This is a genomic window from [Mycobacterium] manitobense, from assembly GCF_025821665.1.
GTDB classification, from domain to species: Bacteria; Actinomycetota; Actinomycetes; order Mycobacteriales; family Mycobacteriaceae; genus Mycobacterium; species Mycobacterium arseniciresistens.
Genome location: NZ_JACKSJ010000273.1, coordinates 1 through 42,102 on the forward strand (window position 1 = coordinate 1; position 42,102 = coordinate 42,102).

35 protein-coding genes and 2 pseudogenes are annotated in these 42,102 nt (G+C 70.5%); 18 read left to right on the forward strand and 19 right to left on the reverse strand.

The window, feature by feature from the left end; genetic code table 11:
- The coding region (locus H7I41_RS29880) for a cation-translocating P-type ATPase (protein ID WP_264016278.1) at positions 1 to 3,513 on the forward strand (3,513 nt) is incomplete at its 5' end.
- An 88-nt stretch (positions 3,514 to 3,601) separates the two neighbouring features.
- Positions 3,602 to 3,859 carry a hypothetical protein gene (locus H7I41_RS29885; protein ID WP_264016279.1) on the forward strand — a complete coding sequence of 86 codons (258 nt, stop codon included), beginning with the start codon at positions 3,602 to 3,604 and terminating at the stop codon, positions 3,857 to 3,859.
- Here H7I41_RS29885 and H7I41_RS29890 read toward each other — a convergent pair whose 3' ends face one another.
- Positions 3,860 to 4,339 (reverse strand): Lrp/AsnC family transcriptional regulator, encoded by a 480-nt coding sequence (locus H7I41_RS29890; protein WP_264016281.1) that lies wholly within the window; start codon positions 4,337 to 4,339, stop codon positions 3,860 to 3,862.
- Positions 4,340 to 4,381: 42 nt separating this feature from the next.
- On the opposite strand from H7I41_RS29890, the gene amaB reads away from it, so the two are divergent.
- Positions 4,382 to 5,938 carry an L-piperidine-6-carboxylate dehydrogenase gene (gene amaB, locus H7I41_RS29895; RefSeq protein WP_276010014.1) on the forward strand — a complete coding sequence of 519 codons (1,557 nt, stop codon included), beginning with the start codon at positions 4,382 to 4,384 and terminating at the stop codon, positions 5,936 to 5,938.
- 280 nt (positions 5,939 to 6,218) lie between these two features.
- On the opposite strand, the pseudogene H7I41_RS29900 reads toward amaB, so the two are convergent.
- Positions 6,219 to 6,644, reverse strand: a pseudogene (locus H7I41_RS29900) (hypothetical protein); the annotation flags it as partial.
- A gap of 74 nt (positions 6,645 to 6,718) precedes the next feature.
- Here H7I41_RS29900 and H7I41_RS29905 point away from each other — a divergent pair.
- Positions 6,719 to 7,519, forward strand: a complete 801-nt coding sequence (locus tag H7I41_RS29905; protein WP_264016282.1) for an SDR family oxidoreductase — start codon at positions 6,719 to 6,721, stop codon at positions 7,517 to 7,519.
- Here the strand turns inward: H7I41_RS29905 and H7I41_RS29910 are convergent.
- Both H7I41_RS29910 and H7I41_RS29915 read right to left on the reverse strand, forming a co-directional pair.
- Positions 7,516 to 8,886, reverse strand: coding sequence for a cytochrome P450 (locus H7I41_RS29910; protein WP_264016283.1), 1,371 nt, complete (start codon positions 8,884 to 8,886; stop codon positions 7,516 to 7,518). The two genes, H7I41_RS29905 and H7I41_RS29910, sit on opposite strands and share 4 nt — an antisense overlap.
- Before the next feature lie 76 nt (positions 8,887 to 8,962).
- Complete coding sequence (locus H7I41_RS29915; protein ID WP_264016284.1) at positions 8,963 to 10,018, reverse strand: NAD(P)-dependent alcohol dehydrogenase; 1,056 nt, start codon at positions 10,016 to 10,018, stop codon at positions 8,963 to 8,965.
- Between the two features lie 89 nt (positions 10,019 to 10,107).
- On the opposite strand from H7I41_RS29915, the gene H7I41_RS29920 reads away from it, so the two are divergent.
- From H7I41_RS29920 to H7I41_RS29940, 5 genes are all read left to right on the forward strand, one after another.
- A complete protein-coding gene (locus tag H7I41_RS29920) occupies positions 10,108 to 10,719 on the forward strand; it encodes a TetR family transcriptional regulator (RefSeq protein WP_264016285.1) in 612 nt (203 codons plus the stop codon).
- A gap of 98 nt (positions 10,720 to 10,817) precedes the next feature.
- Positions 10,818 to 12,089, forward strand: coding sequence for a sensor domain-containing phosphodiesterase (locus H7I41_RS29925; RefSeq protein WP_264016286.1), 1,272 nt, complete (start codon positions 10,818 to 10,820; stop codon positions 12,087 to 12,089).
- A 187-nt stretch (positions 12,090 to 12,276) separates the two neighbouring features.
- On the forward strand, positions 12,277 to 13,365 hold the full coding sequence (locus H7I41_RS29930; RefSeq protein WP_264016287.1) for a GGDEF domain-containing protein: 1,089 nt from the start codon (positions 12,277 to 12,279) through the stop codon (positions 13,363 to 13,365).
- A 43-nt stretch (positions 13,366 to 13,408) separates the two neighbouring features.
- Positions 13,409 to 14,572: an NAD(P)/FAD-dependent oxidoreductase gene (locus H7I41_RS29935; protein ID WP_264016288.1), complete on the forward strand. Its 1,164-nt coding sequence runs from the start codon at positions 13,409 to 13,411 to the stop codon at positions 14,570 to 14,572.
- A 44-nt stretch (positions 14,573 to 14,616) separates the two neighbouring features.
- Positions 14,617 to 19,194 carry an ATP-dependent helicase gene (locus H7I41_RS29940; RefSeq protein ID WP_264016289.1) on the forward strand — a complete coding sequence of 1,526 codons (4,578 nt, stop codon included), beginning with the start codon at positions 14,617 to 14,619 and terminating at the stop codon, positions 19,192 to 19,194.
- A gap of 5 nt (positions 19,195 to 19,199) precedes the next feature.
- Here H7I41_RS29940 and H7I41_RS29945 read toward each other — a convergent pair whose 3' ends face one another.
- On the reverse strand, positions 19,200 to 20,684 hold the full coding sequence (locus H7I41_RS29945; RefSeq protein WP_264016290.1) for a PE-PPE domain-containing protein: 1,485 nt from the start codon (positions 20,682 to 20,684) through the stop codon (positions 19,200 to 19,202).
- A 223-nt stretch (positions 20,685 to 20,907) separates the two neighbouring features.
- Here H7I41_RS29945 and nei2 point away from each other — a divergent pair, with 223 nt between their 5' ends.
- Positions 20,908 to 21,681: an endonuclease VIII Nei2 gene (gene nei2 / locus H7I41_RS29950; protein WP_264016291.1), complete on the forward strand. Its 774-nt coding sequence runs from the start codon at positions 20,908 to 20,910 to the stop codon at positions 21,679 to 21,681.
- 71 nt (positions 21,682 to 21,752) lie between these two features.
- Here nei2 and H7I41_RS29955 read toward each other — a convergent pair whose 3' ends face one another.
- Both H7I41_RS29955 and H7I41_RS29960 read right to left on the reverse strand, forming a co-directional pair.
- Positions 21,753 to 22,898 (reverse strand): fatty acid desaturase family protein, encoded by a 1,146-nt coding sequence (locus tag H7I41_RS29955; RefSeq protein WP_264016292.1) that lies wholly within the window; start codon positions 22,896 to 22,898, stop codon positions 21,753 to 21,755.
- 15 nt (positions 22,899 to 22,913) lie between these two features.
- Complete coding sequence (locus H7I41_RS29960) at positions 22,914 to 23,978, reverse strand: ferredoxin reductase (RefSeq protein WP_264016293.1); 1,065 nt, start codon at positions 23,976 to 23,978, stop codon at positions 22,914 to 22,916.
- Between the two features lie 70 nt (positions 23,979 to 24,048).
- On the opposite strand from H7I41_RS29960, the gene H7I41_RS29965 reads away from it, so the two are divergent.
- Complete coding sequence (locus H7I41_RS29965) at positions 24,049 to 24,729, forward strand: TetR family transcriptional regulator (RefSeq protein ID WP_264016294.1); 681 nt, start codon at positions 24,049 to 24,051, stop codon at positions 24,727 to 24,729.
- Positions 24,730 to 24,774: 45 nt separating this feature from the next.
- On the forward strand, positions 24,775 to 25,560 hold the full coding sequence (locus H7I41_RS29970) for an enoyl-CoA hydratase/isomerase family protein (RefSeq protein WP_264016295.1): 786 nt from the start codon (positions 24,775 to 24,777) through the stop codon (positions 25,558 to 25,560).
- Between the two features lie 4 nt (positions 25,561 to 25,564).
- Here H7I41_RS29970 and H7I41_RS29975 read toward each other — a convergent pair whose 3' ends face one another.
- The 7 genes from H7I41_RS29975 to H7I41_RS30005 are packed head-to-tail and all read right to left on the reverse strand — an operon-like array spanning position 25,565 to position 32,197.
- On the reverse strand, positions 25,565 to 26,155 hold the full coding sequence (locus tag H7I41_RS29975; RefSeq protein WP_264016296.1) for a hypothetical protein: 591 nt from the start codon (positions 26,153 to 26,155) through the stop codon (positions 25,565 to 25,567).
- 5 nt (positions 26,156 to 26,160) lie between these two features.
- Positions 26,161 to 26,931 carry an SDR family NAD(P)-dependent oxidoreductase gene (locus H7I41_RS29980; protein ID WP_264016297.1) on the reverse strand — a complete coding sequence of 257 codons (771 nt, stop codon included), beginning with the start codon at positions 26,929 to 26,931 and terminating at the stop codon, positions 26,161 to 26,163.
- A gap of 29 nt (positions 26,932 to 26,960) precedes the next feature.
- The gene (locus H7I41_RS29985; protein ID WP_264016298.1) at positions 26,961 to 27,293 is read right to left on the reverse strand and encodes an RNA-binding protein; all 333 of its coding nucleotides are present in this window, start codon (positions 27,291 to 27,293) and stop codon (positions 26,961 to 26,963) included.
- 55 nt (positions 27,294 to 27,348) lie between these two features.
- The gene (locus H7I41_RS29990) at positions 27,349 to 28,122 is read right to left on the reverse strand and encodes an MOSC domain-containing protein (protein ID WP_264016299.1); all 774 of its coding nucleotides are present in this window, start codon (positions 28,120 to 28,122) and stop codon (positions 27,349 to 27,351) included.
- Positions 28,123 to 28,124: 2 nt separating this feature from the next.
- Positions 28,125 to 28,985 carry a pseudouridine synthase gene (locus H7I41_RS29995; protein ID WP_264016301.1) on the reverse strand — a complete coding sequence of 287 codons (861 nt, stop codon included), beginning with the start codon at positions 28,983 to 28,985 and terminating at the stop codon, positions 28,125 to 28,127.
- On the reverse strand, positions 28,982 to 30,721 hold the full coding sequence (locus tag H7I41_RS30000; protein WP_264016302.1) for a glycerol-3-phosphate dehydrogenase/oxidase: 1,740 nt from the start codon (positions 30,719 to 30,721) through the stop codon (positions 28,982 to 28,984). The genes H7I41_RS29995 and H7I41_RS30000 overlap by 4 nt, the downstream gene beginning before the upstream one ends.
- Positions 30,722 to 30,781: 60 nt before the next feature.
- A complete protein-coding gene (locus tag H7I41_RS30005) occupies positions 30,782 to 32,197 on the reverse strand; it encodes an NAD(P)H-quinone dehydrogenase (protein WP_264016303.1) in 1,416 nt (471 codons plus the stop codon).
- A gap of 128 nt (positions 32,198 to 32,325) precedes the next feature.
- On the opposite strand from H7I41_RS30005, the gene H7I41_RS30010 reads away from it, so the two are divergent.
- Positions 32,326 to 32,808: a gamma-glutamylcyclotransferase family protein gene (locus H7I41_RS30010; RefSeq protein WP_264016304.1), complete on the forward strand. Its 483-nt coding sequence runs from the start codon at positions 32,326 to 32,328 to the stop codon at positions 32,806 to 32,808.
- A 76-nt stretch (positions 32,809 to 32,884) separates the two neighbouring features.
- Here the strand turns inward: H7I41_RS30010 and H7I41_RS30015 are convergent, their stop codons facing one another.
- The 3 genes from H7I41_RS30015 to H7I41_RS30025 form a co-directional block, all read right to left on the reverse strand.
- Positions 32,885 to 33,766, reverse strand: a complete 882-nt coding sequence (locus H7I41_RS30015) for a type IV toxin-antitoxin system AbiEi family antitoxin (RefSeq protein ID WP_264016305.1) — start codon at positions 33,764 to 33,766, stop codon at positions 32,885 to 32,887.
- Positions 33,767 to 33,920: 154 nt separating this feature from the next.
- Positions 33,921 to 35,090 (reverse strand): amidohydrolase, encoded by a 1,170-nt coding sequence (locus H7I41_RS30020; RefSeq protein WP_264016306.1) that lies wholly within the window; start codon positions 35,088 to 35,090, stop codon positions 33,921 to 33,923.
- Positions 35,087 to 36,268 (reverse strand): M20 family metallopeptidase, encoded by a 1,182-nt coding sequence (locus H7I41_RS30025; protein WP_264016307.1) that lies wholly within the window; start codon positions 36,266 to 36,268, stop codon positions 35,087 to 35,089. The genes H7I41_RS30020 and H7I41_RS30025 overlap by 4 nt, the downstream gene beginning before the upstream one ends.
- A 79-nt stretch (positions 36,269 to 36,347) precedes the next feature.
- On the opposite strand from H7I41_RS30025, the gene H7I41_RS30030 reads away from it, so the two are divergent.
- Positions 36,348 to 37,142 (forward strand): purine-nucleoside phosphorylase, encoded by a 795-nt coding sequence (locus tag H7I41_RS30030; protein WP_264016309.1) that lies wholly within the window; start codon positions 36,348 to 36,350, stop codon positions 37,140 to 37,142.
- On the opposite strand, the gene H7I41_RS30035 is transcribed toward H7I41_RS30030, so the two are convergent.
- Positions 37,088 to 38,230: an AbrB family protein gene (locus H7I41_RS30035; protein ID WP_264016310.1), complete on the reverse strand. Its 1,143-nt coding sequence runs from the start codon at positions 38,228 to 38,230 to the stop codon at positions 37,088 to 37,090. The two genes, H7I41_RS30030 and H7I41_RS30035, sit on opposite strands and share 55 nt — an antisense overlap.
- Before the next feature lie 113 nt (positions 38,231 to 38,343).
- Between H7I41_RS30035 and H7I41_RS30040 the strand changes: the two genes are divergently transcribed.
- Entirely contained in the window at positions 38,344 to 38,805 is a 462-nt protein-coding gene (locus H7I41_RS30040) for a MarR family winged helix-turn-helix transcriptional regulator (protein WP_264016311.1), read from the forward strand.
- On the forward strand, positions 38,802 to 40,445 hold the full coding sequence (locus tag H7I41_RS30045; RefSeq protein WP_264016312.1) for a phospho-sugar mutase: 1,644 nt from the start codon (positions 38,802 to 38,804) through the stop codon (positions 40,443 to 40,445). The genes H7I41_RS30040 and H7I41_RS30045 overlap by 4 nt, the downstream gene beginning before the upstream one ends.
- A gap of 4 nt (positions 40,446 to 40,449) precedes the next feature.
- Here H7I41_RS30045 and upp read toward each other — a convergent pair whose 3' ends face one another.
- Positions 40,450 to 41,073 (reverse strand): uracil phosphoribosyltransferase, encoded by a 624-nt coding sequence (upp, locus tag H7I41_RS30050; RefSeq protein WP_264016313.1) that lies wholly within the window; start codon positions 41,071 to 41,073, stop codon positions 40,450 to 40,452.
- 52 nt (positions 41,074 to 41,125) lie between these two features.
- Here upp and H7I41_RS30055 point away from each other — a divergent pair, with 52 nt between their 5' ends.
- Together H7I41_RS30055 and H7I41_RS30060 are read left to right on the forward strand one after the other, a co-directional pair.
- The gene (locus H7I41_RS30055; RefSeq protein WP_264016314.1) at positions 41,126 to 41,452 is read left to right on the forward strand and encodes a hypothetical protein; all 327 of its coding nucleotides are present in this window, start codon (positions 41,126 to 41,128) and stop codon (positions 41,450 to 41,452) included.
- A 2-nt stretch (positions 41,453 to 41,454) separates the two neighbouring features.
- Positions 41,455 to 42,102: pseudogene (locus H7I41_RS30060) on the forward strand (glycoside hydrolase); the annotation flags it as partial.

Below are 42,102 nucleotides of genomic sequence, written 5' to 3' on the forward strand. Positions count from 1 at the left end.
GCCGGTGCGGGCGTGGCTCTGGGCCTGCTGTCGGGCAGCCTCGCGACCGCGGGCGAGGCAGCGGTGGTGGCCGCGCCCAAGGCCGTGCGCACCACGCGGGAGGCGTTCGCCTGCGCGCTGAGCCGCGGACTCACCGCGCGCCATGGCGGCCTGGTGCTCCATCCGCGGGCGCTGCGCAGCCTGGATCGTGTCGACACCGTGATCGTCGATCCGCGCGCGCTGCACACCGAGGAGCTCATGGTCAGCCGGGTCCGTGGCGTCACCGACTCCGGCCGCAGCCGCGCGTGGGACGCCGCGCGCCGAGCTCTTGCCGACGGAAAGCTGGACGCCGGTTGGCATTCCGTGGCGGACATACCGGACGCCGGCGACGACGGCGAGGTGCTCGTCAGCCATGTCCGTGATCCGCACGCGGCGGCGGTGGTGGCCGAGGCGCGCCGGTCCAGGCCCCGGGTGGTGTCCATCGCCGATGACGGATTACGTTCTCTGGCACAGGGATTCGATAATCTGCACCCGGTTGGCGAGTCTATCGACGACGCACTCGCCGAAGCCGTCTCGGCGGCGAAGGCCGACGGCGCCACCGTCGCGCTGCTCAGCACCGCCGACATGACGACGCCCCACGGCGCGGACGTCACCATCGGTGTCATCCGGGACGGTAGGCCGCCGGTCTGGAGTGCTGACCTCCTGGTCGAGGACCTCACCGGGGTATGGCGGTTGCTGCACGCCCTGCCCGCCGCGCGCGACGCGAGCGACAAGGGCGTTCGGCTGTCGCTGTCGGGTTCATCGCTCGGTGCGCTGATGCTGATCCCCGGCGTGCCCGGCCGCGGCCCCGTCTCGGTCCACGCCAGCGCGATGGCCGGATTGCTGTCCGGCTACGCCGCGGGCAACCGGGTGATGTCGGACCCGCTGCCCAACCCCGAACCCGGCCACGACTGGCATGCGCTGCCGGTCGACGAGGTGCGCGACCTGCTGCCCCAGCCCGCCGAATCCCTGTCCGGCGACACCACGGGTATTCCGGTGCCGATGCCGCTGCGTCGCGCGGCCGCCGGAACATGGCGACTGACAAACGATTTCGTCGGTGCCATGCGGACCAACCTGGCTGACCCGCTGACACCGATCCTGCTGACCGGTGCGATGGCCAGCGCCCTGCTCGGCTCACCCTTCGACGCCGCCCTCGTCAGCAGTGTGCTGCTGGGCAATGCGGCGCTGTCGGCCGAGCAGCAGGTGCACGCCGAGCGGGTGCTGCGTCGCCTGCTCGCCGTGCAGGACCCACCGGCGCGCCGGCGCACCGCCGACGGCGCCGACGAGGAGGTGCCCGCCATTCGGCTGCGGCCCGGTGACGTCATCGAGATCCGTTCGGGCGAGGTTGTTCCCGCCGACGCCCGGGTCATCGAGGCGACCAATGTCGAGGTCGACGAGTCGTCATTGACCGGCGAGTCGCTGCCGGTGGCCAAGCAGACCGGTGCGACGCCGGGAGCACCGCTGGCCGAGCGGGCGGGCATGCTCTACGCCGGATCGACCGTCGTGGCGGGCACGGCGGTCGGCATCGTCACCGCGGTGGGCTCCGCCTCCGAGATGCAACGCGCCATGGCGATGACGCCGTCGAAGTCCCGCGAGATCGGGCTGCAGGCCCAGCTGCGCCGCATCACCGGCCGCGCACTGCCGTGGAGTCTCGGCGGCGGCGCCCTGGTGGCGGTGTTGAGCATGCTGCGCCGCACCCCGCTGCGCGAGTCGGTGTCCAGTGCGGTCGGCGTGGTGGTCGCCGCCGTGCCCGAGGGGCTGCCGCTGGTTGCGACGCTGGCGCAGCTGGCCGCGGCGCGCAGGCTTTCCGGGGAGTCGGTGCTGATCCGCAATCCGCACTCGATCGAGGCGATGGCCCGGGTGAAGGTGGTCTGCTTCGACAAGACCGGCACCCTCAGTGAGAACCGGCTGCAGGTCAAGGCCCTTCGTGCCGTCCAGGGACGCACCGAGGACGACGTGCTCGCCGGCGCGGCGGCCACGATCGTCGTCACGAACGGGCAGCGCACCGAACACGCCACCGACGACGCCATCCTGCGAGCCGCAGACGTCGACGGCAGCGCCGTGCCGGATGCGGTGCTGCCCTTCCAGTCCGGCCGGCCGTTCGCCGCGGCGCTCACCGGCACCCGGCTGACCATCAAGGGCGCACCCGAGCGGATCCTCTCCGGGCTCGCCGGCGACGCCGCCGAGATGTCGCGGCTGCTGGACGAGATGACCGCCGACGGGCTGCGGGTGCTCGCCGTCGCCGAACGCGAGCTGAGTGACGAGGAGGCCCGGGCGGCGGCCGCGGATCCGGAGAGGTTCGAGCGGATGTGCGGCAGCAATCTGCGGCCCGTGGGGGTGGTCGGTCTGGCGGACACCCTGCGTCCCGCCGCCCGCGATCTGCTGGCGCAGCTCCACGAGCGCGGCATCGGGGTGCGCCTGCTCACCGGTGACCACCCCGTCACCGCGGCCGTGGTGGCCAACGACCTCGGACTCGACGTCGACCCGGACGACGTCGTCACCGGCGACGCCTGGGAGAACATGTCGGCCGAGGAGCGGGCCGACGCAGTGGCCCACCGCGTGGTGTTCGCCCGGATGTCGCCGGAGCACAAGATCGACGTGGTGCAGGCACTCGAGCGCATCGACCTGGTGACGGCGATGGTCGGCGACGGCGCGAACGACGCCGCGGCGATCCGCGCGGCCAGTGTGGGCGTCGGGGTGGCGGCCCGTGGCAGCGATCCGGCCCGCACCGCCGCGGACGTGATGCTGCTCGACGGGCACATCGAGGCGCTGCTCGATGCGATCGACGAGGGCAACCAGCTGTGGCGCCGCGTGCAGTCGGCGGTGTCGGTGCTGTTGGGCGGCAACGCCGGTGAGGTGTGCTTCGCACTCATCAGTTCGCTGCTGACCGGCCGTTCCGTGCTCAATGCCCGGCAGATGCTGCTGGTCAACATGCTCACCGATGCGCTGCCGGCGGCGGCGCTGGCGGTCAGTCAGCAGGTCGAGAACGGGCAGGCCGACCGTGACGAGGACGCGATGTGGCGCGCCATCGCCATTCGTGGCGCGGCCACCACCGGCGGCGCCACCGCGGCGTGGATGATGGCCAGGCTCACCGGGACGCAGCGCCGCGCCGCGACGGCCGCCCTGATCGGGCTGGTGTCCACGCAGATGCTGCAGACGCTGATCGACTCGCGTGCACCGCTGGTGGTGGCCACCAACGTGGGCACGTTCGCGGTGATGATCGGGGTCATCAGCGTGCCGGGGATCAGCCACCTGTTCGGCTGCACACCGGTCGGCCCGGTGGCGTGGGGTCAGGCCTTCGCGGCGGCGCTGGCGGCCACGGCCGCGTCGGCGGTGGCCCCGGGTCTGCTCGCCCGGTTCACCGGAGTCGGTTCAGTCGTCCTCGATGACGACCACGCCGGCCCGCACGAGCAGGGCGTAGAGGTCGCACAGCGGAGGGGTGAGGACGCGGACCGCGCCGCCGAGAAGCGCGTCCTGTCCGAGTCCGGCAAGTAGGTTGCCCATGACTTCGCAAGGTAGAGGCCGCGATCGCCGCTCCGGTGAGGGACACGCCACGGAGCGGACAACGGAAGGTGACGAACAGGTGACCGAGAACGGGGATTCCCATCGGGAGACCGCACGTCGCGTCGCGGGCGCGGACCGCTTCGCACTCCAGCTGCCGGTGCTCGGCCGGGTGCCCTTCCCGCGCCCCGACCAGCTGGCCTTCTACGGGGCATTGGCGGCGCTGGTGGCGGTCGAACTCGTGGAGTGGCCGGTGGCGGTGGCGATCGGAGCCGGCCACGCTCTGATCAGCGGCCGCTCCATGGAAAAATCAGCTGATCCGGCATCGTCACAGGAATAATTACGGCACGCTTTGCCGTCCCTCGTAAAATGTCTGTAGGATGACCGTGCTTCGAGTGCGAACGTTCGCCGCGGTGCGGATCTCCTGGAGCAGGTCTTCGAGCGCCCGCGCCGAGCCGACCCGCACCAGCAGCATGTAGCTCTCGTCGCCGGCCACCGAATGGCAGGACTCGATGGCCGCTATGTGCTCGAGCCGGGTGGGCGCATCATCGGGCTGGGACGGATCGAGAGGGGTGATGGCGACGAACGCGGACAGTTGGTGGCCGACCGTCTCCGGGTTCAGCCGAGCCTGGTATCCGGTGACGACGCCGCGCGATTCCAGCCTGCGCACCCGTGACTGCACAGCCGACACCGACAGGCCGGCGCTCGCCGCGAGGTGGGCCAGCGTGGCCCGCCCGTCGGCCACCAGCTCGCGGGCCAGGATCCGGTCGATCTCGTCGAGCGGCGCCGACCGGTGCGGATGTTCGTCGGCATCGACCATGGCCGCACTGTATCGCTCCACACCCCGGGAAGAAGGGACATCATGACCACAACGACCACCACGGCGCCGCTGCCGACGGCGGCCGAATTGCGCGCCCGGGTGGCGGACGCGTTGCGCGCCATCGGCTCCCGTGTCGAGCTCGGCGAACCCGGCGCACCCGGCCTGCCCGCGAGCACGCCGATCACCGGCGAGGTGCTCGGCACCGTCACCGAGACCACCGGCCCGGAGACCGACGCCGCCATCGCCGAGGCGGCGCAGGCGTTCACGGTGTGGCGCACGACACCTGCCCCGGTGCGCGGCGCCCTGGTGGCGCGGCTGGGTGAACTCCTCGTCGAGCACAAGTCCGACCTCGCCGCCCTTGTGACCGTCGAGGCAGGCAAGATCGGCGCCGAGGCCCTCGGCGAGGTGCAGGAGATGATCGACATCTGCCAGTTCGCGGTGGGTTTGTCGCGGCAGCTCTACGGCCGCACCATCGCCTCCGAGCGGCCCGGCCACCGACTCATGGAGAACTGGCACCCGCTCGGCGTCGTCGGCGTCGTCACGGCGTTCAACTTCCCGGTGGCCGTGTGGTCCTGGAACACCGCCGTGGCACTGGTGTGCGGCGACACCGTGGTGTGGAAGCCCTCAGAGCTCACCCCGTTGACGGCTCTGGCGTGCCAGGCACTGATCGAGCGGGCGGCGGCTGACGTCGGCGCGCCACCTGCGGTCAGCCGGCTGGTGCTGGGCGGGCGTGAGGTCGGCGAGCGGCTCATCGACGATCCGCGCGTCGCCCTGGTCTCGGCGACCGGTTCGGTGCGGATGGGCCGCGAGGTCGGACCGCGGGTTGCCCAGCGGTTCGGCAAGGTGCTGTTGGAGCTCGGCGGCAACAATGCCGCGATCGTGACGCCCTCGGCGGACCTGGATCTCGCCGTCCGCGCGATCGTGTTCTCCGCGGCGGGCACGGCGGGGCAGCGCTGCACGACGATGCGCAGACTGATCGTGCACCGGTCGGTGGCCGACGAGCTCGTCGACCGCATCGTCGCCGCGTATCGCCAGTTGCCGGTGGGCGATCCGAGCGTAGACGGCACTCTGGTCGGGCCGCTGATCCACGAAACCGCGTACCGGGACATGGTCGGAGCCCTGGAGCAGGCCCGCGCCGACGGCGGCGAGGTCTTCGGTGGCGAGCGGTGCATGTTCGGCGGAGACGCGGGCGACACCTCGTTCTACGTGACGCCCGCCGTGGTGCGGATGCCCGCGCAGACCGACCTGGTGCACACGGAGACCTTCGCGCCGATCCTCTACGTGCTCACCTACGACGAGCTCGACGAGGCCATCGAGCTCAACAACGCCGTGCCGCAGGGCCTTTCGTCGGCGATCTTCACCCTCGACGTGCGGGAGGCCGAGCGGTTCCTGGCCGCCGACGGCTCGGACTGCGGCATCGCCAACGTCAACATCGGCACCTCGGGCGCCGAGATCGGCGGGGCGTTCGGCGGCGAGAAGCAGACGGGCGGCGGCCGCGAATCCGGATCGGACTCGTGGAAGGCCTACATGCGCCGGGCGACCAACACCGTCAACTACTCGTCGGAGCTTCCCCTGGCCCAGGGCGTGCACTTCGGCTAGCCACGGGGTGGGGTTCGGCGCGTTCTCGTGGACAGCCTGCGATGCGAGATTGACGTGGCGCAGGCCCCTTCCCGTACTTTCGCTGCGTAGCGTCAATCTCACGACGGCGACGGGCGACGGGTCGCTGACCTCAGCCGTTCTTTCTCGCTGAGTTCTTCGCAGGGGTCTTCTTCGCCGAAGTCTTCTTCGCGGCGGACTTCTTGGCCGCTGACGTCTTGGCGGGCGACTTCCTGGCGGCCTTCTTCGCGGGAGTCTTCTTCGCGGGAGTCTTCTTGACGGGAGTCTTCTTGGCGGGAGTCTTCTTCGCGGGTGCCTTCTTGGCGGCGGGCGCCGGCCTCGCCGGTGCGGGAGCCTGCTTCACCGGAGCGGGGTCCCGCACCGGCGTGAGCACGCGAACCGTGGGAGCCGGCGACGGTGGCGGCGCACTCCCCCGCCCGCCCAGCCGGCGCGCGACCAGCGCGGCACCGCCGACGGTCACCAGCACCGGCCACTCGACCAACCCCGCGGCGCCGACCGCACCGAACGTGAGCAACGCCGCAGGCGTGGAGTGTGATCCGTCTCTGAGCCCATTGCGAATTCCGGCGGCGGTGCCGGTGACGCCTCCGACGATGCCGTTGATCGCGGCTCCGCTCACCGCGCCGGCCGCCGCCGTGGCGGCGCTCGCGGTGCCGGCGACGAATCGCGCCGTACTGCGGACGATGTTCATGGTCATCACCTGCCTCATCGATAAACACGGGGAGTACCCGCATCGCGAGACCGGTAACCGGCGAGACTGGTGGCATGCAGATCGAAGACAGTGTCGTCATCGTCACCGGGGCGGGGTCCGGCATCGGCCGGGCACTGGCCGCCGAATTCGCGGCGCACGGCGCCGCCGTCGTGGCCGGTGACATCGACGCGGCGGCCGTGCAGGCCACCGCGGCCGAGGTGGGTGGGCGGGTCGTCGCGATGCGGGCAGACGCCGCGGACGCCGACGACATCGCCGCGTTGATCGACAAGGCCCGCACCGAGTTCGGCCCGGTGGACTGCTATGTCGCCAACGCCGGCATCATCGGCGCACCCGGCCTCGGCGACGAGCGCGACTGGGACCGGATCCTCGACGTCAACCTGCGCGCCCACATCCGCGCCGCCACCGCGCTGGTGCCCGAGTGGTTACAGCGCGGCAGCGGGCACTTCGTGGCGGTGGCATCAGCGGCAGGGCTGCTCACCCAAATCGGCGCGGCCGGGTACGCGGTGAGCAAGCACGCCGCCGTGGGGTTCGCCGAGTGGCTCGCCATCACCTACGGCGACGACGGCGTCGGGGTCACCTGCGTCTGCCCGATGGGCGTGGACACGGCGCTGCTGCAGACGATCCGAGCATCCGCCGACACCGCGGTACGCCTGAGCGCGGACTCCGTCGTCAACGCGGGCACCGTCGTTGAACCGGCCGACGTCGCGAGGCAGACCGTCGCGGCGGTGCGCGACGGCGCGTTCCGGGTGCTGCCGCATCCGGAGGTCGCGGGGATGGTGGCGCAGAAGGCGGCCGACCACGACCGCTGGATCACCGGGATGCGGCGCTACCAACGTTCGCTGCGCACGGACTAGCGGCGCTGCAGTTCCAGCCGGAAGTCGCGCGGCATCATCGTCAGCCGCTCGGCGACCTGCAATTCGTAGCCGGGTTCGGGGATCAGGTCGTAGCGCCGGATCAGCGCGGCCAGCATCAGCACGCCCTCGTGCAGCGCGAACTGCCTTCCGATGCAGGACCGTTCGCCGGTGCCGAACGGCTTGTACAGCCCGCCGGGGCGGGACCGGACCCGCTCGGGCGCGAACCGGTCCGGGTCGAACGCGTCCGGGTCGGGGCCCCACCGGGGGTCGCGGTGCAGGGTGGAGGTCAGGGCGAGCGCCCAGTCACCTGCCCTCATCGGATGCACGCCGCCGAGCACGGTGTCGGCGCGGGCGGCGCGGTAGTAACCGGGCACCGTCGGCTGCAGCCGCAGCGATTCGTCGAGCACGCGGCGCACGTAGCGCAGCTTGGCGATCCGGTCGAAGTCCGGGCGATCGTCCTCGCCCCACACCTCGGACACCTCGGCGCGCGCCCTGGCCGCCACGTCCGGGTGCTGCGCCAAGTAGTGCAACGCGAAGGACATTGCGCCCGAGGTGGTTTCGTGACCCGCGATGAGGAAGTTGAGCAGCTGATAGCGGATGTTGGCGGCGTCGAGATCGGAGCCGAGCATCGTGTCGAGCAGGTCGTCGTGGCGGCCCAGGCCGACGGCGCGGCGTTCGGCCACGATCTCGTCGGCGAGGCCGTGCAGATAGGCCGCGTGGCGGCGCACCCGGCGCTCGGCGAGGCGGGTGACGGCGTCGGGCAGGAAGGTCTCCCGCAGCACGCCGACGTAGTCCGAACCCTTGAGCGCCGCGACCATGTGGTCGACGAACGGGTGGGTCTGCTCGGTGGCGAAGCAGCCGAAGGAGTATCCCGCCGCGCAGCGGCCGATGGTCTCCAGGGTGGCACGCGTGGTGTCCGCCGAGACGTCGACCGTGCTGCCCTCACTCGCCCGGTCGTCCCAGCGAGCGGTGAGTTCGGCGGTGACGTCGAGCATGACCGAGTGGTAGCGCCGCATGGCGGCCTGGCTGAAGGCCGGCATCAGCAGGTCGTGGGCACGCCGCCAGTTCGGCTCGTCGTTGTAGGCGGTGAACAGCCCGTCGCCGCCGATCACCCGCAGCGCCTCGATGTCGGGTCCGATGTGCTTGCAGAATCGCGACTCGTCGTTGAGGTCGGTGACCATGTCGGCGGCGGCGGCGATCACCCAGCGTGCGCCGAGGAAGGTGAACTCGAAGATGGGCCCCAGCCGCGCCATGTCGACCGCCGACTGACTCGGGGTGTCGGCGTGGAAGCCGAACACGTCACCCAGCAGAGGGATGCGCCACGGCGGGTGCGGCAGGGCAGCATGGTCGCGCCGGTGAGTTCGCATAGTTCGGTGTCCAACCGCCGATCGTCGACGTGCAAGCGACGCCTAGCGTCTCACGTGACGGTCACACCGATCTGCGCTACGTCCCGTCCTGAGTCAGCTGGGCCACATCGAGGCTGAACCGGAACTCGACGTCGTTGCGGGCCAGCCGATCGAAGGCGTCGCCGATCGCCGATGTCGGCAGCACCTCCACGTCAGCGGAGATGCCGTGCTCGGCGGCGAATTGCAGCATGCGCCGGGTGGCAGGCCGGCCGCCGCCCCCAGCGACCGTGAGGTTGCGGCCGAGCATGGTCAGCGGGTTGACCGACGTCGACTCCAACGCGCCCACGAGACACAGTGTGCCGCCGTACTTCAGGGCGAGCGAGTAGCCGGACAGGTCGTGGGCGACGGCCACCGTGTCGATGATGAAGTCGTAGCGATTCCGAGCCTCGGCCATCTGCTCGCTGTCCGTGGACACCACCACCCGGCGGACGCCGAGACGTCGCGCGGCGTGCGCTTTGGCCGGCGATGTGGTGAACAGGTCGACCTCAGCGCCGAGCGCCGAGGCGAACTTCACGGCGAGATGGCCCAGGCCGCCGAGGCCGACCACTCCCACCGACATCCCGGGCCCGACCTTCCACTGCTCGATCGGTTCCCACACCGTGATGCCGGCGCACATCAGCGGTGCCACGCCTGCCGCGTCCAATCCGTCGGGAAGGTGGTAGGCGAAGCCCTCGGTGACGACGTATTCCGTCGAATAGGCGCCATGGGTGGGACGTCCGTCGCGCCGGTCGATCCCGCCGTAGGTCAGGGTCGGGAACTCGTCGCAGAACTGCTCGTGACCGCCGGTGCACATCTCGCACACTCCGCAGGAATCCACGATGTTGCCGACTGCCACGGCGTCACCGACGGTGAACCCGCTCACCGCGTCGCCGATCGCGGTGACCTCGCCGACGAACTCGTGACCGGGGACGAGCGGGAATGTGTCGCCGTAGGCCGGTTCTCCGTGCCACGCATGGAGGTCGGTGTGGCAGATACCGCAGTAGGTGATGCGGACCGCGAGATCGTCGGGTCGCAGATCGCGGCGTTCGAAGTCCCACTCGGCCAACGGCCGGCCGGCTGCGTGGGCGGCCAACCCTCGGACTCGTCTCGCCATCGTCACTCTCCCTGTAATAAACCAACTAGTCTGTTTGAACTATGCCACGGATGCTGCGTCAAACCAACCAGTCGGTCTACTCTCGGCCCATGCAGACGGCGCCTACCGCCCGTGGCGAGGCCACCCGACGACGCCTGATGGACGCGGCGGCGGCCGAATTCGCCGAACGCGGCATCGCGGGGGCCCGGGTGGACCGGATCGTGGCCGCAGCCCGGTCGAACAAGGCGCAGCTGTACCAGTACTTCGGCAGTAAGGACCGCCTCTTCGACGCGGTCTTCGAACATCACGTCGCCTGGCTGGTCGACGAGGTGCCGCTGGACGCAAGCGATCTGGCCGCTTACGCCATCGCGCTCTACGACATCTGCCTCAGGCGTCCCGCGCTGGTCCGGCTCGCCGCGTGGATGCGGTTGGAGCGCGTACCCACCGGCGACCTGCTGCCCGGCGGGCGGGACGCCGAGAAGCACGCGCTCATCCGCTCAGCGCAGGAAGCGGGCGACATCGACCCGTCGCTCGACCCGGTCGACGTGCTGTCCATGCTGACCGCGATCGCGTTGAGCTGGTCACCGGCGTCGCTTCAGGTCACGGCGTCGGCACGGGAGCCCCGCGCCGCGCACGAGCGCCGCCGCGCCGCGCTCGCCGCAGCGGTACGCCATGCCTTCCACGACCGCGCCACGGACCGGTCGCGCATCCAGCATCGGTAACGAGTCCCGTCTGGCAATATCAGCAATCAAATGCATCGAACAGCCACCGAGGGCGGGAGCGACGTGCGCAGGTACGTGGTCCGTCGCGCGAGCTCCTCGTGAGGCCCGCCGGAACCGCATCACCACCCACGCGCCGGGAGCTGGACGCGGCGGCCGCCGGCGACGGCCTCGAGGTGGCGTTCCAGCCCATCGTCTCGCTGCCCGGCGGGGAACGAGTCGGATTCGAGGCCCTGGCGCGGTGGGATCACCTCGGCGACGGTGACGCCGGCGAAGTCTTCGCCCATGCCGCGCGAACCGGCCGCGCGGGTGCGCTGGAACGCAAATGCATCGAGACGGCTGTCGTCGGCGCGCTGGACGCCGGCTTGCCGCCGGGCAGCGCCGTGTTCATCAACTGCGAGGCGACGACGCCCTACCTCAGCCGTGCCGACAGCCAGATACTGGCGCACGGCGCCGAACGCTTCCAGATCGTCTTCGAAGTGACCGAACGCAGCCTGCTCGCCCACCCGCCCGATCTCTTGCGGAAGGTGGTTGCGATGCGGATGGACGGGTTCGCCTTCGCGCTCGACGATGTCGGCTCAGATCTGAACTCACTGGCACTGCTCGACGTGCTGGCGCCTGACGTCATCAAGCTCGACCTCGCGCTCGTACAGTCACAACCCCACTATCGGCAGGCACGGACGTGGGCTGCAGTGCTGGCACACCACGAGCACGCAGGCGCGCTCGTGCTGGCCGAGGGGATCGAGACGGCCGAGCATCTCCATCGCGCGCTGGCGCTGGGCGCGACACTGGGACAGGGCTTCCGGTTCGGGCGTCCCAGCCCGTTGAGCTCCGGGGCGAGCACCGGTGTGCTGCCGCCGGCGATCAGGACACAATCGCCATGCGTCGATCCGGGATCTCCGTTCGCGGCGGTGGGAGGCAATCCGGTTCTCCGCCGGCAACGCAGGGACACGGTCCTCGCTCTGTCGTTATCGCTCGAACAACAGGCGCTGGAGGCCCCCGATCCCCCGATGGTGCTCGCCGCTCTGCAAGACGCACGATTCTTCACCGGAGACACCCGGAACCGCTATCGACGTCTCGCGACACACAGCCCGTTGGTCGCCGTGTTCGGCCGCGACGTCGCCGACGACCTCGGCGGCGGCATCAGAGGGGTGCCACTTGCGGACGGCGATTCTCTCGAGAGCCAGTGGATCGTCCTCGCGTTGGGGGCGAACATCTCTGCCGCTCTGGTGTCCCGTGAAGTCACCGATCCCGGGCCTGCGAGCACCTGCACCGACCGGCGTTTCGATGTGGCGCTCACCAATGACCGCGCCCTGGTCACCAAGGTGGCGCGTCAGCTCCTCACCCGCATGCTGACCCCTCCGGAGCCGTGAGACTCGAGGTGTTGTTCGGATGACGCGGGCTCAACAGGAGTGGACCATCACGAGCCATCAGGCGCTAACATCCCCGTAAATTAGTTGCTGTGCCACGCGCGCGGTCTCGTCGACCGAGCGGCACTGCACAGGTCGTTGGTGAGTGCCGCGTTGGGGGTTCGGGTTGCTGGCGTATGAGAGAGGTGTGGTGTTCGGCCGCCTCGTCCGCGAGTGGTGGAGTTCGCCGATCGACTACGCCGCGCAGGTGCAGTACTTCAGACGGGCGATGTCGGGGGCGGTCCAGATCCTGATCGGAGTCGGCACGGGACTGGACGCGGTCATCTCGGCCGTCATCCTGTTACCGTCCGCGAGCACCGTCGCGTCGCAGGTCGCCGTGGCCGTGTTCGTCGCGCTGCAAGCCTTCTGGGCATGGGTCTGGGTGTGCCGGGAGTGGCCGTCGCGGCGAATGTCCCTTGCATTCGTCGTATCCGCCGACATCGCCATCACCGCGATGGTGCTACTCGATACAAACTGGGTGCTGGCATCGTTCGGGTTCAGCTTCTTCACCATGCTGTCGGTGTACCTGATCTTCTTCGACGGCCCGAAAGCGCTTGCGAGCCATGTGGTGTGGATCCTCGCGACGGTGGCCGCCTTCGCCGTGCACCTCGCCGCCGAAGCGCAACTCGACGTCACCGAATTCACCGTGAAGACGGTTGTCTCGGTGGCACTGGTGGTCGGCACACCGCTGGGCATCCAAGCCGCGATCTGGGCGCTGCGCAACGACGCCAACGAATCCGTCACCGATCCGCTGACCGGTCTCCTCAACCGGCGCGGCCTGCACGCGCAGGTCGAGGACCTCGTGCGCGACGCCGCCACGACGAACAGCGAGGTGAGCGTGATGGTCGTCGACCTGGATCGCTTCAAAGCGATCAACGACAAATTCGGTCACACGGTGGGCGATGCGGTCCTGATCCGTTGCGCACGCCGGATCAAGTCCGCGGTTCGCGGCAGCGCACTGGTGGCGCGCCTCGGCGGCGAGGAATTCGTCATCGTCGACCTGGCGGACCCGCACAGCCGCGCCGCGCAGGACTTCGACCGCGTCCGTGACGCGATCGCCGCACCGACGGAGTACGCGATCACCGCAAGCGTCGGCATCGCCAGCACAGCGGTCACCGGCTCCGCCGCACGCCGGGTCGATGCGGTGGCGCTGCTCGACACCATGATCGAGCGCGCCGACCGTGCGATGTTCGACGCGAAGCGCAACGGCGGAAACGCCACGGTGCAGCTACACCGGTGAGTGAACCGGAGTGAACGCGCACGCGATGGGGTAGTCGGGCGGGATGACTTCGCCAGGACTGATCGTCATCGGCAGCGGGCCGGCCGGTGTGAGCGCCGCGGAGGCCTTCCGGCAACGGGATTCACGCTCGCCCGTCACCATCATCACCGAGGACGCCGCGCTGCCCTATCAGCGGCCGCCGCTGAGCAAGGAGTTCCTGCGCGGGGAGGCCGAAGCCGGCGACGCGGAGCTGCATCCCGCCGACTGGTTCTCCGAGAACGACGTGCAGATCGTGCGGAGTTCCCGGGTGGACGCCATCGACGTGGCAGAACGCATCGTGCGGGTGGACGGGACGACTCTCCCCTACCGCTCACTGGTGCTGGCCAGCGGCGCCGGCCCGGTCGCGCCGTCGTTTCCGGGCGGCGATACCACGCTGCTGCTGCGCTCGATGGCCGACGCACAGCGCCTACGCGAGACCGCGGAGCGCTCGACGTCGGCGGTGGTGATCGGCGCCGGCTTCATCGGCTGTGAGGCGGCCGCCTCGCTGGCCATGCGCGGCGTCTCGGCGACCCTCGTCGCGCCCAGCGCCGCGCCGCAGGCCAAACGTCTCGGGGAACGGGCGGGCGCCCGGATCGTCGACATGCTGAACGCAGCGGGCGCCCGCTACACCGGCAGCGTCAAGGTCGAGGCCGTCGAGAGCGGCGCCGTCCGCCTCGATGACGGCACCTCCATCTCCGCCGACCTGATCCTGGCGGCCACCGGCGTCCATCCGCGGTCGACGCTCGCTGAATCCGCCGGACTCGCCGTCGACGACGGGCGGGTCCTGGTCGACGGCGGCATGCGGACATCGGCCGACGGCGTGTTCGCGGCAGGCGACGTGGCCTGGGCACACAATGCCGCGGCGGGCCGCCGCATCGCGGTCGAGCACTGGCAGGACGCGGTGGATCAGGGCGCCGTCGCGGGCGCCAACGCCGCCGGCGCCGCCGATCAGTGGTCCTCGGTGCCGGGATTCTGGACGACGATCGGCGAGGCGACGCTGAAGTACCACGCGTGGGGCGACGGCCACGACGAGGCACATTTCGTCGAGCGCGAGGACGGCTTCACGGTCTGGTACGAGCGCGGGGGCGCGGTCGTCGGCGTGCTGACCCACAACGCCGACGACGACTACGACCGCGGCGAGGAACTGGTCGAGAAGGGCCGGCCGCTGCCCGCCGACGTGCGCGCCTGACCTCGTCGGGACGACATGTCGGTGGGTGGGGGCACCATGGTGGGGTGGCTGTCCAGACCGATCCGCTCGCCCGCTTCAGTGCGCTGACGCGGGAGTGGTTCACGGGCACCTTCCCGGCGCCCACCGACGCGCAGACCCAGGCCTGGGAGGCCATCGCCGACGGGCACAACACGCTGGTCATCGCACCCACCGGCTCCGGCAAGACGCTTGCGGCGTTCCTGTGGGCCATCGACCGGCTCGCCGAGGCCGAACCCCGCCCGGCGACGGCGGGCACCCGGGTGCTCTACGTCTCGCCGCTCAAGGCGCTGGCCGTCGACGTCGAGCGCAACCTGCGCACCCCGCTGACCGGCATTGCCCGCATCGCCGAGCGGCACGGCATGCCCGCGCCCGACATCAGCGTCGGCGTGCGCTCCGGTGACACCACACCCGCGCAGCGCCGGGAACTGATCACCCGCCCGCCCGACATCCTCATCACCACTCCCGAGTCGCTGTTCCTGATGCTCACCTCCGCCGCCCGCGACACGCTGGCCGAGGTGCAGACGGTGATCGTCGACGAAGTGCACGCCGTGGCGGCCACCAAGCGCGGCGCCCACCTCGCGGTGTCCCTGGAGCGGCTCGACCAGCTGTTGGACCGTCCCGCGCAGCGGATCGGGCTGTCGGCGACCGTGCGGCCGCCCGAGGAGGTCGCCCGGTTCCTGTCCGGCCAGGCCCCGGCCACCGTCGTCGCGCCGCCCGCGACCAAGACGTTCGACCTGGCGGTGCAGGTCCCGGTGCCGGACATGGCCGACCTCGAGAACAACACGATCTGGCCCGACGTCGAGGAGCAGATCGTCGACCTGATCGAGGCGCACCGCTCGTCGATCGTGTTCGCCAACTCGCGCCGCCTCGCCGAACGGCTGACGTCGCGGCTCAACGAGATCCACGCCGAGCGCGCCGGCGTCGACCTTGGCAACGAGCCCAACGGGAAGGTCGGTGGCGGCGCACCCGCGCAGGTGATGGCCAGCGGGGTGTCGATGGGCGCGGACCTGCTGCTCGCCAAGGCCCACCACGGCTCGGTGAGCAAGGAACAGCGCGCGATCGTCGAGGACGACCTCAAGAGCGGGCGGCTCAAGGCCGTCGTCGCGACCTCCAGCCTCGAACTGGGCATCGACATGGGCTCGGTCGACCTGGTGATCCAGGTGGAGTCGCCGCCGTCGGTGGCCAGCGGGCTGCAGCGCATCGGGCGCGCCGGCCACCAGGTCGGGGAAATCTCGCAGGGGGTGCTGTTCCCCAAGCACCGCACCGACCTCATCGGCTGCGCGGTGACCGTGCAGCGGATGCTGGCCGGCGCGATCGAGACCATGCGGGTGCCGGCGAACCCGCTCGACGTGCTGGCCCAGCAGACGGTGGCGGCCGCCGCGCTCGAGCCGCTCGACGCCGACCGCTGGTTCGAGGCCGTCCGGCGCAGCGCACCGTTCGCGACGCTGCCGCGTAGCGCGTTCGAGGCCACGCTCGACCTGTTGTCGGGCAAGTACCCGTCGACCGAATTCGCCGAGCTGCGGCCGCGGCTGGTCTACGACCGTGACACCGGCACGCTGACCGCACGGCCCGGCGCGCAACGACTGGCCGTCACCTCCGGCGGCGCCATCCCCGACCGCGGTCTGTTCACCGTCTACCTCGCCACCGACTCCGAAAAACCTTCGCGCGTCGGCGAACTCGACGAGGAGATGGTCTACGAGTCGCGGCCCGGCGACGTCATATCGCTCGGGGCCACGAGCTGGCGGATCACCGAGATCACCCACGACCGCGTGCTGGTCGTCCCGGCGCCCGGACAGCCGGCGCGGCTGCCGTTCTGGCGCGGCGACGGCGTGGGCCGGCCGGCCGAGCTCGGCGCCGCCGTCGGTGCGTTCACCGGCGAACTGGCCGGGCTGGCCGCCGACGAGTACGTAAAGCGATGCCAGGCAATGGGTTTCAACGACTACGCCACCGACAACCTGCGGCGGTTGCTCGACGACCAGCGCGAGGCCACCGGTGTGGTGCCCACCGACACCACGTTCGTGGTGGAGCGGTTCCGCGACGAACTCGGCGACTGGCGGGTGATCCTGCACTCCCCCTACGGGCTGCGCGTGCACGGCCCGCTCGCGCTGGCGGTCGGGCGACGGCTGCGCGAGCGCTACGGCATCGACGAGAAACCCACCGCCTCCGACGACGGCATCATCGTGCGGCTCCCAGACACCGATGTCACCTCTGGGGAGGCGATCTCGTTCGCCGACCTGTTCGTCTTCGACGCCGACGAGATCGAGCCGATCGTCACCGCCGAGGTGGGCGGCTCGGCGCTGTTCGCCTCGCGCTTCCGCGAATGCGCGGCCCGCGCTCTGCTGCTCCCGCGCCGCCACCCGGGAAAGCGGTCGCCGCTGTGGCATCAGCGCCAGCGCGCGGCGCAGCTGCTCGACGTCGCCCGCAAGTACCCCGACTTCCCGATCGTGCTCGAGGCGGTGCGCGAGGTCCTGCAGGACGTGTACGACGTGCCCGCCCTGACCGAGCTGATGCACCGGGTGGCTCAGCGCCGGCTGCGGATCGTCGAGGTCGAGACGGCCACGCCGTCGCCGTTCGCGGCGTCGCTGTTGTTCGGTTACGTCGGCGCGTTCATGTACGAGGGCGACAGTCCGCTGGCCGAGCGGCGCGCCGCCGCACTGTCATTGGACAGTGTTCTGCTGGCCGAACTGCTCGGCCGGGTTGAACTGCGCGAGCTGCTCGACGCCGATGTCATCGCCGCCACCATCCGCCAGCTGCAGCACCTCGCCGAGGACCGGCGCGCCCGCGACGCCGAAGGGGTGGCCGACCTGCTGCGGCTGCTCGGACCACTGACCGAGGCCGAGGTCGCCGAGCGCGCGACCACCGACGACGTCGCCGGCTGGCTCGACGGCCTGCTGGCGGCCAAGCGCGCTCTGCGGGTGAATTTCGCCGACCGCACGTGGTGGGTCACCGTCGAGGACATCGGCCTGCTGCGCGACGGGATCGGCGTGGCGGTGCCCGTCGGAGTGCCCGCGACGTTCCTGGCCAATGTGACCGACCCGCTCGGCGAGCTGCTCGGCCGCTACGCCCGCACCAATGGGCCCTTCAACACCGGTGAGGCCGCCGCACGGTTCGGCCTCGGGGTCCGGGTCGCCGCCGACGTGCTGGGCCGGATGGCGGTCGACGGAAAGCTGGTGCGCGGCGAGTTCACCGACGTGGCGTCACCCGGCGCGGTCGGCGGCGAACAGTGGTGTGACGCCGACGTTCTGAAGATCCTGCGACGCCGCTCGCTGGCCGCGCTGCGGGCGCAGGTCGAGCCGGTCAGCACCGCCGCTTATGCCCGCTTCCTGCCGGCGTGGCAACAGGTCGGGTCGGCACACAGTTCGGGAATCGACGGCCTGGCGACCGTGATCGACCAGCTCGCCGGGGCGCCGATACCGGCGTCGGCCATCGAGCCGCTGGTGTTCGCCCAGCGGGTGCGTGACTACCAGCCGGCCATGCTCGACGAGCTGCTCGCCTCAGGCGAGGTGACCTGGTCGGGGGTGGGCCCGATCGGCAGCGGCGACGGCTGGATCGCGTTCCACCCGGCCGACTCGGCGCCGCTCACGCTCACCGCGCCGATGGAGATCGAGTTCACCGACACCCACCGGGCGATCATGGAGACCCTTGGGGTGGGCGGCGCGTATTTCTTCCGCCAGCTCACCGGCGATGACGGCGACTCGGTGAAACAGGCGCTGTGGGAACTGATCTGGTCCGGCTGGGTCACCGGTGACACATTCGCGCCGGTGCGCGCGAAGCTGACCGGCCCCAGGCGGTCGGGCGGTCGGCGGGCGGGCGCCCCGGCGCATCGGCAGCGGCAGCGGGCGCCTCGGTTGAGTCGCTACAGCGTCGCGCATGCGCAGGTCCGCACGTCGGACCCGACGGTGGCCGGGCGGTGGTCGGCGCTGCCTGCCGCCGAACCGGACTCCACAATGCGCGCGCATCTGCTCGCCGACGTGCTGCTGAGCCGGCACGGGGTGCTGACCAAGGGCGCGGCCGCCGCGGAGGGTGTGCCCGGCGGGTTCGCGATGCTCTATAAGGTGCTGACCGCGTTCGAGGACGCCGGCCGTTGCCAGCGCGGCTATTTCGTGGAGTCGCTCGGTGGCGCGCAGTTCGCGGTGGCGTCCACCGTCGACCGGCTTCGGACCTATCTCGACGGCGTGGACAAGGAGCGGCCTGAGTACCACGCGGTGGTGCTCGCCGCGGCCGATCCGGCCAACCCGTACGGCGCGGCGCTGCCGTGGCCCACCCGCAGGTCGGCCGACGGGGACGGACGGGAAGACGCCGCGCACCGGCCGGGCCGCAAGGCCGGCGCGCTCGTCGCCCTGGTGGACGGGCAGCTGACGTGGTTCCTCGAGCGCGGCGGCCGGTCGCTGCTCAGCTTCACCCAGGACGCCGAGGCCCACCACGCGGCGGGCGCCGCGCTGGCTGAACTGGTCGCCGCGGGCCGGGTGCCGTCGCTACTCGTCGAGAAGGTTGACGGCGCTGCCGTTCTCGATCCGGGTGCCGGTGGTCAGCACGCGGCGGTGCAGCAGGCGCTGACCGATGCCGGGTTCAGCCGCACGCCGCGCGGCCTGCGGTTGCGCTAGTTACCTCAGGACGCCGGAGCAGACGAGCGATCGGTGCCGCTGCCGGCATCCGACCGCTCTGGGCCCTCGGAGTCGGCATCATCCTGCGACTGCGCGCCGCGGGTGTCCGACTTCGTGCGGGTGAGGGACTCGACGGCCTTCCGCACCGAGCCGTGCACCGAACGGATCCCATCGCCGGGCTTGTATCCCCCGGACGTCGACTTCTCGGTCGACTCGGTCTTCGCTGCCGGCTTGACGCGGTTGATGCGCCACGATTTCTTCGGCGGCGCCGGCTCGACGGCTGTCTTCGCGCCGAGGTCGGAGCCGGCCGCAGTGGTAGCGGGCGCTGGCGGCGTGTTGGCGGTCGTTCGCGCGTTGTCGCCGTCCTGCAACGTCGCCGCGGGCGATCCCAGAGAGCCCAGCGCCTGGACGGTCTGAACGGCGCCGGCGGCGACCGACTGCGCGTCGTCGGCCCACTGGTCCGGGCCCGGCAACAGTTTGAAGGGCACGGGCTCGCTGGGGAACTCGTCACCGGGTCCGGGACGGTCGTAGGCGGTTTCGATGACCGCCCGAAGGAAGGGGTCCAGCGCCTTGATGACCTCGTCCGGCACGCCGATCGACTTCAGCGGCATGGTGAGCGGCAGGTCGCCGGGCTTGTTCTCGATCAAGATGTCGGTGACGTTGCCGTATTCAGTGACGATTGCGCCGTTGGCCGGCAGCTCGTCAGTCGCTGTCACATCCTGGTAGTAGCCGCTGTGCAGGTAGACGTAGCCCAGGATCGCGTTCGCATCGGCGACCGGGTTGAGGAAGTACACAGGAGCGTCGGCCACCCCGTCGTACTGCTTGGTGACCTGGATGATCTTCGTCTCGCCGGACGTCGTGCCTTCACCGAAGGTCGCGCCGACGAGGGGCAGCGTGAATGCGGGGAACCGGGTCAGCAGACCGCCGTCGTTGCGCCGCGGGTTGGCGGCGAGGATCACGACGACGTTGCTCGGGGTGTAGCCGGATTCCTCGTCTGCTTCGAGGTCCTTGATGGCCCGCACCACGGCGCTGGCGCCCTGCGAGTAGCCGACGACGTAGAGGGTTTCGGTGCTCTCGTCAGCGAGGATCTCGGTCTTGAGCTTGTCGACGGCTTCCTGCTCCGACTCGTCGAACGTCGGTGCGCCGAGGCCATGGCTCAGGATGCTCACAATCCCCAAAGAGCCGGGGTAGTCGACGAACTTGTTGTTCGGGAAATTGTCGTAACGACCGTCGAAGCTCTTCGTCATCCGTCCCGTGTTGGAACCAAGGGGATTCGAACCGGGGGGATCATCCCTGTCCGTCAGGAACGGCGACACCGTGCCGTCGACGAATATGGTCGTCGTAGCGGCGGCCAATCCCACCTCGGCGATGGTCGGGTTCGTCGCGCACACGGCGGCCAGCGCTCCGGCCACCGGAAGCGCCAGACCCGTCGTGACCACCGGCGCCAGCTTCATCCGACGCGCATGCTTGCGATGTTTGCCCACTGCCATCCCCACCAGGTTCCCGACCCCACCTGGCGATCGCGCAGGTCCGCGCTGAGTGTAGCGGTGCCTGCAGGCAGAACGCAGTCCGGCGCGGCTATCCGTCACAAACGGTCACCGCCCGTCATCTCGTCCATTGAAACTTCAACGAAAGTTTGCGGAACGTCGAGCGCATGGGGCGGCCGGTAGGTTTCGACATATCCGTCCACCGTTACCGAGGAGCAGCGCAGCGATGCCCGAGGGCGACACCGTCTACCGCACCGCCACCGCCCTGCGCGAGGGGCTGGTCGGCAAGACCGTGACGCGTTGCGACGTCCGGGTGCCGCGGTACGCCGCGGTGGACCTCACCGGCGACGTCGTCGACGAGGTGCTCACCCGGGGCAAGCACCTGTTCATCCGCATCGGCGCGGCGAGCATCCACTCGCACCTGAAGATGGACGGCAGCTGGAAGGTCAATCCGGTCTCCCGGCCCAGCCGCGCCGGCCACCGCATCCGGATCATCCTGGAGGCCGGCGAGGGCGCAAACGCCGTGCAGGCCGCCGGCATCGACCTGGGCGTCCTCGAGGTGCTCGAACGGGCGCACGACGTCGATGCCGTCGCACACCTCGGGCCGGACCTGCTGGGTGTGGACTGGGAGCCGCGGACCGCGGCGGCGAATCTGGCCGCCGACCCCGATCGTGCGCTGTCTGAGGCGCTGCTGGACCAGCGGGTGATGGCCGGCGTCGGAAATGTCTACGCCAACGAGATCTGTTTCGTCTTCGGGCATCTGCCCACCACACCCGTCGGCGAGATCAAGGATCCACTCCGGGTGGTGCAGAGGTCACGGGACATGTTGTGGCTCAACCGGGATCGATGGAATCGCACCACCACCGGCGACACCAGGCCCGGCCGCGACGTCTGGGTGTACGGCAGGGCCGGAAAGCCGTGTCGCCGCTGCGGCACACCCATCAGGCGTGACGACAGCGGCGACCGGATCAGTTACTGGTGCCCGAACTGTCAGCGTTGACTCAGCACCGCGAGACTACGGTTGTTGACGGAAATCGCGGGGAAATGCGTCAACAACCGTAGTCTCGGCGGTCATTTCGGGAGGGCCAGCCGGACGATCTTGCGCACCACGGTCGCGAACTGGCGCGGCAGCGGGCCGCTGTTGTACGGAACGCCGTAGCGGCGGCAGATGTCCTGCACCTGTGTCGAGATCTCGGCGTGCCGGAAAGCCGGGATGTCGGGGAACAGGTGGTGCTCGATCTGGAACGACAAGTTGCCGCTCAGCAGGTGGAACAGCTTGCCGCCGGTGAGGTTCGCCGAGCCGAGGACCTGGCGGAAGTACCACTGGCCGCGGGTCTCGGCCTTGGTCTCCTCGATGCTGAACTCCTGCACGTCCTCCGGGAAGTGGCCGCAGAAGATGATCATGTACGACCACACGTTGCGCATCAGGTTGGCGGTCAGGTTTCCGGTGAACACCCACGGCGCGAACGGGCCGGCCAGCAACGGGAACGCCACGTAGTCCTTCATGGTCTGCCGCTTGGTCTTCGCCCAGATACCCTTCAGCACCTCACGCTTGTCGGCGATCGAGATCTCACCGGACGTGATGCGCTCTGTCTCCATCTCGTGCAGGGCGACGCCGTACTGGAACAGCACCATCAGCAGGAACGCGTACACCGGGTTGCCCAGGAAGTACGGCTTCCACCGCTGGTCCTCGCTCATCCGCAGGATGCCGTAACCGATGTCGCGGTCCATGCCGACGATGTTGGTGTAGGTGTGGTGCATGTAGTTGTGCGAGTGCCGCCACTGGTCGGCCGGGCAGGCGGTGTCCCACTCGAACTTCTTGCCCGACAACGCCGGATCGCCGGTCCAGTCGTACTGGCCGTGCATGATGTTGTGGCCGATCTCCATGTTGTCGATGATCTTCGACAACCCGAGCATCGCGGTGCCGGCCAGCCAGAACGGCGGGAAGATTCCACCGAACAGCAGTGCCCGGCCGCCGACCTCGAGGGTGCGCTGCGCCTTGATGACGCGCCGGATGTAGGTGGTGTCGCGCTCGCCGAGGTCGGCGATCACGCGCTCGCGCAGCGCATCCAGTTCGCGGCCGAAGGCCTCGGTCTGTTCGGGTGTCAGCCGGATGGTGCGGCCGGCGACGGTCTTCTCCAGGGTCCTCTGCGCGGGATTCGCGGCGGGGACGTCGGTTTCGGGTGTGGTGATCTCGGGAGTGGTCGTGATGGTCATGACTTTTCTCCTTTCTTAGAGCGCGAGGTCGACGTCACCGACGGGGACGGACACGCAGATCTGCACGTCCTCCTCGTCGGTGCCCGACACCGCGCCGGTGATCAGGTTCTTGACGGCGCCGCGGGTCTTGCGGCGGGTACAGCTGTGGCAGATGCCCATCCGGCATCCGCTCTCCGGGGTGAGACCGGCCGACTCGGCCTGTTCGAGCAGTGGCCGTCCGTCGTCGGTGACGTCGACTCCGCTGTCGGCGAACGCGACGCGCCCGCCGGTCGCCCCCGACAGGTCGAACACCGGCGGCACGAAGCTCTCCGACAGCGCCTGGGGGAAGTGCTCGCGCACCGCCGCGACGAGTGCCGGCGGCCCGCACACGTAGACCGCGTCAGGTTCGGGCATCGCGGCGGCGATGTGCTCGACGCCGAACCGGCCGGTGAGGTCACTGCCGGCGGTGTCGCGGGTGAAGCCGTGCAGCACGCGCACGCCGGACATGGCCCGGAGTTCGTCGCGGTAGCAGGCCTCAGCCGCGCTGCGGGCGTAGTGGACGAACGCGACCTTCCGGTCCGACCCCTCGGCCCGCATGGTGCGCAGCATCGACATCACGGGGGTGATGCCGCTGCCGCCGGAGACGAAGAGGACACGCCGCGGTCGCGCAACAGGCAGCGTGAAGTCGCCACCGACCGAGTCGAGACCGACGATCATGCCCGGGCGCGCGTGGTCGAACAGGTGTGTCGAGACCAGGCCGCCGTCGTGGCGGCCGATGGTCAGCTCGATGTGGCGGGCGCCCTCGGCGCTGGCCGGTGAGTAGCAGCGGGTGCGGCGGCGGCCGTCGATCTCGACCGACAGGTTGATGTGCTGCCCCGCCCGGAACCCCTGAAAGGCCAGGTTCGGCTCCAGGGTCAGGGTCACGCTGCGCGGCGTCTGCCGCGCGACGGCGACCACCTTGGCCCGGGCGTCGCCCATGGTCCAGGTCGGTGCGACGAGTTCGGTGTACCGGTCGACGCCGTGCGGCCCCGTGAGCAGGTCGACCAGCGGCGAGGCGAGCACCCTGTCTCGAAAGCCCCGCGTCAAAGTTTGAGTGAACATGTGTACACCGTGCAGCAGTACGGTAGGGTTCGTCAATGATATGAGTGCAGATAGTGGTGGGGTTCACACAGTGAACAGTCGTTCGCCGAAGTCACATACAGGCAGGTCAGGAAAGTCCCGCTCGCGGGATTCCCTCACGCGCGAGGAGCGTAAGGAGGCCACCCGCAGGGCCATCGTCGCCGCGTCCCTTGCACTCCTGGAGAACCGCAGTTTCAGCGCACTGAGCCTGCGTGAGGTGACCCGCGCCGCAGGCATCGCGCCCACCGCGTTCTACCGGCACTTCGAGTCGATGGATGCCCTGGGACTGGTCCTCATCGACGAGTCATTCCGGTCGCTGCGCGACATGCTGCGCGGCGCCCGCGCCGGCAAGCTCGATCCCAACCGGGTGATCGAATCCTCGGTCGAGATCCTCGTCGCCGGAGTGCACGCCCGCCGCGAGCACTGGCGCTTCATCGGACGCGAGCGCTCCAGCGGGGTCAGCGTCCTGCGCTATGCGATCCGCACCGAGATCCGCCTCATCACCTCGGAGCTGGCGATCGACCTCGCCCGCTTCCCCGGCCTGACCGGCTGGAGCAGCGAGGACCTGAACATCCTGGCCAGTTTGTTCGTCAATGCCATGATCTCGATCGCCGAAGCCATCGAGGACACCGCAGACTCCTCCGGCACCGCCCTCGACGAGATCAAGCGGACCGCGATCAAGCAGTTGCGGATGATCGTCGTCGGGATCGCCGGCTGGCGCAGCGCGGACTGACCGCTCAGGGCCTACGTCCGGCGCGAGGGCGTTAGCGTGTCGGCCATGCCCACCCTTGACCTGTCCCGCCCGCGGCCCGACGTCACCGTGATCACGCTGAACCGGCCCGAGAAGCTCAACGCGCTGTCCTACGAGCTCGTCGAGGAGCTGCACAGCGCGATCGACGGCATCGTGGCCGACAACGAGTGCCGGGTGGTGGTGCTCACCGGAGCGGGCCGCGGATTCTGCTCGGGCCTGGACCTCACGGCGCCGAACCCACCGGAAGCTGCGGGTGGAACGGAGTTTCCGCGCTCGGGGATGCGATGGCAGGAGCGCATCGCGGAGCTCACCACGCGGCTGCACCGGTTGCGCCAGCCGGTGATCGCCGCCGTCAACGGCCCGGCCTACGGCGGCGGGTTCGCGATCGCCCTGGCCGCCGACATCCGCATCGCCGCCGAATCCGCCCGGTTCTGCACGCAGTTCATCAAACTCGGTCTCGGCGGGTGTGACATCGGCGTCAGCTACACGCTGCCTCGGATCATCGGCGCCGGACCCGCGTTCGACCTGATCCTGACCGCGCGCGACGTCGACGCCGCCGAGGCGCTGCGACTCGGAATCGTCTCCCGGCTGTCACAGGACGGCTCGGTGCTCGACGATGCGCTCGCGGTGGCCGAAACACTCTGCGGCTACGGCAAGTTCGGCCTCGAGTCGACCAAGCAGGTGCTGTGGGCGAACCTGGACGCCGGCTGCCTCGAGACGGCGCTGCAGGTGGAGAATCGCAGTCAGATCCTGGCGTCCACCAGCGGCGAGATGGCCGCTGCGAGTGAGGCGTTCCGCCACCGGCGGCTGTGAACGGTCACTCGAGGAGCCAGAGGACGAGTGCGATGAGGACCGGTACGGCACACAGGCCGTACAACGCATACCGCGGCACCCGCTCCCACCGCGGCGAGACGACCATCAGCAGTATCGCGCCCAGACACCCGAGCACCAGCAGCGCCGCCTTCATCAGGGACATCTCGAAGGACACGGTCGCCACCCCGATGCCGACGAGGACGCCGGGCAGCAGCACCAGCGGCACTTGATGATTCGGGATCCCCAGGGGCAGGGGCGCCAGCGACGTCGATCCGGGCAGGTCGAGATCCGGCCGATGGTGCCGCAGCCAATCGCCGATCGGCCCGGCCGTCCACTGCTCGTCGAACTCATGCGGGAAGATCACGGCGCCGTCGCGGCCCAGGATCGCCCACGCGCGGGCCGTCGACCACCGCGGCGACATCGGCATCATCTCGACGCTCTCGATGCCGCGCCAGGAGACTTCGGCGACCTTGCCGCGCCGCGCCAGCAGCAGGCCGCCGGGGTGCAGCGTCAGGCGCTGACCGGCTTCGCCACGGCGGATCCGGGTGCTGTCCGACCCGTCCAATTCGACCGGTTCGTTGAAAGATTGGTCCACGGTTTCTAGCGGGGAGTCCCGCCGCCGTCCACGATGATCGCCTGGCCGGTCAGGTAACTGCCCGCGTCGGAGACGAGGAGCAGTGCGGCGCCGACCATCTCGTCGGGTGAGGCGAGCCGCTTCTGCAGCGTCGCGTTCGCCATGGCGTCGATCACCTCGGTCGGATTGTTGCGCATCATGTCGGTGTCGACGGGGCCCGGGGCCAGTGCGTTGACCCGGATGCCGAACGGGGCGTACGCGGCGGCCATCGACCGCGTGAACGACAGCAGCGCGGCCTTGCCCGCGGCGTACATGGACACCCCGGGCGCGAAGTTGAACGCGCCCACCGACACGGTGTTGAGCACCGCCGCCGCGGGGCTGGCCTTGAGGTGCGGCAGCGCCTGCTGCACCAGGAACACCGGCCCACGCAGGTTCACCTCGAACGACTTCGTCCACGCCTCCGGCGTCATCTCACCGAGCGGTTGGGCGAGCGCATTGGCCGCGTTGTTGACCACCACGTCGATGCCGCCGAACTCGTCGGCGGCGCGGGTGACCAGTGCGTCGAGAGCCTCGAGGTCACCCAGGTGCGTGGGCACGCCGATGGCACGGCCGCCGAGTCCGCGCAGGTGCGCCGCGGCCTGCTCACAGGCGTCGGCTTTGCGGCTGGCCACCACGACGTCGGCGCCTGCGAGGACGAACCCCTCGGCGAGTGCCAGCCCGATACCGCGGGTGCCGCCGGTGACGACGACGGTGCGGCCGGTGAGGTCGAAGAGGCGGTCGAACGCTGAGCGATCCACGGCGTCAGTAGACCATGCCGGCCGTGGGGTCAGATGCAGCCGCTGACGCTGATACGTCGTCCGACGTTGGCGCACACGTTGACGTTCGGCAGCGGAGGTGGCGGCGGCACCCATACCGGCGGTGGCGGCGGCGGAGGTGGTGGAGGCGCTCCCGGGGGCGGCGGCGGTGGCGGCGGCGGAGGCGGTGGCGGCAGCGCGTCGTTGAGATAGGACAGCGGGTCGGCGCAGGTGCTCACGTCGACGTGGCGACCGCCAATCGAACCGCACAGGGTGGCGTCGGCGACGGGCGTGAGCGGCGTGACCAGACCGCCGACGAACAACAGTGCGGTCACGGCAACGGCGTAGCGCCTCGAGGTGTGCACGTCAATATCGTGCGGCATGGCGGGCCCCAACCACATCCGTTCGGCCGAACCGGTGTCAGATCGTCCGGGCGTCCAGCGCCGCCGCGATCGCCCCGCGACGCGGCGGCACGTGTTCGACCCGCACGGCGTCGCCGATCCGCACCACGCCGGGCTGCACGACATCGGCGTACGCCCCGACCGACGGCGAGTCACCACGCACCGGCACGTCGCGCTGCCTGTCGCGGGTGATCGTGCGCAGGATCTTCTGGTCGCGGGCCAGGCCGGGCTGGGCGCGGGTGGTGACGATGCACCGCGGCGTCGGCATCACCACGTGCAGCAGCACTTCGGCGCCGATGTGCAGGTCGCAGCCGAGCCAGCCGTCCTCGGCGTCCGGTTCCGCGTCGACGAGCAGATTGGGCCGGAACCGGCGGGCGTCCCAGTCGCCATCAGGGTGCCGGTCGGCCAGCCAGCGCAGGGTGCCGGTGGCCGCGAGATGCACCGGCGCCAGGTCGACCAGCACGCCGGGTTCCTCGGTGGCCAGGCGCACCTCGAACCCGAGCAGCTCGGACACCCGCTGGGTCAGCGCGGCGTCGTCGTCGCGTATCACCGCGCCGTCACCGAACTCGACCTCGATCGGCGGCACCGGATCCCCGGACGTCGGCTCACGCAGATACCGGGCATGGCAGTTCAGCAGCGCGCCATGTTGTTTGGCGCTGATGCGATCACCGGACTCGACGGCGAAGAACGCCCGCACCCGGTCGCCCAGCACCCCACCTTCGACAAACGTCAGGTGGTCGGGCTGCTCGCCCCACATCGACTTCACCGGATGGCGCCAGAGCCGTTCGATCACGCTCACAGAGTCCGTCCCGTCGTGAAGCACCGGGTCTCCCCGGTGAGAGGATCCTCGAGTTCCAGTCGCTGCGCCAGGAGCTGCAGTGGCCGGCTGAAGTCGTCGGCGGCCACGTCGAGCACCCGGGGATACAGCGGGTCATTCCTGATCGGCAACCCGATCGACGCCATGTGCACGCGGAGCTGATGCGTGCGGCCGGTGTGCGGCGTCAACCGGTAGAGGTCGTCGCCGAGATGCTCGACCAACGTTTCGGCGTTCACGTCACCCTGCTCCTCATAGGCCTGTAACCGACTGCGCTGCTTGATGATCCGGCTGCGCAGCGCGGTCGGCAGCACGACGGCCGGCGTTCCGGCGGCCCGCGCCAGATAGGTCTTGCGCACCGCGCCGCGGGCGAACATCGTCTGGTAGGCCCCGCGCACGTCGCGGCGCACCGTGAACAGCAGCACCCCCGCGGTCAGCCGGTCCAGCCGGTGCGCCGGCGACAGGTCCGGCAGCGAAAGCGATCGGCGGAGCCGGACCAGCGCGGTCTGGGCGACGTGGCCACCGCGCGGCATGGTGGCCAGGAAGTGTGGCTTGTCGACCACGACGATGTCGTCGTCGCGGTGCAGGATCGGCACGTCGAACGGAACCTCCACCTCGTCGGGCAGGTCGCGGTAGAGGTACACCAGCGAATTCGGCGGCAGCACAGTGCCCGCCGTGACGACGCTGCCATCGGCGGCCAGCACCTCGCCGTTGAATACCTTCTCGGCCGCGGCCTCGCCGAATCGCGAAGCCAGTTCGACGAGCACGGCACCGCCGCGCAGCCGGACCCGCGCGGGACCGAGGCCGTCACGCACCGGCAGCGGCGCCGCCCGCCGCGTCACTTCAGCGGTACCGGTTCGAGGATCTCGGCACGCGCCTCGGGGGCGGCGACGCGCAGCGCGTCGGCGGCCTCGTCGTCCTCCTGCGACTGAGAGAGCACCTCGGCCTCCACCCGGGCCAGATACGTGTCGACCTCGCGGTCGATGTCCTCTGCAGTCCAACCGAGCACCGGCGCAACGATTTCGGCGACTTCACGGGCGCAGTCGACGCCGCGGTGCGGGTACTCGATCGAGATCCGCATCCGGCGGGCCATGATGTCCTCGAGGTGCAGCGCGCCCTCGGCCGCCACGGCGTAGGCCGCCTCCACCTTGAGGTAGACCGGCGCCTCGGTGATCGGGGTGAGCAGCTCGGGGTTTCCGTCGGCCAGCGCGAGCACGTCACCGATCAGCGAGCCGTAGCGGTCCAGCAGATGGCGCACCCGGTAGGGATGCAGGCCGTAGCGCGCACCGACGCTCTGGGTCTGATTGATCAGCGCGAAATAGCCGTCGGCGCCCATCAGCGGCACCTTCTCGGTGATCGACGGCGCCACCCGGGCCGGGATGAACTCGGCGGCCGCGTCGATGGCGTCCTCCCCCATCACCCGGTAAGTGGTGTATTTGCCGCCGGCGATGGCCACCAGACCAGGGGCCGGCACGGCGACGGCGTGCTCGCGGGACAGCTTGGAGGTCTCCTCGCTCTCACCGGCCAGCAGGGGGCGCAGTCCTGCGTAGACGCCGTCGATGTCGTCGTTGGTGAGCGGGGTGGCCAGCACCGTGTTCACCGTCTCGAGGATGTAGTCGATGTCGGCCTTGGTGGCGGCCGGATGCGCCAGGTCGAGGTTCCAGTCGGTGTCGGTGGTGCCGATGATCCAGTGCGTGCCCCACGGGATGACGAACAACACCGACTTCTCGGTGCGCAGGATGATTGCCACCTCGCTGACGACGCGGTCCCGTGGCACCACGACATGCACGCCTTTGGACGCACGCACCCGGAAGCGGCCACGCTGCTTGGACAGCGCCTGGATCTCGTCGGTCCACACGCCGGTGGCGTTCACGACGACGTGGCCGCGCACGTCGGTGACCTCACCGTCCTCGGAGTCGCGGATGCGAACCCCGATGACGCGGTCGCCCTCGCGCAGCAGCGACACCACCTGCGTCGAGGTGCGCACCACGGCGCCGTAGTGCGCGGCGGTGCGGGCCACCGTCATGGTGTGGCGGGCGTCGTCGACGACGGTGTCGAAGTAACGGATGCCGCCGATCAGCGAGCTGCGCTTGAGCCCCGGCGCCAGCCGCAGCGCCCCTGACTTCGTCAGATGTTTCTGCGCGGGAACGGATTTCGCGCCGCCGAGCTGGTCGTAGAGGAAGATGCCCGCGGCCACGTAGGGCCGCTCCCACCATCGGTTGGTCAGCGGGAACAGGAATGGCATCGGCTTGACCAGGTGCGGCGCCAGGGTGGTCAGCGACAGCTCGCGCTCGTGCAAGGCTTCGCGCACCAGCCCGAACTCGAGCTGTTCGAGGTAGCGCAGGCCGCCGTGGAACATCTTGCTGCTGCGGCTCGAGGTCCCGGAGGCGAAGTCACGCGCCTCGACCAGCGCCACCTTGAGACCCCGGGTTGCCGCGTCCAGGGCGGCGCCCGCCCCCACCACGCCGCCGCCGATGACCACAACGTCGAACTGTTCACTGCCCAGCCGCTGCCATGCATCGGCGCGATATGCGGGGCCCAGGAAAGTCTGTCCGCTGCCTGCGATCGGGTCGCCCACTGGAGATCCTCGCCTAGTTACTCGTCGGTACGGTTTGCCCGGTACCCAGGTTACGTGCGGTCAGTCCAGATCGTCGTGTCTCATCAGGCGGCGGCCGGCCTCGGTGATCGATCCCGACAACGACGGATACACCGAGAACGTCTGTGCCAGGTCCTCCACGTCGTTGCCGTTCTGCACGGCCAGCGCGATCGGCACGATCAGCTCCGAGGCGATGGGCGCCACCACCACGCCGCCGATGACCACGCCCGTCGCCGGCCGGCAGAAGATCTTGACGAAGCCGCGGCGCAGGCTCGACATCTTCGCCCGCGCGTTGGTGTTGAGCGGCAGCATCACGGTGCGCGCGGGTACCGAGCCGTCGTCGATCTTGGATTGGGGGACGCCGACCGCGGCGATCTCGGGCCGGGTGAACACCGCGGCGGCCACCGTGCGCAGCCGGATCGGTTCAAGGCCCTCCCCCAGCGCGTGGTACATCGCGATGCGGCCCTGCATGGCCGCCACCGAGGCCAGCAGCATCAGGCCGGTGCAGTCACCTGCGGCGTAGATGCCCGGCACCGACGTGCGGGACACCCGGTCCACGTTCAGGTAGCCGCCCCCGCCCAGCTCGATGCCGACCCGCTCGAGGCCCAGCCCGGAGGTGTTGGGCACCGAGCCGACCGTCATCAGCGCATGGCTGCCCTCCACGGTGCGACCGTCGGCCATCGTCACCAGCACCCCGGTGTCGGTGCGGGTGACGGACTCGGCGCGGGCGTTCTTGACCAGCGTCACGCCGCGTTCGAGCAGTGCGTCCTCGAGCACCGCCGCGGCGTCGGAATCCTCGTGCGGCAGGATCTGGTCGCGGCTGGCCACCACGGTGACCTTCACCCCGAGCTCGGTGTAGGCGTTGACGAACTCCGCGCCGGTGACGCCCGACCCCACGACGATCAGGTGTTCGGGCAGCGCCTCGAGGTCGTAGAGCTGACGCCAGTTGAGGATGCGGTCGCCGTCGGGCTCGGCGCCCTTGAGCACGCGCGGCCTGGCGCCGGTCGCGATCAGCACGACGTCGGCCTTGAGCTCGCTTTCGGAGCCGTCGTGCGCGGTGACCTTGACGGTGTGAGCGGCCATCCCCGGCATGTCGTCGACGAGTTCGCCGCGGCCCGCGATCAGCCGGACACCCTCGTTGCGCAGGCGTTCGGAGATGTCGGCCGATTGCGCCGCGGCCAGCGTCTTCACCCGTTCGTTGATCCGCGGCAGTGAGATCTTGGCGTTGTCGAAGTCCAGCGCATAGCCCAGGTCGGGCGCCCGGCGGAGCTCGGTACGCACGCCGGTTGAGGCGATGAAGGTCTTCGACGGCACGCAGTCCCACAGCACGCAGGCCCCACCGAGGCCGTCACTGTCGACGATGGTGACGTCGACGTCCTCGGGGCCGCGGGCGGCCGCCACGAGCGCTGCCTCATATCCGGCGGGCCCGCCGCCGATGATCACGATGCGGGTTGCCACCGCACCAACCTATCGTCCGCCGCGGCCGGTGGCCGGGTGGATCGCATCCCGGGTCGCCGCCCGGCGTGCGGTTGTGAGATTCGCCGCCGCTCCTGCTCGCGGGCGGGATCGGATTATGCTCTCCTACCGTGCCGCTCTACGCCGCTTACGGCTCCAACATGCATCCCGAGCAGATGATGGAGCGCGCACCGCATTCGCCGATGGCGGGCACCGGTTGGCTGCACGGCTGGCGATTGACCTTCGGTGGGGCCGACATCGGCTGGGAGGGCGCGCTGGCGACCGTCGTCGAGGACCCGCTGTCGAAGGTGTTCGTCGTGCTCTACGACATGACCAAGGAGGACGAGGACACCCTCGACCGCTGGGAGGGCTCCGAGCTCGGCATCCACAAGAAGATCCGCTGCCGGGTGCACCGGCTGTCGTCGGACACCGACACCGATCCGGTGCTGGCCTGGCTGTACGTCGTGGACGCGTGGGAGGGCGGTCTGCCGTCCGCTCGCTACCTCGGGGTGATGGCAGACGCTGCAGAGATCGCGGGCGCCCCGGCGGAATACGTTCATGACCTGCGGACCCGTCCCTCGAGCAACATCGGGCCCGGGTCCAGCTCGACCTAGGTCGTCACCCTCTCTGCCCGCGAGCGACCGTGTCTGTACGCCGACACGCCGCGTTGGGACGGCATTCAACGGTCGCTCACGCGGCGCGAGCGCGCCGCAGCTGCGCATCGACGCGGCCGACGAACTCCCAGGGCCGGGACCGGACATCCTCGGAGACGATCGCTATGACGGTCCACCGGATGTCGAGCAACGCCGCCGCGCGTCGACGATCGTTGCGCATTGCCTCCGGACCGCTGTGCCAGTCGGCCCCGTCGTACTCCACCGCCACCCGCCGGTCCGGCCAGGCGAAGTCGAGCCGTCGGCGCTCGCGGTTGCCGTCCACCACTTCCCACTGCAGTTCCGGCACGGGCAGTCCGCCGTCGAGCATCGCGAGCCGTGCTTCACTCTCCATCGGCGACTCGGCTTGGGGATCGGCGACCGGGATCAGTTCGCGGACCGCGACGATTCCCCGACGACCGGCCTGCTGCACGGCAGCCCGCCACACCTCCGCCCGCCCGCAGGTCCCGCTGCGCAACGCCTTGTCCAGCGTCGCGAGGGCGCGGGGCCGCCGCAACGAGCGGGCCACCTCGACAGCCGTCCACGCTGCGGCGGTGGCGGGCCGGCCGGCGACGACATCGATCGACGCGCCGTCGCGGCGGTGCTCCCTCAAGCCGTCCTCTGAGCGCAGCCGGCATCCGGGGGGACTGAGCACATGCAGGTCGGCGGGCTCCTCGGTGTCGAAGCCGTACAGCGCGGCCGCCGTGCCGAGGCACGCCGGCACCGCCGTGCCGCACGTCAGGTCGAGAGCACGCAACCGCAACTCGTCGGACGGCTCACCGAGGCAGTAGACGCCCTGCCAAAGTCGATTCAGCTCACCGGTTTTCACTCTCGACTCCAGCTGACGCCGAGTGAGGTGGTCGAGAATCTGCGCGCTTGTCGCCACACCGTCCTGCGCGGAGAACACGGCCTGAAGGTCCATGCCCGGAAATGATCATCGATGCGGCGCCGCCGCGATAGACACCGCCGTGGCACCTGTGGATAGCCGACCTTCGATGCCCGCGAGTGACCGCAGAATGCCGCGATCTACGGCGTGTCGGCGTACAGACACGGTCACTCACGGAGACCGCGCCCGGCTAGATCAGGCCGGCCTGCTCGATGATGTTGACCAGCACCCGCACGCCGACGCCCAGCGCCCGCTCGTCGAGGTCGAAGTTCGGCTGGTGCAGATCCAACTGCGGACCGCGGCCGCTCCACACCCCGAGGCGGGCCATCGCGCCCGGCACCTCCTCGAGATACCAGGAGAAGTCCTCACCGCCGCCGGACTGGCGGGTGTCGGCCAGCGCGTCCGGCCCGGTCGCCTCGATGGCGTGGGTGAGGATGCGGGTGGCGACCACCTCGTTGACCACCGGCGGCACGCCGCGCCGGTACTGCACCGTGTGCTCCAGGTTCAGCGGCGCCAACAACGAGGTAACCGCCTCGGTCACAATGGATTCGAGCGTCAGCCAGGTCTCCCGGCTCGCCGTGCGGATGGTGCCGGCCAGCACGCCGGTCTGCGGGATCGCGTTCGCGGCCACCCCGGCGTTCACCGCGCCCCACACCATCACCGTGCTGTTGCGCGGGTCGATGCGCCGCGACAGCACGCCGGGCACACCGGTGATCAGCGTGCCGAGTCCGTACACCAGGTCACCGGTCAGATGCGGCCGCGAGGTGTGCCCGCCGTGCGACTGAAGGCTGATCTCGATCTGGTCGGCCGCCGACGTGATGGGCCCCGGCCGCACCGCGACCTTGCCGACGGCCAGCCGCGGGTCGCAGTGCAGCGCGAAGATCCGTGACACCCCGCTCAGTGCCCCGGCGGCGATCGCGTCGATGGCGCCGCCGGGCATCAGTTCCTCGGCGGCCTGGAAGATCAGCCGCACGCCGACCGGAAGGTCCGGCGCCGACGCCATCGCGAGGGCAGCGCCGAGCAGCACCGCGGTGTGGGCGTCGTGGCCGCAGGCGTGCGCGACGTTGGGCACCACCGACGTGTACGGCGCCCCGGTGCGCTCGGCCATCGGCAGTGCGTCCATGTCGGCGCGCAATGCGATCCGTGGGCCGGTCTCCGGGCCGAAGTCGCAGATCAAGCCGGTGCCGCCGGGCAGCATCTTCGGGTTCAGGCCTGCGTCGGCCAGCGCGGTGGCGACGAACTGCGTGGTCGCGAACTCCTGGCGGCCCAGTTCGGGGTGGGCGTGGATGTGCCGTCGCCACGACACCAGATCCTCATAGTGGGCGGCGAGCCAGCGGTCGGCGACGTCCTGCAGCGTCATCGCACCCGCCTCGCCTGCCGGTCGAGCACGCGGTCGCGCTGCTCGGGTGACTCGGCCAGCGCGACCACCGTGCGGGCCAGCATGGTCGCGCCCTCGACGACCGCCGTGTCGGCACTCGGACCCGCGGCGGCCGCGGTGAACGCCGGCTGGTGGATCGAGGCGCCGCCCGCGTCGATGCCGATGACCGGATGGATGCCGGGCAGCACCTGGGTGACGTTGCCCATGTCGGTGCTGCCCAGCGGCACCGACGCCTCCAACTCCTGAGCCAGCGGTTCGCGGCCCAGCCGGCGCATCTCCGCGCGGAAGGTCTCGGCCAGCCACCGGTCGGGGGTCAGCTCGGCGTACGGCGGCGCGGTCTCGGCGACCTCGTGGCGGCATCCGGTGGCGACGGCCCCGGCCGCGAAGCAGCCGGCCATCCGGCCCTCCAATTCTTCGAGCGCCTGCGAGTCGGCGGCGCGCATGGTGTAGCGGAGTTCGGCGTGCGCCGGGATGACGTTGGTCGCCTGGCCGCCGTCGGTGACGATGCCGTGCACCATCTGCCCGGGTGAGAGTTGTTGGCGCAGAAGCCCGATGGCCACCTGAGCGACGGTGACCGCGTCGGCGGCGTTGATGCCGAGATGCGGCGCGACGGCGGCATGGGACTCGCGGCCGGTGTAGGTGACCGAGACCTCCGACAGCGCCAGTGACCGTGCCGCGGCGATGTCGACCGGCCCGGGGTGCAGCATCACCGCCGTCGCGACGTCGTCGAACGCACCGGCCGCCAGCAGCAGCGCCTTGCCACCGCCTGCCTCCTCGGCCGGGGTGCCGATCAGCGCCACCGTCAGCCCGAGCTCGTCGGCCACCTCGGCCAGGGCAAGCGCCGTTCCGACCGCCGACGCGGCGATGATGTTGTGTCCGCAGGCGTGGCCGATGCCGGGCAGCGCGTCGTACTCCGCGCAGATCCCCACCACCAGCGGGCCGCTGCCGAAGTCGGCGCGAAACGCCGTGTCGAGACCGCCGAGGGGCGTGGTGACCTCGAACCCGCGCTCGGCGACCAGGGCCGCCGTCTTGGCGCAGCTGCGATGCTCGTCGAAGGCCAGCTCGGGCTCGGCGTGGATGGCGTGCGACAGCTCGACCAGGTCGCCGCGGCGGCGTTGCACGACGTCCTCGACGCGTGACGACGCGGTGGCGGTGGGCATTTCCGCAGTATCTCACTTGAGCTTTGCCCGCGCCGCGGGCCTCGGCGCAGCGCCGGACCGGCGGCTAAGCTCGCCTACCGTGACTTCACCGGACGCGGCCGCAGCCGCCGCGGCGGCCGCGATCGCCGAGCGCACCGGTGTCGACGCCCACGACGTCGCGGTGGTGCTGGGTTCGGGCTGGGCGCCCGCGGCCGATGCGCTGGGCGATCCGGTGGCGACGGTGCCGATGGCCGAACTGCCCGGATTCACCCCGCCCAGCGCGGAAGGCCACCGCGGCCAGGTGCTGTCGACGCGGATCGGGAACCGGCGGGTGCTGGTGCTCGTCGGGCGGATCCACGCCTACGAGGGCTACGACCTGCGACACGTCGTGCATCCGGTGCGGACCGCGTGTGCGGCCGGCGCCGCGACGGTGGTGCTGACCAACGCCGCGGGCGGTCTGCGCCCGGAGTACTCAGTGGGCCAGCCCGTGCTGATCAGCGACCATCTCAATCTGACCTCTAGGTCGCCGCTGGTCGGCGCCCAGTTCGTCGACCTGGTCGATGCATATTCGCCGCGGCTGCGCGCGGTCGCCCGCGAGATCGAGCCGTCGCTGGCCGAGGGTGTGTACGCCGGGTTACCCGGTCCGCACTACGAGACGCCCGCCGAGATCCGGATGTTGCGCACGCTCGGCGCCGACCTGGTCGGCATGTCGACGGTGCACGAGACGATCGCGGCGAGGGGGTGCGGCGCCGAGGTGCTGGCCTTCTCACTGGTGACGAATCTGGCCGCCGGCATGACCGGAGCGCCGCTGAGCCACGAGGAGGTGCTGGCCGCAGGGCGTCAGTCCGCCACGCGGATGGGTTCCCTGCTGGCCGGGGTCATCTCGCGGCTCTGACCGTCGCCGCGCTGCTCGCCCTCGCCGTCGCGGCGGCCGAGTCGCCGGCCGAGGTGCACCATTGCGCGGGCCAGCAGCGGCGCCGCGAACAGCATCAGCAGCACCCGGAGCACCTGGGCGGCGATGATGAACGTGACGTTGGAGCCGGTCTCAACGGCGGTGGCGAGCACCGCGTAGACCCCGCCCGGGCTGGTGGCGAGGTAGCCCTCCAGCGGGGTGAGGGACGTGAAGTGCGCCAGCAGGACACCGAGGCCGGCCGTGCCGACGCCGAGGGCGACGATGAGGCCGACGGCGGTGGGCAGGATCCTGGCGATCGCCCGCAAGGACTCGGTGGTGAACGCCAGCCCCGCCTGCCAGCCGATCAGCATGTACGCGACCTGCACGAGCACCACCGGCACGGCCAGCCCGAACGACATCCCGGTCAGCTGCATCGCCACGGTCAGTCCCAGCGGGCCGAGCAGTCCGGCGCCCGGCAGGTGCAGCAACCTGCCACCGACGGCACCGACGAGAACCAGCGCGGTCATCATGGCGAGGCTGAGATACCAGGGCGCGGTGTCGGTCGGCACGGTCGATGCCGGATGAGAGCGGTCGGCGTGGTAGACGAGCGTCACGACCAGCGGCATCGACGCGGTGACCATGGCGACGCGCAGGTACTGCACCACCGACACCACCCGGTCGTCACCGCCGAGTTCGCGGGCGATGGCGACCAGCCCGGAGGCGCCGCCCGCGACCAGTGCCAGGCTGCCGGTCAGGGGGCTGACGGTGCGGTGCAGTCCGAGTACTGCTCCGGCGATCAGGCTCAGCACCAGGGTGGCCACCACGACGGCCAGCACGATCGGCCAGTCCGAGCCCAGCGTGGCCGCCGCGTCGTGCTGGACCATGGTGCCGATGTAGACACCGAGGACGCCCTGGGCGGCGACGCCGGCGCGGCGCGGGATCCGGGCGGGCGCCAGCGACGTCAGGGCGAGCGCGATACCGACGACGAGCGCCGCGAACAGCGCGGCCGAGGGCACGTTGACGAGGGTGAGCGGCACCGTCACGCCGACTGTCGCCGCCACCAGGAGCAGCCACTTCAGCGCGCGCCGCATCGCACCTCCATCGTTTCCGGAACGTTCAACAACAAGTATGTCCTTGGCATCTCTTGATCGCAACATGGGACAAACTGCGCATCAATAGCAAAGAGCCAAGGTATAACTTGGCTATGGCTCGAATCGATCCCTCCGACACCGCCGCCACCGAACTGCGGGAGGCGGTGATGGGGGTGGCCCGGCAGCTGCGCCGCCACCGTCCCGACCACGGGCTCACCCTCAGCCAGATGGAGGTGCTCGGCGAGGTCAGCCGGTCCGGTGTGACGACCCCCGCCGAACTCGGGGCCCGGATGCAGGTCCGTGTGCAGTCGCTGACCGACGGCATCAACGAACTCGTCGGCCGTGAGCTGATCGCCCGCAGGCCCGACGAGCGGGACCGGCGGCGCCAGCTGATCGAGCTCACCCCGGCAGGAACGGCGCTGCTCGAGGCCGATCGCGCCGAGCGCGACGCATGGTTGCAGGCGACCATGCGCGACGTCCTCTCCGATCTGGAGTTCGACCTGCTCATGCTCGTCGCACCGGTGCTACGGAAGCTGGCTTACACCGACGGTAAATTGGGCACACTTGGCCCATGACTCAGTCGGTGACCTCGACGACCGTGCAGGAGTGGATCGCCCACGACCCCGACCCCGAGACCGCTGCGGAGTTGTCGGCGTGTAGCGAAGAGGAACTCGACGAACGCTTCGGGCGGTCGCTGACCTTCGGCACGGCGGGTCTGCGGGGCCCGCTGCGCGGCGGGCCGAACGGCATGAACCTGGCCGTCGTGCTGCGCACCACCTGGGGTGTCGCACAGGTCTTGGAGCGGCGCGGCCTTGGCGGCACGCAGGTGGTCGTCGGCCGCGATGCCCGCCACAAGTCCGATGAGTTCGCGTTGGCCACGGCCGAGGTGCTCACGGCCCGGGGCTTCGAGGTGATGCTGATGCTGGCCGCGGTGCCCACCCCGATCGTGGCATTCATGGTGCGGCACATGCACGCCACCGCAGGGATCCAGATCACCGCGTCGCACAACCCGCCTGGCGACAATGGCTACAAGGTGTACTTCGAGCACGGGCTGCAGATCAACTCACCCATCGATGAGGAGATCGAGGCTGCGATCGCCGAGGCGCCGCCCGCCGACGAGATCCCGCGGGCCAAGGTGGAAACCGGTGGGATGGAGGAGATCCGGCACTACATCGCGCGCGCCGCAAATGTCCGCCGCACCACCGACGACGTGCGGGTGGCTCTGACGCCACTGCACGGGGTGGGCGGCGACTACGCGCTCGACGCACTGGTGCGGGCCGGGATCACCGACATCCACGTGGTGGAGAACCAGTTCCAGCCCGATCCCGACTTCCCGACGGTGCCGTCGCCCAACCCGGAGGAACCCGGCGCCACCGACGCGCTGCTCGAACTCGCGGCGGACAAGGACGCCGACATCGCCATCGCGCTGGACCCGGATGCCGACCGCTGTGCCGTCGGCATACCCACATCCGAGGGCTGGCGCATGCTGTCCGGCGACGAAACCGGTTGGCTTCTGGGCGATTACACCCTCTCGCAGATCGATCCCGGGCCGGTGTCCGAGGACGTCCTGGTGGCGAGTTCGGTGGTGTCGTCGCGGATGCTGGCCCGGATCGCCGAGGCCCACGGCGCCCAGCACCTGGAGACGCTTACCGGATTCAAGTGGCTGGCGCGCGCTGACGATCAGATACCGGGCTCGACCCTGGTCTACGCCTACGAGGAGGCGATCGGCCACTGCGTCGACCCGTCGGCGGTGCGCGACAAGGACGGCATCAGCGCGATGGTGCTCGCGTGCGACCTGGTCGCCGCCCTCAAGGCGCAGGGCCGCACGGTGCAGGATGCACTCGACGCGCTGGCGCGCCGGCACGGGGTGCACACCACCACCGCGGTGTCGCGGCCGGTGGCCGACGCCGACGAGGCCGCCGACGTGCTGACCCGGTTGCGCGACACTCCGCCGGACCGGTTGTGCGGCTACGAGGTGAGCGTGACCGACCTGCTGCAGGCCGACGACCACCGCCGCACCGATGCGCTGATACTCACCGCCGGTGATGCCGAAACCTCCGTGCGGCTGGTCGTCCGGCCCTCGGGCACCGAGCCGAAGGTCAAGTCCTACATCGAGGTTCGGGTGTCGTGCCACGACGACGAAGACCTCGAGACCGCCCGCGGCCGGGCCAGGGAACTGCAGGACGAACTGGTCGCCGTCGCCCGGCAGTGGTGAGGCCTCAGCGCGGGCCGAACTGACGGTCCCCGGCGTCGCCGAGTCCCGGCACGATGTAGGCCACGTTGTTCAACCCCTCGTCGACCGCGGCGGTGTAGAGCCGCAGGTCCGGCGCGACCCGCTCGAGCGCGGTCAGCCCCTCCGGCGCGGCCACCACGCAGATGGCGGTGATGTCGACGGCGTCACGGGCCTGCAGCAGGCCGAGGGTGTGCGCCATCGAACCGCCGGTCGCCAGCATCGGGTCGAGCACGAACACCGGCCACCGGCTGAGGTCGTCGGGCAGCGACTCGAGGTAGGGCGCAGGCTCGTGGGTGTCCTCGTTGCGCGCGACACCGACGAAGCCCACCCGCGCCTCGGGGATCAGCGCGTGCGCCTGGTCGACCATCCCGAGCCCGGCGCGCAGCACCGGAACCAGCAGCGGTGGATTCGCCAGCCGGTGACCGGTGGTGTCGGCGAGCGGTGTGCGCACCGCTATCGCCTCGGTCTCCGCGTCGCGGGTCGCCTCGTACACCAGCATCAGGGTCAGGTCGCGTAGCGCGGCACGGAACCCGGCGTTGTCGGTGCGCTCGTCACGCATCGTGGTGAGCCGCGCCGCGGCCAGGGGGTGGTCGACGACTCGGACGTCCATCACCGAACCCTATCGGCGATCGCGGCGCCGGGACCGGTGGAACCGACGGACGGTGCCGGCCGTCGTAATCCGCATGCACGCCGACACCCTGCTCGCCGACACCGGGTCGATCCGCACCTTCGGTCGCGCCGCCGACGTCCAGGCCGCCGAATTGCTCGCGGCGGCCGCGACCCTCGCGGCCGCTCCGGCGCCGACAGGACTCGGACCGGTCGCGGCGAGGTTTCTGGCCGCGCTGGCCGAGGCGATGTCCGCCGGATCGCGGGAGATCGCCACGCTCGGGGAGCGGGTCTCCGCCGGCGCCGGCGCCGCCGACGCGTCGGCGCGGCAATACGACGCCACCGCACAGCGCGGCGCGGACCGACTCGTCAGGCAGGTCTGATCGTGCCGAGCGCACTGGTCGCGGCCCTGTCGGCGCCGATCCGGGACGTGCGGTCGATGGTCGGGCCCGGCTGGCCGGGCGGCGCTGGGGAACCGGTGACGCTGCTGGCCGGCGTGCGCGACGCACTGACGGGTGTGTCGGCGTCCGTTGGTGGTGCGGCGAGCGACATCGCCGGGGTGTGGCGCGGCGCAGGCGCCGACGGGGCGACGGCGTTCACGGCATCGGTCGTCGCGGCCACCGATGCGCTCACCGCCCACGCCGATCGTCTCGGCCATGCCGCCCGTGACGCGGGCACGGCGGTCGCCGACGCGCGGGCGCGCCTCGACGCGATCGTGGCCGGCTTCGAGGCCCGTGCCGCCGCACTCGAACCGCATCTCGACGATCCGGGTGTCGCCGAGGAGTTGGTGGCCGAGGCCAGGCGGTCGTTGCGAGAGGCGATCGCCGTGGTCGAGGACCTCCGCGCACGGCTCGACGCGCGGGCGGCCGAGGTGACGGCGCCCTCGGGAGCGCCCGCGCCGACCAGTCCGGCGGGCTTCTCGGCGCCGTCGCTGCCAAGCATGGGTTCGGGATCGGGTGGCGGACCGGGCTCAGGTGGTGGCCTGTCGGACCTGGGGTCCGCGGCGGGGCCGGGTGTGGCGGCGCTGGCGTCG

What these genes read in the sequence shown, in the direction of transcription:
- H7I41_RS29890 (WP_264016281.1), bottom strand. Translation starts at nt 4,339, where the DNA reads ATGGTCGATGCCGACGAACATCCGCACCGGTCGGCGCCGCTCGACGAG.
- amaB (WP_276010014.1), top strand. Translation starts at nt 4,382, where the DNA reads ATGACCACAACGACCACCACGGCGCCGCTGCCGACGGCGGCCGAATTG.
- H7I41_RS29905 (WP_264016282.1), top strand. Translation starts at nt 6,719, where the DNA reads ATGCAGATCGAAGACAGTGTCGTCATCGTCACCGGGGCGGGGTCCGGC.
- H7I41_RS29910 (WP_264016283.1), bottom strand. Translation starts at nt 8,886, where the DNA reads ATGCGAACTCACCGGCGCGACCATGCTGCCCTGCCGCACCCGCCGTGG.
- H7I41_RS29915 (WP_264016284.1), bottom strand. Translation starts at nt 10,018, where the DNA reads ATGGCGAGACGAGTCCGAGGGTTGGCCGCCCACGCAGCCGGCCGGCCG.
- H7I41_RS29920 (WP_264016285.1), top strand. Translation starts at nt 10,108, where the DNA reads ATGCAGACGGCGCCTACCGCCCGTGGCGAGGCCACCCGACGACGCCTG.
- H7I41_RS29935 (WP_264016288.1), top strand. Translation starts at nt 13,409, where the DNA reads ATGACTTCGCCAGGACTGATCGTCATCGGCAGCGGGCCGGCCGGTGTG.
- H7I41_RS29945 (WP_264016290.1), bottom strand. Translation starts at nt 20,684, where the DNA reads ATGGCAGTGGGCAAACATCGCAAGCATGCGCGTCGGATGAAGCTGGCG.
- nei2 (WP_264016291.1), top strand. Translation starts at nt 20,908, where the DNA reads ATGCCCGAGGGCGACACCGTCTACCGCACCGCCACCGCCCTGCGCGAG.
- H7I41_RS29955 (WP_264016292.1), bottom strand. Translation starts at nt 22,898, where the DNA reads ATGACCATCACGACCACTCCCGAGATCACCACACCCGAAACCGACGTC.
- H7I41_RS29960 (WP_264016293.1), bottom strand. Translation starts at nt 23,978, where the DNA reads ATGTTCACTCAAACTTTGACGCGGGGCTTTCGAGACAGGGTGCTCGCC.
- H7I41_RS29970 (WP_264016295.1), top strand. Translation starts at nt 24,775, where the DNA reads ATGCCCACCCTTGACCTGTCCCGCCCGCGGCCCGACGTCACCGTGATC.
- H7I41_RS30015 (WP_264016305.1), bottom strand. Translation starts at nt 33,766, where the DNA reads ATGGACCTTCAGGCCGTGTTCTCCGCGCAGGACGGTGTGGCGACAAGC.
- H7I41_RS30020 (WP_264016306.1), bottom strand. Translation starts at nt 35,090, where the DNA reads ATGACGCTGCAGGACGTCGCCGACCGCTGGCTCGCCGCCCACTATGAG.
- H7I41_RS30025 (WP_264016307.1), bottom strand. Translation starts at nt 36,268, where the DNA reads ATGCCCACCGCCACCGCGTCGTCACGCGTCGAGGACGTCGTGCAACGC.
- H7I41_RS30035 (WP_264016310.1), bottom strand. Translation starts at nt 38,230, where the DNA reads ATGCGGCGCGCGCTGAAGTGGCTGCTCCTGGTGGCGGCGACAGTCGGC.
- H7I41_RS30040 (WP_264016311.1), top strand. Translation starts at nt 38,344, where the DNA reads ATGGCTCGAATCGATCCCTCCGACACCGCCGCCACCGAACTGCGGGAG.
- H7I41_RS30045 (WP_264016312.1), top strand. Translation starts at nt 38,802, where the DNA reads ATGACTCAGTCGGTGACCTCGACGACCGTGCAGGAGTGGATCGCCCAC.
- upp (WP_264016313.1), bottom strand. Translation starts at nt 41,073, where the DNA reads ATGGACGTCCGAGTCGTCGACCACCCCCTGGCCGCGGCGCGGCTCACC.